The organism is Halostella sp. PRR32 (assembly GCF_034808085.1).
Classification (GTDB): domain Archaea; phylum Halobacteriota; class Halobacteria; order Halobacteriales; family Natronoarchaeaceae; genus Halostella; species Halostella pelagica.
Genome location: NZ_JAXHGL010000002.1, coordinates 225,002 through 280,679 on the forward strand (window position 1 = coordinate 225,002; position 55,678 = coordinate 280,679).

Genomic DNA, 55,678 nt, shown 5'->3' on the forward strand with positions numbered 1-55,678 from the left:
GGACCGAGTGTCCGAGATAGTCGAGGGACACGGAACGCCGACGTACACCCAAAACACCATCGCGGACGCGGAGGAACTGTTCGACGAACTGTCCCGCATTCGCGAACGCGGCATCGCCTTCGAGCGCGGAGAGCAAGACGAGGCGGTCCGGAGTCTCGCGATGACCGTTCCGGACGCCGTGACCGATAGCAACGTCGCGGTGTACGTGGCCGGGCCGGCAGACCGTATCACCGGCAAGCGCTTCGAGCAGGATTACCCGGGCATCCTCGCCGACATGCTGAACCAGATCGAACGCGACTACGCCGATGAGCAGTTCCCGTCGAGCACTCAGTGAGTCGTCACACGTTCGATCGACGACCGCGGTAGGGGCGAACGCCCCGTTTCAGTCGGGGGTAGAGAGGTCGAATCCAGACGCAAGGTCGTCCGCATAATCGGGGTTTAGCCGGTACTCGTTCTGTTCGCCGGTCCAGCGCTGCTCGTCGACGTCGAACTCGCCGCTGTACTTGCGAGTGAATCCCGCGCGGATCCCGGAAATGCCCTGCGGTCCGCCCGTTTCGACGCCGTACTCGTCGGCCATCCGCTCGCGTACCGCCGCGTTCGTCAGCCAACCGTCGCCGTCGAGCAGGGTTCTGACGTACGCGTCCTGCTTTCGGCTGAGGCGGTCGAAAAAGTTGTCCGGAAGCTCTACAGCGTTTCTATGGTTCGTATCGTCCGCCGCGTCGGGCACATCGACTTCCCGATCCCTGTCGGATTCGGCATCACCGGTCAGAGCGATAGAGACGATTTTAGCCGCCTGCTCCTCCGAAACCTCGCGTTCGAACTCTATCCCTGTTCCAGTTATCGTCACCGTTATGGTCATGTCCAGCTCTTGTCCCTCAAGCTCTTAAAACGTTACAAGAACTCCAGAGTTTCTACAGCCCGTACGCGGAACGTCGCGCCCGGGCGTGTCTCCGCACGGCGTTTCGGCGGATGCCTGATACTGTCGGACAGTAGTCCACGAGAACTGTCGGCACACCGAGGTCTCGACTCTCGTCAGGACGGTCCGTCCGACAGTATGCGCTCAGGTGAGCGGATAGAGGGCACTGGTTTCGTGAGGCGAGTAGACCCCGTCGTCGAGGATCAGAAACGTCTGTTCGTTCGCCAGTAGCCGCTGAAGCTCGGACGCGTGCACGATGAACTCCAGGGTCGTCCCGACCAGCTTTTGGGCCGGATCGGAGATGTCCGGCGACCACAGAAACCCGCCGTCGGGGAGGACCGGATGGCCGGTAACCTTGAACTGGTGCCCGTCGATCGGTTCGATCTCGTAGCCGATGGGGTATATCCCGTCCATCGTCGCGAACGGGGTCAGGCCGTCACCGACGACGATAGGCCCCGTTCCGGACCCTCCGTACCGTCGGGCGTACTGGGCCGCCTGTTCGACTGCCGCGCCGCCGCCGAGGAGTTTGAGGAACGCCTCGCGCCCCGCCGTATCCAACGTCTCCCCGTCGTCGTATCGCCCGACCACCGCGGCGGATCCTCGCTGGACGAGCAAGTCACACGCCTCGACGGACCCGTTCGCGTCCGCGAAGACGATCCGGACGTTCGACTCGGGGATCTCGTCGGGAGCGAGCGTTCCGTCCGCGCAGACGAACCCGTCGTCGTACTCGCCGACGTAGTGGAGGAGGTTGGCGGACGCGGCAAACCGGTCACGGAGTTCCGCCGTCGAGAGGTCGCTGGCGACCGAAACCTCCAGCGACTTGGTGGAACACGTCCGGAGGATATCGCTGAGCCGATCCGCCTGTGAGCCCGAATCTGAGGAGTTGTCGACTACGACGGCCCGAGCGGTATCCTCCGCGCTGACGCCGTATTCAAGCGCGTTCTCGAACCCCTGTCGCCGGGCGCGGAAGGCGTTTGTCGGCGGGTCGTCGTCCGCCCATCCGACAAACGGGAAAGACTCGGTGTCGCGGTCGCGCGCTCCCTCGGACGATCGCGGCGCAGCGTCCGAGAGCATGACCTGTCCCATGTGGGCGAGCACGTACGGCAGGAGTCGCGCGTTGCGGACCGTCGGGGCGACATACGCGCAGTAGTGCCACGGCGGCAGGACCGGTTCGAGTCGCTCGTACGGCAGCGACAGATACGTCCGGAGGCGCTCGTCGATATCCGCACGATACACTCGGTCGAAATCCGGCGGCAGTGACCGCAACACGTCTAACTCGCTGAGTCCGGCCCCCTCGTGTTCGAACTTGACCAGCGTGTCGAGCAGGAACACCCGGCGAAGGAGATCAGCCACCTCGAACTGGAACGTCGGCATCGGCTCGAACTCGTGTGTGAGGTCCACGTCCGGCGCACGCAGGATCGGGGATCCCCGCTCGTCGATAGTCACCTCGGCGTCGAGGTAGTACGCGAGCGGTGCGACGGGGAGTAACGATTCGATACTGTCCGGAACGCGGATCGCTACACTCGTGTCAGGAGCGCTCTCGCGAACTGACTCGGGAATCGCGGTCTCGTCGCCGAACTCGACCCGCGGCGGATGCCGTCGGCTCATCGGACTCGTCACCGTCACACCGCCGGAGGGGTGAGAGACCGAGAGGGCGCTGATAGCCGTCGCGACGCCCGCCGTCGTCCGGGGGACGGTGACAGTCTCGGTCGGGTACTTCGTCATCGACTGGAGGCCAACAGTGACCGCTGTCGGATGCTCGAAGGAGAGGATCGTCCGATTGGCAGAGTCACGGTGGACCGTTGCGGACCCCTCGAAGTTGACGAACACCCGCATGTCCAGGTCGAACAGCACGTTGTACCGACCCCGGTCGAGCGAGATCGATTCCTGGTCGTTGGTGAACTTCTGTCCCTCTATCGGTATCTCGTCGTCCCCGAGTTCCGAGATCCAGGTGTGAGTCCACGGGGGGAAAACGAGCTGGCGCGTCCGGCCCGAGACGGTGGCGTCGACCGGCCGTTCGAACTCGGCCTCGGGGGCCGGCTGGTCCCAGCCGAACAGGTCGACTTCGACCTCGTTACCGCTGACATCCACGCCCCGGATCGTCGTCCCGACCACTGACAGTTCGACTAGATCCACGTCAGATCTCGCCCCCGGACTCGGTGTGGAACTCCAGGCGCGCGCCGCCGGACTCGGATTCGGTTACGCTCGCCGACCAGTCGTGGGCGTTCGCTATCTCCTCGACGATGGCGAGTCCGAACCCAGTGCCGCTGTTCGCGGTGGAATAGCCGTACTCGAACACGGTCTCGCGCTCCGCTTCGGGGATGCCGGGACCGTCGTCTGCGACGTAAAATCCCGCCGTCCCGTCCAGTCCACCGACAGTTACCGTTAGTGTCTCGCCGGCGTGGTCGTCCCCGTCGGCGGAAGGGGAGCCGTCGTCGGCCGCTGTCTGACCGCTCGGGGACCCGTGTTCCACGCTGTTTCTGAAGCAGTTCTCGAACAGTTCCGAGAGTCGGTCCGAGTTGGCCTCTATCGACGGGAGGTCGTCCAGTTGCAGGTCCGCGCCCTCAGTCTCGACGTGCGTCCAGGCCTCGGTCGCAACAGCGCCCACGTCGACCGTCTCCGTTTGACCGATGATCTCCCCCTCACGGGCGAGCGTGAGCAGTTCGCTGACCATCCGGTCCATCCGGTCGAGTTCCTCCGCTGTCTCCTCGGCGTAGGTCATCTCGCCCGAATCCAGCATCGTCTCGACGTAGCCCGTGGCGATAGACAGTGGGTTGCGAAGGTCGTGACTGACGATGCTCGTGAACCGTTCGAGCCGCTCGTTTTTCCGCTCGAGGAGCCGCTCTCGCTCCTTCAGGTCCGCGATATCCGTGTAAATGAGATACCCTTCAGTGCTGTCGGCATCGCTGAACGGGACGTTACGGAGCAGGAACGGGCGGCTACCGTCCACCGTCAACCGTTCGACTTCGCGGTCGAGTTGAGCGCCGGCAGCGATCGATTGGTACTGCTCTGCGGCGCTCTCACTTTCGCTGTCAGGAACGAGTAGGGACTCGACGGGTCGGCCTACCGCGTCGTCCGGGTCGTACCCGAACAGCCTGACGAACGCCGCGTTCACGGCTTCGATCCGGGGAACCCCATCCTCGAGGACGTACCGGACGGCCGCGTCGGGGACGTTCTCGAACAGCGCGGCGAACCGGTCCCGTTCCTGAGTGAGAAGCGATTCGAACTCGACGCGTTCGACGGCGTGCTGGACGTGCGTACAGAGCAACTCCGCCAGTTCGCGGTCCGTCTCGGTGAAGGCGCCGACGTTCGTCGAGATGGCCTGAAAGACGTAGTCGTCGCCCAGCGGAATAGACAGCACCGACTGATAGCTGTCCTCGGTCGGCCGCGCCTCCGGATGGTCGCCGATGTCGTCGACGAGAAACGTCCGCCCCTCGCGGATCGTGCGACCGGCGATCCCGTCGCCCTCGTCCAGCACCTCCGCACCGACCTGGATGTCGGACGTCGCCGCCGCCCGCAGAACGATGCGGCCGTCCGACCGCTCCGAGATCGAACAGGCGTCGAACTGTAGGACGCGGTTAGCCGAATCAACCGCGAGTTCGAGGATCTCTGTCACCGAATCGAGGGTGTCTAACTCCGAGGTGATGTCGTGAAGCCGTTCGACCTTCTCGTTGGTTTCCGCCTCGGACGGTGTCGTCTCCGACACGCGTTCGAGTTCGGTAAACCGGACGAGTCCACCAACGGTGCGCCCGTTTCCCGCGAGTGGCGTCGTGTCGATCCGGTAGAGAGTGTCCTCGATAGAGCGCTGTCGCGACCGCGATTCGCCGTCGAGCGTAGCGCGGTAATCCGATTCGAGGTAGGCTCCGGCCGCCCCGCCGGGGATATCGGTCACCCGCTCGCCCTCCATCAGGACGCTCTCTCCCGCCACGAACGTGTGTCGAAAGTCCTCGTCGAAAACCGCGACGGCGTCGGACTCGTCGAGTCCAGTCAGTGCGCGTAGCGCCGTCGAGCCGTGTCGGTCGACGTGGGGTTCCTCGGCAGAAACGAGAGCATCGATGCGCCGGGCGAGCAGTCGATACGCGTCGTCGGTTCGCTCGCCCCGGCCGGTGACGACGTCGTCAGCGCCGGCGTCGAGCGCTGCTTCGACGGACGTATCACCGTCAGAAAATAACACGACCGGCGTCGTCGGGGCAATCGACCGGAGGTCCGCAACCAGTTCGAGTTCGTCGGACTCAGACCCTCCACTTCCGCAGACGACGCATCCGACGTTCGGTTCTCGTTCGACCGTCGCCCGGGCGTCAGCGACTGTATCAACCGGTATGACCTCCCCGTATCCCAGTTCACCTGTAACGCGCGTCGTCGCGGGGACTGTGATTGCTGGTTCGTCGACGATAACTATCACCGGCGGATCCGTCATTGTGTGTTAATAACACCTCAGAGTAATTATACTGTTGGCTGTGGAGGTACGTTCCGGTAGACTCGCCGAAAGATCCCTGTGAACGTTCAGCAGTGACAGCGCGGTAGCAGGCGTCCGGCTATTTACCGGCGTGGTGGCGAGCATCCGGCGGACACGGGAACCGTACCGACGCCTATTTTCCCGCGGGGTTCGCCTCTCGAAGTATGATCCGGTTCGTCACTGGAAACGAGGGGAAAGTCCACGAGGCGCGCGAGTACCTCGACGAGAGCGTCGAACAGGTCGACTACGACTACACGGAGATCCAGGGAGAACTGAAAGATATCGCCCTATACGGTTCACGGGAGACGTTCGCGGAGACGCCCGGCGACGAGCCGGTTCTGGTCGACGACACGGGACTGTTCGTCGAGGCGCTGTCGGGGTTTCCCGGCCCGTACTCCGCGTTCGTCGAGGACACGCTGGGGATCGAGCGGGTCTGGGAGATCGCACAGCGGGAGGAGAACCGCCGTGCTACGTTCCGAACGGTACTTGCCTACTACGACGGCGAGACGGCCGAGACGTTCGAAGGGAGCGTTCGCGGGCGGATCGTCGCCCCGCGCGGCGACGACGGCTTCGGTTACGACCCCATCTTCGCACACGACGGCCGGACGTTCGCGGAGATGAGTACGGCGGAGAAAAACGCAATCAGCCATCGTGGGCGGGCGTTGGCGAAGTTCGCGGACTGGCTCGCCGAGCGGAACGAGTGATACTGACGGACGGAAGTCAGTGACGAATTTCGCGGGGACGTTCCCGCGAAACATCGGAAACAGGAACGTCCGACAGTATGAGTCCGGCGCGTCGACGGTCTGCGCTCTGAATTCTCCGCTGTTGTCCTGCTCCGCGCGGTGCAGGGATCAGTACCTTTTTTTCCGCTGTCGAGTACACTCGGCATGGAAAAACTCCGAGAATCCCTCCACGACGCCCCGATCATCGAGAAGGAGGGCGGCTACGAGTACCTCGTTCATCCTATCAGCAACTGCGTTCCGATGCTCGAACCCGGACTGCTCCGGGAAGTCGTCAACGAGATCATCCAGAAGGCGGACCTGGAAGACGTAGACAAGATCGTCACCCCCGCAGCGATGGGGATCCACATCAGCACGGCGGTGTCGCTGATGACAGACATCCCACTCGTCGTCATTCGCAAGCGCCAGTACGGCCTGGACGGCGAAGTGGCGTTGTTTCAGGAGACGGGGTACAGCGAGAGCGAGATGTACATCAACGACGTCGACGAGGGCGACCGCGTGCTGTTGCTCGACGATATGCTCTCGACCGGCGGCACGCTCAAGGCGATCATCGAGGCGCTCGACGATATCGGCGCTGACCTCGTCGACACGGTGGTCGTGATGAAGAAAGTCGGCGGCGAGAACGCGCTGGCCGACGGCGACCACGAGGTCAAGACACTCGTCAACCTGCGGGTAGAGGACGGCAGCGTAACTCTCGTCGACGAGCAGTCAGTGACGCCGACCTAGGCTCGCGGGTCGCGGTCCGGTCCCGGGTACTCGCCCTCCTGTGTGGCGTCGTAGAGGCTCTCGGCGTCGAACACGGTGGCGAAGGCGTCGGGCGTACGAACGGACAGCCCCTGATACGGCTGGATAGAGAGGCCCGTCTTCGCGGAGCGAAGCGTCTCGTCGAACGAGAGCAGGTGCGCCGCTCCGGACTGGTAGGCGCTGGCGAGGCCGGGATGGTCGTCCGGCGGGTGGTCGACGGCGACGCGCTCGTCCTCGATCCGTTCACGCCAGTCGCTCGCCAGACCGTCGTCGGCGAGCGCCGCTATCGCGGCTTCGGCGTCGTCGAGCAGGGCCTCGCTTGCGACGAGATCGACCCACGAGTGCCGGCGGACGTGGTCCAGCGCCTCGCGGGCGGGACCGCCGACCAGGAGGTCCGCAACGAGCACATCCGCGTCCGCGACGACGCGGGTCGGGTCGGGGTCAGTCATCTCGGCGCTCACCGAGCGTGTCACGGATAGCTTCGACGTCAGCGTCCGTCCGGTCGGCGCGGTCGAACAGGTCGGCCCAGGTGTGGCTCATACGAGACAGCAGGGACCGACGAGCAAAAAACCGGTCGACGCTACCGCAGGTAGCGGTAGGCGAGCGCGCCGGCGACGAACGCGACGCCGACGTTGACGAGGAGCCCCGCGACGCCGACGGCGGCCGTCAGGAGCGCGTCGTCGGTGTCGGCCGCTGCCCGGCCGAGTTGGACGGCGACGACGGCGAGCAAGACGCCGAGCAGTGCGGTCGGAAAGGCCATTACGAGACCGCCACCGGCCACCAGCGCCACCGCGGCGTACAGCACGCCGAGAATCAGATTCGCGCCGCCGGTTCGCGCGCCGAACGCGTACTTGCCAGCGAGGCCGCCGCTTCCGTGACACATCGGGAGGCCGCCGAGCGGGACCGCAGCTAACGTCATCGCGCCCATGCTCGTCGAGAGGTCGTCGGGGGACACGTCGCGGTCGAACAGGTCGGCACAGAGAACGGCCGTCGCGACGGCGGCGTTGCCGACGGTCATCGCGAGTTGCGCGACCGCCCCCTCGACGACCACGACCGAGAGCGTCGGCGCGCCGCTGGGAAACGCCGCGAGCGCGGGAACCGCCGGCGACGGGACCCCGGTTTCGGCGACGGCGAGGCCCGCCCCCACCGCCAGCACGACCAGCGCGCTCGCCTGTCCGCGGCGCGCGAGCACCGCCGCGGCGGCGACTCCCACCCCGAGAGCGGCGACCGCGACGTTCGCCTCGCCGAGCGAGATGCCGGTTTCCAGCAGCAACAGGGCCACCGCGAACTGGACGCCCCGAACGACCGGTCGGCCGACGACCGACTCGACCCGGTCGAGCGCGCCGAGTGCGCCCATTGCGAGGAGGACGACGCCGGCGAGCAACCCCGCCGCGGCGAGTTCACCGGCGGTGAGCGCGCCCGCTATCGCCAGCCCCGCGAGCGCCTTCATCGGTTCGACTGACAGCGGTAAGCCGTAGGCCACGCCCCAGACCACCTGAAAGACGCCGAACAGAAACAGGACGTGCGGGAGCGACACCGCCGTCGTCGCACCTAGTGCGACGACTATCGGCAGCACCGTAACCGAATCCCCTAACGCGCCGGTCAGCTCTCCCGCGGAGAACGACAGTCGGGCGCGAAGCGACTGCACCGCCGTGGCCATTTAACCATCGTACTGCGTGAAGGCTCATTACCGTTCGGAGAAATCAGAACCGGTGGCGCGAATACGTTCGGGTAACTGTTACTGGTTTCTCCTCACCGCCACAGATTTCCTCGTCATTCCGTGCAGTTCGTCGTCGAACGGTGTCGCCAGTGACACGCCGGTACCGTCCGAACGGCGTCGAGGACGGCGACGAACAGGGGTGTACGCGACACGGGTAGAACGGAGCAGAGACTCGGAACACGGAGTCATGCGTCCGTCTGACGGGTATTTATGCCCGCACGGTCACGAGATACCGCCGGGCGCGCCGCAAGGCCTCAGTTCCCATCCTCCCGACAGCGCGCCCGGCACACCGCTATCTCCCACCCGCACCTTTTGCGCCCGTTACCCGTCGCGAGACGGACTTACGACGGTAGGACGGACGTTCGAACCTCTTCGACGGCCTCCGACTGAACGATGACGGCGATCCGGTCGTCCGCCTCGATCCGCGTCCCGGGAAGCGGGATCGTCAGCGATTCGTGTGCGCGACCGTGCGCGTAGATGCGAGCGGTCGATGGCAGGTCGACGCTGCTGATCCGTTCGCCGATGAGCGGCGACCCGTCGCGAATGGTAAACACCGTCAACTGGAGTTGTTCGGTGAGGTCAGACACGACGTTGAAGTCCCCGCCCAGCAGCGCGGTTTTCGCGCCGGCCGCTCCGAGCCGCTCGGGGTATATTATCTCGTCAACGTCGTCCGCGTACTTCTTGTATATCTCTTCGCGGTAGTCCTCGTCGATGCGCAGGACGGTCCGACAGCCGTAATGCTTGCCCACCATGCAGGCCGCGAAGTTGACGTTCAGGTCGCCGGTCAGTCCACCGATGGCGTCCGCGGTGTCGAGCCCGGCCTGTTCGAGAACCTCCTCCTCGGACCCGTCGCCTTCGACCGTTTCGAACCCGTCAGTTATTGCGCGTTCGGCCTTTTCCGGGTCGTTTTCGACGACTATCACGTCGTGGCCCTCCTCCCGGAGGATACGAGCGGTCCGGATACCGACCCGGCCGTACCCGACGATGACGAACTTCATAAGGAGTCATACGAAACCGGGGGTGAAAATAGTGACTACGAACCGTCGGCACACGACCAGAGGCCCGTCCCGTTCGCCCGGGCCCGTCGCTCCGCGTCGGCGTACTGGTCGCGGTCCGCGAACTCGGTGTCGTAGAGGCGCGCGTACCCCCGGTCGACGAGTTGCCGGTTGAAGTGGCCGCCGTCGTACTCGACGTACGCGAGCAGTCGGCCGTACCCGCCGCGGCGGTCGGACTCGGGGTCGACGACGAGCGTTACTTCCTCGCCCGCCAGTTCGGTTCGGGCGAACTCGCTGGACCGGTGACCCCAGTCTCGCAAGCAGTCCCGTCCTGTCTCGGTGTCCGGGACGCCCTCGAACTCCGCCGGGTCGTTCTCCGCGTGGACTTCCGGTGTGTCGACGCCGAGTAACCGCACTGTCTCGCGCGTGCCGTTCGGATACTCGACCTCGACAGTGTCACCGTCGACTACCTCAACGACCGTCACGTCGTGGCGTTCGGTCGTCCGCGGGTCGTCTCCGACGACTCCGCCCAGACAGCCGGCGAGCAACAGAACGAACAGACACGACAGGAGGACGCGGCGCATCGGTGTCTCATGAGAGCGGACGCCACTTCATAGTCCCGGGACCGGACGAACGGGCAAGCAGACACTGACGGATGTGCGTCAGTGTGGTAGCGTGTGCAACTGTTTACACACCTGATCGCACTCGCCTAGGATTCCAGATATGTGATAGCTTTTAAACGCTACTGTATTTTGACCCGAGTAAACTCGGCTGAACCGTCGCTAACTACCGTGGAAATCGGGTGAATCCGGTGTGACGCTCTCGACGGTTGAAGTGGGTGTACCTGCCAGAACCGAGTGCAATGCGCCTAACCAAGATCGCGGCACTCGGACTCGCGGTACTGCTGCTGACCACTGGGGTCGCGGCGGCCGCGTCCGGCAGTGCCTCCGTCGACGTACAGCCCGCGAACGAGAGCGACTCCGCACAGGGTCCGCCCGCGAACGCGGGGAACGGAACGGCGTCCGACGCCGACGGCGAGCGCGGCCCCCCGGTTGACCTCCCGGACCAAGTTCCTGACCACGTGAGTGACATCCACCAGGCGATACACGGGTTCTTCGACGGGACGATCGACTCCCTCGGCGACGCGGTCAGCGACCTGACGCCGGGCGAGGAGAACGACAGCGAGGCTGAAAACGCCGACGACGATGCCGAGAACACCGACGACGATGCCGAGAACACCGACGACGATGCCGAGAGCGACGCCGACGAGGACGCTGACGGTAGTCCCGAGAACGACGCCGATAGCGATTCCGAGCGTCGGGACGGCCTCTGATAACAGAAGTTGCGATAGACCGGCTTCCCGCTGAACCGCAACGGCTCTCCGCCGCACTCGCGGACGGATTTTCCTTCGTTTTACAGTCCGGCTTCGAACCGGTACATCTCCGACCGGAACTTCGCCTCCCACCGGCGTCTCAAACGGATGGAAGCCGCGATGCGGGCTTCCGGTTCCCCGCCGCGCCGTCTCCGCGCACGTCCGCCGGAATATCACCGGTCGCCGGCGGATGCAGCGTCACCAGGCCGTCCGCCGACGGCGCGCTCGCGATAGTGACCGTATCGCCGTTCCGCTCGACGTAGTACGCGTCGGCGAACGGTCCGTCGTCGAGGACCCAGTGGCCCGCGCGTCGCTCCGCGCCGTGGTACGACAGCAGCCGCTCGTACCCGTCGACGAAGGTACTCGCGTTGTCCGCGTCGTCCCAGCGGATCTGCCAGACGTAGCCGGCGTCGTCTCCGTTCTCGTAGGCGTACAGCCGGTCGTTGCCCCAGCCGTTCGAGTAGTTGAGGTCGTAGTCGAGCGCCGCGCCCCCGCCGCGCTCGCGGACGAACGCCTCGCTGTCTATCACGGACCCCTCCCGGTCGTCGTACAGCGTGTACGCGAACATCGTCGCCAGACCGGCCTCGCCGACGGTCACCGTTCCGGACCCGTCGCTCCGGCGGACCCGCTCCCAGTCGTCAGTGCTATGGTCCCGGCTGTCAAGCGGGAGCGGCCCCGCAACGTCCGGTCCGTGGATGATCTGTTCGGTGCTGACGGGCGGGTCGTCGTACTGGTCGGAGACCCCCTCCCATCCCTCTCGGCTCCGCACCGATTCGACGTAGGACTGTCCTTCGGCGTACGGGAAGTACGACAGGATGTACAGCCCCATGTGGATGTCGGGGGCGGCGACGTCGGCGTCGCCGCCGGTCCCGCCGGTCGCCCGCGGCCGAAAGCAGTCCCACTCGGCCTCGCAACGGGCCTCGTACTCGCCGTCGACGAGGTTCGCATCGCCCTCGATCAGCGAGAGCAACGCTGTCACGCGGTCGTCCGACGCCGAGGGCGGCGCTCGGATCTCCACGCCGTTTCCGTACCGGAACTGGTAGGCGTGATACAGTTCCTGCGAGAGCGTGATCTCGTCGATACTGGGCTGTTCGGAGTCCGAGACGATCACGATACGGTCCTCGGGAATGCTGTAATAACCCAGGACGGACGACTCGCTGTTTTGCTGTGCGACGGATGCGGAGTCCGCGTCGTCGCCGACCAGAAACAACGCGCGGTGGTGCACGTTCTCGTACACGCGGTCCCCGCCCGCGGCGGTCTCACCAGGCGTCTCGTTTCGATACTCGTCCCGCCTGACGACGGTTACGTCGACGTCTTCCCGGAACTCGACCCCGCGGATACGTTCGACGCGAGCCATCGACCGGGCCACCACGGCGTCCAGTTCGCTGTCGTTCAGTCCGTTGTCGGAGTCGACTGACAACGAGGCGTTGTACCAGTGGCCGTTCTCCCACCCCTGAACGTCGGTCCGTGATTCGTTCGACTGATCTGTGGGGTCATCGGTGTCGGCAGGACTGAACCCCGTGGGAGCGGCACAACCGGCGAGGGCAACGAGAAGGAGGACGAGTAACAGTGACGGACGAGACGGTCGCATCCTCCGAGTGTACGGTCGCCGAGAAAAAAAGCCACCGGGAAACGTGGCGTTCCACGATCACCGCCCGGCCGACGGATCGTCGGCCGCCGTCGCCCGGCCCACCCGGTCGGCAGTCGTCCCACACCGACGCCCGGGTAACTGATACTCGGGCGACAGATATCGAGCGTTTTGGTGCTGATAGCCGTATATCCCCTATGGCGCGACTGGCCAGGGTACTCGACGTCGTGATCACCGTAGTCAGGTCGAGCTACGAACACGACGTGAGATATCCGGCGGCGGCGCTCGCGTACTACGCCTTCGTCTCGTTCGTCCCGGTCCTCCTGCTGGCGTTTGCGGTCGTCGGCGAGCAGTTCGCCGCGGAGATCGAACGGGCAGCGCCGCAGTTTCTCACGCTCGAAGCCCGGCGGTTGATCTCTCAGGCGACGACGACCGCGTCGGGACAGACAGGTGCGTCGGTGCTCGCTATCGCCGTGATCGGCTGGAGCGGTGCGAACGTCGCCATGGACTTCCAGACGGTCGTCGAACGCGTCGAAGGCGTAGAGGAGCAGCCGTTGCGACAGCAGTTCCGCAACTCGGTCGCCGTCCTCGGGTCGCTCGGGCTGGCGATACTCGCGGTGCTTTTCACGAGCACGCTCTTTACCCTCCCGCCGGCGGGGTCGTACGCCGGTCTCGTCATGCTGTTTATCGTGCTGACGGCCGCGTTCGTCCCGCTGTATTACGTGCCGTCCACCGTTCTCCCGACGCCGTCGTCGGCGCTTCCCGGCGCGCTGACGGCCGCGTTCGGGTGGACGACGATCCACACAGGCATCCTCTTCTACGCCGCAAACGCCGGCAGGTACGCTATCTACGGCGTTCTAAGCGGGATCATAATCATCCTCACGAGCCTCTACATCGCCGCCGTCGTGCTCCTGACCGGGGTCATCGTCAACGTGACCCTGGTGGAGAAGGGGTACGTCATCGCGTAGCGAGTCGGTCAGCGAACTGGCCCGACAGCGCACCCAAGCGGTAGCCGCCCGGACGACAGCGCGTCCCCGATGACGGAATCGGGAAAGCAAAAAGAAGATCTGTCCGTACTCTCGGCCGAGTACTCGTGAACGGGGCGCTATGGGCGAAAAGGAGCCGTTAGCGTTTCCGATTCGCTTTCCGAGGGGAGACGGTTCACGCTCGAACCGTGCGAATTACTCCGCTGTTGAAACTCCAAGACCAGCGACCGCAAGAAGAGCCTAGGCCGGGATTTGAACCCGGGCTCTCGTCGGCATTCGTTGACCAATCTGCGCGGGCTTTTGCTCCAGATAGAGACGAGCCTATTGAGCGTGTCTGGTATGAATAGTTCCGCCATTTCGATGATGACATCAGTGATTTACTGCTACAGAATCTCCAAGAGTATTATCAATGGTGTAAATCAAACTCGAATTCTCTACAGTATTCTAAATACGATATAAAACATCACCAAGAGAAAACAGAACAGTATCTGACAGATTGAGTCCTATCGCTGTCCTTTGCATGAAAGGGCTGAGGTGAGTTTACTGTCCTTTAGGCCCTCAGAGCAACGAATTATAGCTCACTAAACAAACTCCATGAAGTTACTGCTGCGGCTGTGGTAGGAAAACCGACAGCACATAACAGCAATAAGCTCCCGAACCCAACAGCATGCCTCCCCTGGATATCAAGGGTTGGCGAGAACTTAGGTAGTGGTTCAAAGGCAGTAAGAGCAAAGAAGAGAATCATGAATAGGATAACACAAAGGAAACTTCCGAGAACCGCGAGATACGAGGCTCTGGCCTGCTTCTTGGCTCGTTTATCTGACAGCACAGCTTTTGCCCTCGGTAGTAAGTGGTTGAATTGGATCGATAGTGGAGTATAAATAAAGGCTGCAATACCGAGTAACCCAAATGCAAACCTGAGTATGCCAATTTCTGTCATTAAACTAATTTCTATCCTCGCTCTACTGTTTTGAATGTTTTCACTTTCACGGGGTGCCTCTTTGCATGAGAAGGACTGCTGTGTTCTGATAAAAAGAAATTCAATAATCTCTCACAGTCGGGATTCTCGTTATTAATTATGTTCCAAATGTCAGGTTCTGACTGCTCAATGAATTCACCTTCGTATCGCCAGCGGTTCTTGTTGTAGTCAGACCACTCGACAAAGGGGAGCGATTCCGAGACAGAGTTACCACTTTTCGTTGCTTTGGCACTCATGATTTACTCCTTAGTTCTCCAGACAAGCAGGTATCCGATTGGGCGCTATTTTAGAGGGACAGGCGTTTCTGTTGCGCCGCTCAGAAGGGAACTCGTCGGAGAACTTCCTCACAAGAGTAGACTCAATCTATTCGTATATTAGTTTTATTCCAAATTTGACATCTGGCTCGATAGCGGATTTGATGAGAAACTTCTGGCAGAGTAACATTTGTACGCGAGTGCCAGAGAGGATTGATGTTCTAACCGGGTGGCCCGTTCTCGATGATGCCCTGTTTGGAACCGTAATTCTTCAAAACAGAAGCACGACGTACGGTGTCCGCGGGCGCGGGTGTCCTTGACGACGTCGAGCCAGCGGCAAAACCCTCCGCGAGACGGGTGGAATTCTCGTTGCTAATCGGGGAAATACTAAATGAGAAGGGCGCTGTACTGGAATTACAGCCTGCGACGAAGGAACAAGCCTAGGCCGGAATTTGAATCCGGGCTCTCGTCCTTACCAAGGACGCGCTTTACCGCTAAGCTACCCAGGCGCGTCTGGTGATTGGCGGTTGCTGTCTTTAGGCGTTTCGATTCCGTTCGGTCATCGGTCGGACGCCGATTTCGGGACGCTATCGGTGCCGCTACCGTCGGTTGCGGTGGCTTCGATGCCGAGAGCGCCGGGCGAGTCCGGGAGCACGGCCTCCGCTGAAGAGAACGAAGAGCCGCGGCCGTCGGCGAGCGCGGCTGCGGTGTCGAGCGTGGCGGCGGAGGGCGTGACGCCGACGGCGGACGTACCCGCGATGACCGCCAGTTCGAGAACGTTGCGTTCGAGGGAGCCGTCGAGCGCCGGCGCGTCGGCATCGGGCGCGCGTCGCCGCGTCTGGTCCCGGCCGAACGCCTGAACGGTGGCGACGGCTTTGTCGGCGGCGTCGGTCCGGGCCAGCAGATAGAACCCGCGGGAGACGAGGACGTCCGCGGCGAGAACGTCGAGGTTCGGTTCGGTGTGGTCGTCGCTCTCGGCCCACGGTTCAGTGCGGGCGAGCGTGCGGGTGAGACGAAGCCCGTCGTAGATCAGTTGGACGCCAGCAGCGCGATTCGAGATGCTGGCGAAATCGATGTTCTCGTCGGCGGCCCGCGCGGAAAGCAGTGCGAGTGCACCCGGCGTCATCGAGGCCTCTCCGACGTGGTCGTCGATGACGTCGTGGAGTCGGTCGGGCTCGATGTCCCGAACCGCTTCGCGGGCGGCGCGCCGGCACGTGGCGGCCTCTTCCATTATCGCGGACTAGCGGTGGGAGGGGCAAAGACCTTTGGAAACGGACCACGACATCGGGACGTGATCGAATCGAGCGACGACGGGCGGATCCGGACGGTGACGCTCGACCGACCTGAGCGCAAGAACGCCCTCACCCCCGACGGGCTGGACGCCCTTCGAGACGCAGTTACCGAGGCCGAGACGCCGGTGGTGTTTCTCCGGGGCGCTGGCGACGCGTTCTGTGCCGGTGCGGACTTGAACGTGGTCGACGACCTCGACCGAGAGACGGCGAGGGAGTTCGCCCGCCGGGGTCAGCGAACCGCCACCGCCATCGCCGAGGCGGACAGCGCGGTCGTTGCGGGCGTCGACGGCGCGGCGCGGGGAGGTGGTGTCGAACTGGCGCTGGCCTGTGACGTCCGGGTGGCGACGACGGACGCGACGTTCGGCGAACCGGGCGTCACGTTCGGCCTGTTCGGTGCCTGGGGCGGGACGGTGCGGCTTCCGGCGGTCGTCGGTGAGAGTCAGGCGAGAGACCTCGCGCTCTCCGGACGGGTCGTCGACGCCGCCGAAGCCAGGCGGATCGGGCTGGTCTCTCGCGTCGTCGCGGACCCGCGGGACGTGGCGGCGGAGATAGCCGCGAACGACCGGGCGGCGCTGTCAGTCCTCACGGAGCGTCTCCGCGACAGGTCGGACCGGGAAACCAGAGAGAAACGGGAGGCGACCGCGTTCGGCGAACTTGTCGCTGAACGGGACAGTCGCAAGGGTTAGGTACGCGGTAGTTCCCATTCATACCTATGACCGAGTGCGACCACTGTGGGGCCTCATTCGACGGGGAGGAGGAGTACCTCCGTCACCTCCGCGACGAGCACGCAGGGGAGTTGAGTCGGATCGAACAGCGCCGGGTCGAGGGACTGACGGAGAGCGAGGATTCGGATGGGATCCCCACTGTCGCCGTGTACGGCGTGACCCTCGTCGGCATCCTGATCGCCGGTGCGCTCGCGTACGTCCTGCTCGCAGGCGGAGGGAGCGCGGCCGAGGACGTCAAAACTGAGCCCCACTCATCGGGTAGCGTTCACGAACACGGCACGATGAACGTGACCATCGACGGTCGAACCCTCGATTTCAGTAAGGACAGGTTCCAGATGCAGGACCGGAACTTCTTCCACTACGAGGCCGGGAGCGGCGAACGGTGGCACGTCCACGGCCAGCGAGTCACTCTGGAGTACGGCCTCTCGACGCTCGGTATCCAGGTGACTAAAAACTCGGTGAGGTTCGAGGGGACGACGTACAACGACGACGACGAGGGCACCAGCGTCACCTTCGAGGTCAACGGCGAATCGGTCAACCCGCGCGATTACGTCCTGCAGGAAGGCGACCACGTCCGCGTGATCGTCACGACGGAGTGATCCCTGTCCGTGACAGAACGTCGGTAGTCGCTACGGCGACGGTTCCGCCGGCGCGGGCGGCAGCGACCGCTTGTGCTTGCTCTGCTCGTACAGTTCTCGGACTCTGTCGATCGTGTCGCGGTCGATGTCGAGCGTGCGCTGTGTGGCCGCGACTGACAGCGTCCCTTCGATGTGCAGCGCCAACACGGCGTCGAGCGTGTCGTAGTCGACGCCCATCTCGTCCTCGTCGGTCTGGTCCTCCCACAGTTCGGCCGTCGACGGTTTCGTGACGACCCGTTCGGAGACGCCGACGTCGCTCGCCAACTGGCGCACTTGCTGTTTGTACAGGTTACCGATGGGGTGGCAGTCCACCGCGCCGTCGCCGTACTTCGTGAAATAGCCCGTCAGCGACTCGCTCTTGTTGCCGGTGCCGAGCACCACGCGGTTCTCGTGGTTGGCAACGAGGTAGTTCAAGACGCCACGGACGCGCGCTCGGCTGTTCCCGACGGCCGTCGTATCGTCCTCCGCCGCCGGGTAGGCGTCCAACAGGTCGTCGACTATCGGGTCGATCTCGATCACGTCGTGGGAAATCCCCAGGTTCTCGGCGACTCGCTCGGCGTCGCTCATGTTGTCCTCGCTGCTGACCGTCGCAGGCAGCACCAGCCCGTACACGCTGTCGGTTCCGAGCGCCTCGACGGCCAGATACGCGGTCAGCGCGCTGTCTACGCCGCCGGAGAGCCCCAGCACTGCTCCGTCTGCCCCCGCCGCGTCGACGGTGTCCTCGATGAACGACGTGATGTTCTCCCGGCGCACCTGCAGTTCCGACTCCGAAAAGCGGAGATCGAGCATCAGACTGTGGTACGGGGCGAACGGCCTAATAGTCACTCGTTATTCGCGAAAACTGGACGAATGACGAGTGTCCGGTTCGGTGAGCCGAAGCGCTACGTTGAAGTACGCTGACCGGAAAGAACGGAGTGAGTTGGATCCTGGCCGAGCAGTGCGAGGGCAGGACCGACGCATGAAGCGCGCCGGTGGTGAGCAAATCCGAAGGATTTGCGAGCCTCGGCGCGAGTAAGCGAACGAGCGCCGGTGGTCTAGTGGTAGGACATGAGCTTCCCAAGCTCATAGCCCGGGTTCAATTCCCGGCCGGCGCATCCACAACTTAGACGGCCTATTTTTCCTTTTTCCGTTTGTTGAACGCTAAGAAGAAATAAGTGTGTAGAACCATGGAACCACTAACCGTCGAAACTCCACGCCCTACGGCGGTTTCCGAACAGGCCAAAGGTAACACTCTCAATCGGGGGTATCCAGATGGATTTTGATCTCGGCTATAACGAAGCCGACGCCAGCGAATCTCCCGAAATTAGAGACATAGAACTTCCCCGTCCGCCAGTCTGCAAGAAGAATGGGGAAATTCTCAAAAAGTATGCTATGGTCTAATAGAGGTGAGTACGCGAAAGCTTTTGACCCAGACGAAGCCACGGAACTCCTTGAATATCTCCAGCAACGGGCAGGGAAAGGAGACAACTATCTGGACCATATTCAAAAAGCTATCAAACGCTTATTCAGCTATTGGAGAGTTTCCGATAACAAACATATTGGAGAGTGAAACCATGGCATAGAGATCACCACAAACCACGGAAGCGACGGGAAGAGGGGCCGCGACCGTTTCCGCCCCCACGAATTTCAGGAACTCTATGACGCTGCAATTAGACTCAGTGCCGTCAAGAACTACTATAATAAGAATATGAATTCCGACGAACGAGATCGAATTAAAATCCTGCTCGCCAAATGATTCTGCAAGCCGGAAGAACAGTATTGGCCCGGAGGACTTTGAACAGTCGAATTCGTGGAAAATTCCGTCTATTATCGCCGTTACACTCGATACCGGTCTTCGACCAATTGAAATTGGAAAGGCCAGAACCGACTGATTTGACCTTGATAATGGCGAAATTCAGGTTCCAGAAGAGGAAGCGATAAAGAACGAGGAATATTGGGAATGAGGTCTTGGGGATACCGCTACAAATGCCGTTCTAAAGTGGTTAAAAGAGCGAGAGACCTACGAGAAGTACCGGGGTCAGGAAAAGATGTGGTTTACGGAGCGCGGAAATCCGTACAGCTCTGGACCACTAAACGATATTTTGAGCAAACTCGTTGATGAAGCGGAAATCAAGCCCGGAAACCGGAATCTCGTATGGTATTCTATTTGTCATGGTGTAGCTACTCATTGGGCAGAACAGAAAGGAATCTATAGAGCGAAGAATCAACTTCGTCACAAGGATATTGAAACGACTCTTGGGTACACCCATCACTCCGGTTCAACACTACGTCGGGATGATAAAGAAATGTGGTGAGATTCTTCGTTAGACAGCAATATCAAAATAGATTGAATCGCTTTCTTGATCTCATTATCTTCTGTAGATAAGAAGGAGAAGTGAAGGCCGTTTTCGATCTTGCTCACACTATAAAATTCCAAATCAAGAGGTATTTGTAGATTTTCATCTAAAACGGACGCTCCTGAATCAGATAGCTCCGATAAAGGTATCCCCATGTCCTCAAGAACCTCTGCCCCTTCGGGAGCTATCCGCTGACCCTCTGAAACATCATATACATGGATCTGAATTGCAGTTCGAGGACGTAATTTCAACCCCAGTTTTGAGAGGCGTGATGAAGGCGGCGCTTCAGCTTCATGAAAATAGCTAATTCCTATCGGAGGGCGCCATCGTACTGCATGAAGTGTTACTTCTATCCTATAGTTATCAATTTCAATTGTTTCAAGGCTTTGAATTGTATCCCTTAGGTTCGAGCGAACGGAGTACCGATATGATAGGATAGCAACTGTGGTTGCCATCCCCACAAGCAATCCTTGGCTTATCCCGGCAATTAGTTGAGGGAAACCGAATTCATCTGCAATGAATAGTCGAACGACATGGGCGAGAGGAATTATGCTGATAATCCAGAAGAAAATGTGAGCATCTGAGAATATTCCATCTATCCAAGGGTATTGATCTCTACTTTCCGCTTGGATTTCTTCATCAGCCATTAGTAGATCGATCCACCATCACACATTTATAATTTCCACTACTGGAACAATAACTACCATCAGAACATTCCAAACATCAAGTAGGATAGCGAGAACGGAAAGTGATTTTCGTAGGAGGGCGGATTCTCTTCTAGGTCCCATCAAACCAGATAAATAATAAGATATTCAACAAGTCCTATAAACTCCGTTTATCGGCGTTCGCGAACGGTTCCAGTTCGCTCACTCCCGGCCGGCGCATCCTGCGACGAACGAACCTGAGACGGTCAGTTCTCGAAGCACCGTTCTATCTCGCCGGTTTCGACGATATCAACGAGCGCCGAGGTCGCCGGTTCGTCGAACCGGAGCGGTCGCCGCCACCACGGCCCCTTACCGGAATCCGCCGAGAGGCCGGTCACGATTCGGTTCGGGTCCGCACCGGCGGTTCGACTCGACAGCGGGATCGCGCGGTCGAACAGTCGCGATTCGGCGGGGTCGCCCGACAGCAAGACTTCGGCATCGACCGTCTCGCGCTTGACGTGGGCGTTGTTCGCGAACCGCTCTCGGTCGGCCGGGTCGAGTGACTCGTACGCCGTGACGGGGTCGCGGTCGAGGCGGAACGCGCCGATCAGGTACGCGCCCCACTCCGGTGCCGCCCACGTCGGCGGGTCGCCGGCGGTCGAGAGCGTCGCGTAGAAGAAGGCGTAGTCGCCCGCCGCGAGGTCGGAGAGCGGGCCGGCCTTGACAGCGTAGTCGTCCCCGTAGGTGTAGGCCTCGCACTGGGGATACTCGGCGAATTCGGGATCCAGATGGACCTCGGTGTCGCGGACGTCCGACGGGACATCCATCTCGACGTTCAGGTCGGCGTACGTCGGGAGCGACACCGCCGCGGGTTCGCGTTCCGGGATCGGAACGTACTCGAAGCGTCCGTCGGGGTGAACCGGCGCGCGGAACCCGGGAAGCGTCGTGTTCGCACCGACGTTGACCGCTACACTCCGTGGCATACTGCGAGCTACGGACGCTCGCCGGAAATATGGTTCGCAGGGACGGTCCGCGGACCGGAGAGCGAGGTTACATTCCCAGGCGCTTGACGCACTCGTAGCAGTAGGTGTACGTCGGATTGCTCTCGTTTATCGTCCCGCAGTGCGGACACCGGCGTCCGTCCACGTCGTCCTGTTCGGACCGCCCGGCGTCGTGGAGGTCCTGTGGCGCGTCGCGCCGGTCGCGCGGAACCGGTTTTCTGGGCGAGTAATCGCCGCCGTTCTCGCCGGAAAAGGAGGGGTTCGCCGAGTCGTCCCCCTGTTCACCCCGGAGATAGTAGTAGTAGATAGCCAGGTGTAGGAGAGCGAACGAGACGACGTAGATCAGAGCCCACTGTGGGATGTCCACGTGTACCACTACGTACTGCAAACACTTGTGTATTCGTGGCGGACCGTCAGAGTTAGGCGACAGCCGTTACCACTCGCCAGTATGGACCGTCGGACGCGCGTCGTTGCCCTCTCTGCGGTCGTACTCGTCCTCACCGCGGTGTTCGGCCTGCAGGTCGTACTCACGGATACGACCCAGCAGGGAACGGCCGTGGCCTCGGGGGCCGGCGAACCGTATCCCGGAAACACGCTCATCAGCGTCCAGAGCTACGGCGACGACTTCGACGGAAAGGCGATGGAGGTGACGCCGGACGGCGATCGAGTGTGGGTGTACGACCCGCCGAACTCGCGCGTCTTCGACTCGGAGATGCTCGACAACGGAAACCTGCTCGTCGCCGTTGCGACGAAAGTAAAGCGGGACAACTGTCCGACCGCCCAGATACTCTATCACTCCCGGGAGTGCGTCCACAATCGGATTCTGGAGATAGACGGCGACACGCTGGCGGGTGACGACGAAGAGATAGTCTGGCGCTACACCTGGTACGACGAGTACGTCCTCAACCACGAAGTGCACGACGTCGACCGCCTCGACAGCGGCGAGACGGCCATTGCGGACATGGGCAACGACCGCGCGTTCACCGTCGCCCGAAACGGAACGGTTACGTGGCAGTGGAACGCGACCGACCATCTCGGCGAGGGGACGGAGTTCCACGAGGAGTACGGCGGTCCGGAGGGCGAGGGTTCTGAACGCGACTGGACGCACATGAACGACATCGACCACCTCGACAACGGGAACTTCCAGTTATCCGTCCGGAACTTCGACACGGTTATCGAGGTGGACCCCGAGACGAACGAGATCGTCGGTATGGTCGGCGAACCCGGGGATCACGAGACTATGTACGAACAGCACAACCCCCAGCGCCTCGACGAGTGGGGGACGCTACTCGTCTCGGACAGCGAGAACAACCGAGTCATCGAGTACAGCGTCGACAACGGGACGAGCGTGTGGGAGTACGGCGGGAGCGACCTCCTGTTCTGGCCGCGAGACGCCGACCGTCTCCCGAACGGGAACACGATGATAGTCGACACGTACAACGACCGCGTGGTCGAGGTCGACAGCAACGGAGCCGTCGTCTGGGAGTACCGCGGCGTCGCGATGCCGTACTCCGCGGACCGACTTTCGGTTCCCGAAGAGGGCGGCGAGACGGTGCCTGGATGGCGACTCGGTAGCCGGACGGCGGAGCAGTCCGTGGTCGCGGAAACCGCCGCAAAGGCCGAAGCCTGGGCTCGGTTCGTCTTTCCGAACTGGATCCGACTGTCCCACCTGCTGACGATCTCTGCGGGTGCGCTCGCGTCGCTGCTGATCGTCCTCGATTTCGCCGTTCTCGGGACACGTCGGCTCTGGACCGTGCTTCGGAACGATAGTAGCCGGTGACACATTGCACACTCGACCGCCTGCTATCGGGCTATCACTGTATGAACCGTTTCACTGGCTACTATCGCTAGACGGTGAGAGACTGTCGTACGTCAGTTCGGTAGTTCGCCGACCGCGCGTCGGCGAAGACCGGAATACAGTTACGACGACCCCTATGAGAGGTCCCGGTCGAACTCGTCGAATACGTCGAGACCGTCGTCGAGTTCGAACTCGATCCGGCGTTGTTCCTGGCGGTTCTCGTTCGCCTGATCGATAGCGACGGCGACGTCCTCCCATCCGGGTTTGATCTTCACGCTCTCGGCCGGCATCCCGACGGCGATGTGGTGGTCCGGAATGTCGTTCTGGACGACGCCGCGGGCACCGACCAGTGCGTTTCGCCCGACCTTGGTACCGGCACGGACCATCGCGTCGTAGGTGACGCGGGCGTCGTCCTCGATGATAGTGTGGTAGTTCTGGACCGCGGTCTGGTCGACTACGTCGTGGTCGTGGCTGTACACGTGGACGCCGTCGCTGATCGAGACGCGGTCGCCGACAGTGATCCGTCCGCGGTCGTCTAGGTGCACGTCGTCGTGGACGACCACGTTGTCGCCGACAGTGATGTTGTGGCCGTACGTGAACGAGATTCCCTTGAAAAAGCGGCAGTTGTCGCCGCACTCGTCGAACAGGTGTTTGGCGAGCATCCGTCGAAAGCGGAGCGCGAACTCGACGTTGTCGGCCATCGGCGTGGCGTCAAACTGACGCCAGAGCCACTGGAGATGCTTCGAGCGCTGAAACCGTTCCTCGTCTTTTTCGGCGTAGTACTCCGATTCGACCGTCGCGTTGCAGGGGTCGTACCCCTGGAGTCGAACTCGCGTCGCGTTGGAAACGGGCTTGCCGGCCTGCCACCGTTCGAACGCCTCTCGGTCCCCGTACAAGTCGACGAGAACGTCCTGAACGACGGAACAGGTGTCCTCGTCGCCGGACAGCCGACTATCCACCTCCTCGATGAACGCCGTCACACCGTCGTCCGCCTCTTCGGGGAGTGAGACGTGTCGCTTCGTCATTGTCACCCGTAACGCGGGCCGCGTTGAAATGGATTCGGATGACCGAAGATAGCGTTAGAGCGGTGGGTTCGGGGCGCTACGACCGTGCTACCGGCCTCTGTGAAAAATCCGTAATACACATATATTTGTTATATCATGTAGATGTATGGAACTGAAGAGGCGGACTGTACTCGGTACTGCTGGACTGACGCTCGTAGGCTCCGCTGGCTGTATCAGTACGGCTCTGGACGCCGTCTCCGGAACGTCGTTCGACACGCTGACGGTGACCGTCTCGACGACGGCCGCCTTCAGCGGCCAGATCGAGTTCGACGACGGAAACACGACGAACAAGATCCCGGTCTCCGGCCTCGGAGAACAGGAGTTCGTCATCCCGGACGACATGAAAGAGAGCGACCAAGAAGCGGTCGACAACATCGAGCCGCCGATTTCGGCGTCCGTGTTTCCGCGGGGCGGAGGGGCTGACGAGGCGGTATCGCTGGAACTGATCGTCGAAGCGGACGGCGAAGAACTCGGCACCGACACGGCGACGGGCGACGAGACGGCGACGGTCAAACACGACCCCTGACGTCGAGCGAACCGGACCCGATAAGTGCGTTGCATCCCAACGCGCACCCATGCAGCACCGCGAACTCGGAAGCTCCGGCGTCGAGGTCAGCGAAGTCGGGTTCGGCGCGTGGGTAGTCGGCACTGACTGGTGGGGCGACCGCGCCGAAAGCCAGGCGGTCGACATGATCCAGCACGCGCTCGACCGGGGAATCACCTTCTTCGACACCGGCGACGTGTACGGCCACGGCGACAGCGAAGAACTGGTCGGCCGCGCCCTCGCTGACGTCCGCGACGAGGTGACGGTGAGTACGAAAGTCGGCTACGACTTCTACAACAACCCGCAGGCCGGCCACGGCGAACTGCCAAAGCGGATCGACGGCGAGTGGATCGAGACGGCGGTCGACCGCAGTCTCGACCGACTGGACATGGACTACGTCGACGTGCTGATGCTCCACAACGCGAACGTCGACGAGGTCGACCGCGACGTACTGGAGACGCTCGACGACCTTCGCGAGGCCGGCACCGTCGATGCCGTCGGATGGGCGCTCGGCCCCTCCATCGGGTGGCTCGCCGAGGGCGACCGCGCCATCGAGGAAGGGTTCGACGCCGTCCAGGTCGTGTTCAACGTCCTCGAACAGGCACCCGGCGGGCATTTCCTCGACACTATCGAAGAACTCGACGCCGACACTAGCCTCCTTCCCCGAGTCCCACACTCCTCGGGCCTGCTGAACGAACAGGTCACTCCCGACACCGAACTCGACGAGGGCGACCATCGCGCGTACCGCCCCGACGAGTGGTACGAGACGGGGTGGGAGAAGGTCGACGCGCTTCGGTTCCTAGAGCAGGATGGGGAGCGCACAATGGGACAGGCGGCCATCCAGTGGCTGCTTGCCCACGACGCCGTCGCCTCCGTGACGCCGACGTTCCGCACCGCGGCGGACATCGACGAGTGGGCCGCCGCTCCCGACACGCCGCCGCTCAGCGACGAGGAGGTCGACCGCGTTGCGGAGCTTCACGCTGACAACTTCGGCATCGACCGCGACGACGGCATGGACAGTCTCCGCTCGTCGGTCGACGGCGAAGACATCGAATCGGCCGGAATCGAGAAGATGAGTGCGGGAGATTAACCGGGCGAGCGTTTTACCGCGAGTCAGTGATCTCGCGCGCTTTTGTACGGGCGACTGATCGGGTGAGAACCTCGGCGCGAGATAGCAGTCACCCGCGTTTTTGTGCCGCGGGCCGAACGGTCGAGCGTTTCACCGGAGACTGCACTCGGCGGCACGTTTGATCCGGGGACCGAACCCCCTCGCTTCCGCTCGAAACCGCTAGACTGCGCGACGGGAGACAGCGGTATTTTTACTTTCACCCTACAGTGCAGGCGACCGGTCGTTGCGCCGTCGGTCGAAGCGTCCGCCGACCAGTAGCGGATACAGTCCGTTCGGGGCCAACCGTTAACCCCTCGCTGGTGGTACGTCGTTCCATGGCAGACGACACCGTCAAGATCACGGCGACGCTGGAGATCGAAGTCGACGAGGACGAACTCGAACTGACCACCGAGGGGGACGGTCCGATGACGGCGGACCTCGTCGCACCGGGTGTCGACGGTGTCTTGCGGGCAGACGCCGTCACGTTCGCGTCCAGCCAGGGCACCGAAATGGATGCACAGACGCCGCCGAGTCGCCCGGGAGAGCCGCCCGCGGAGTTAGACGAGGCTGTCGAGAGCGCCGACATGGCGGGACACGTCGAACCCGCCGAAACCGGCGAGTCGGTGAGCGAGGCGGAGATAGCCGAGGCGCTCCCGGACGACCCCCTCGGCGACGAACAGCCGACCTTCGCGGACTCGAAGGCGCGCTTCCAGTTGTTCCGCGACAGGGCCGGCGACTGGCGCTGGCGGCTCCGCCACGACAACGGGAACATCATCGCCGACAGCGGCGAGGGCTACTCCTCGAAACAGAAGGCCGAGCAGGGCCTCCAGAGCGTGAAGGCGAACGCGCCGGGGGCGGAGGTGGAGTTAGCGCCCGGGAAAGAGTAGGAACGGGAGTGCGGTGAGAAGCGGACGCGACAAAGTTCCGAACGACAGCGCGAGAGGTCGCGTTAGGCGAGGAAGACGTGTCGCGGCCGGTCCGCAAGGACCTCCCGCCCGAAGTCGACCGTGTCGGCGAAGGCGTCGCTGCGGAAGAACTCCATGCAGTCGTCCTTCGAGTCCCAGCGGCTAGTGATGAACATGTCCGTGTCGTCTTCGACGTTGGCGTAGAGATGCGTCTCGCGGTGACCGTCCATGTCCGCGAGGAGGCCGCCGACGGTGTCGAACCGCTCGACGAACTCCTCGCGCGAGTCGGGCTTGACGGTGTAGAACATACCCATCGTGCCGAACGCTGAAGTGCCGTCGTCACCTTCCTGTCGGACGATATCGGGCAGGTCCGAGAGGTAGTCGCTGGCGGTGTCGGCGGCGTCCGCCGTCTCCCAGATGGAGACCACCGCGGGGTTGGAGCCGTCAGCCTCGTAGACGGCCGTCTTGACGTGGGTGTCGTAGCGGTCGAACCCGTCGCTCAGGTCGTCGACCTCGTCTCGAAGGGCGTCGACGTCCGCTTCGGAGTAAAGCACCAGCGAGAACACGTCCTCGCCGTGTGGCTGGCCGGCGTAGATGCCGAGGTCGTCGAGTTCATCGCGGATGCGCGTCGCGTCGCCGCCGTCGCCGGTGTGGTCGCCGTCGTCGTCCGCAACTGTCGTCTCCCCGCCGCCGAGCGCCCCGGCGTGCGTCTCCGTCACGCCCGGCAGGCCTTCGAGAAAGCCCTGTGCGGTGTCGGCCGCGCTCTCGGTTTCCCAGACGGAGACGATAGCCGTGCCGTCGTCGGTTTCGTGTACCTCCGTCAACACGTGCGTGTCGTAGTGTTCGAAGTTGCCGCGGAGGCCGTCGACCTCCTCGCGGACGGTCTCGACGTCAGCGTCCGAGCGGAGGACGAGGCCGTGAGACCCCTCCGGGGCGTCGACATCGACGCCGACCGCGGCGAGTTCGTCGCCGATGTCGGCCGCGTCCGCGGCGGTGGGATCGCTCTCGCCGTCGCCGGCGAGCGCCTCGGCACCCGCGTCAGTCGGCACCTCGTCGCCGGCGAGCAGTGCGTCCAGATCCTCGGGCGGGAACCGCCGGCCGACGTAGAACTGGCCGAACTCGGCGAACTTCGACGACGAGGGGTCGAAGCGCATCTCGTACAGCAGGTCCTTGATGTCCGTCGGGTCGTCGGCGAACAGCGTGACTCCCCACTCCCAGTCGTCGAAGCCGACGCTGCCGCTGATTATCTGGGACACCTTCCCGGCGTAGTCGCGGCCGATGTCGCCGTGACTCGCCATGTGTTCGGTGCGTTCCTCCATCGGAAGGTCGTACCAGTTGTACTCCGGATCGCGGCGCTTGCTCATCGGGTAGAAGCTGACGTACCCGTCGTCGGGTATCTCCGGGTGGAGGCGAGACCGAATGTACTGTGCGAGTCCCGAGTCGTCGGCAACCTCGTCCTCGAAGTACTCGCGGGCCCGCTCGCTGTAGCCCGACGCTTCGGTGACGGAGACGTAGGAACTCGACCGCTCCGTGAACTCGGCGAGGGCGGTCCCCTCGAACTGCCGCTGGAGGGCGTCGAGAGCCGCCATCGTCGGGCGCAGGTGGACGATCATGATGTCGGCCTTGTGACCGACGACGCTGTAGACGGCGGACCCGCCGTCGTCGGGGTCGACGCTCTCGACGTCGCGGAGGTACTCGACGCCGGCTTCGATAGCGTGTTCGCGGTCCCGTTCGGCCGCCGCCCGCCAGGCGTCCCAGTCGACGGTTCGGAGGTCGTGGAGCGCGTACCAGCCTTCTTCCGTCGGCGGGGGATCTCGTCTGTCCATACTCCAACGTTAGGACGGATCGAGTAAGGGCCTTACCGTTTCGTTCGGGGTCGCCGCGGAACTATCGTCTGGCTGTCGGACGCAAAGAACCGACCAGTCGCGAAACGTGGGAGTAATAAGACTGATATCTATCGGCTCTGATCAGTCGATCGATGCCGCCCTCTCCGCCCTTCATCGACTCGGCCACCAGCGAGTTAGACACGGACCGCCTCATGTACGAGGCGATACCGCTCGCAAAGCTGATCGCGGCGGTCGGCGCGATAGCGATCGTCCCGTTCGGGTTCGCGATCCTGTTCGGACGCTCGTTTCTTGCCGGTCTCTTCGTGCTCGTCGGCCAGTTCGTCGTCGCAGTCGGGACCGGTCTCGTCCTCCTGTACGTCGCTCTCCGGGCGCTGCAACTCGCGAACGCGGACGACGGACAGATCGGCGAATAGTTACGCACGCCCACGAGGAGCCGCGAACTTCCAGCGGACGCCGGGAACCGGCGGGCGCTCGGCCGGAGTATCACCCGACCGGAGACGACCGAAACCCTTTCACAGTCACCACGGAAAGTGCCTCCCAATGCGGAAGAGCGGCCCACCGAAAGGCCTGATCTCGTACGTCGTGCTCGAACTACTCGACGAGAAACCCCGGTACGGATACGAGATACTCAAGGAGATAGAGGACATCAGTGGCGGTCACTGGGAGCCGTCGTACGGGTCCGTCTACCCCATTCTCTACAAGTTCGAGGAGAAAGGCTGGGCGGAGCGGATCGAACGCGAGGACGAGCCCGACCGGAAGTACTTCGAACTCACCGACGACGGCCGCGACGAACTGGCCGAAAAGCGCGAGGAGAGCGCGGAAAAAGCGAAGGAGTTCGCGGACGTCATCCTCGGGTTCTATCACGTCTACGTCGGCTTCACCACCGACGACCGCTTCGAGTTCCCGACGGTCGAGAACTCCTGGCGGTTCGACGAGGAGTTCAGCGCCTGGATCGTCGAACAGATGATCCGCCACCACGAACACTACTTCGACGAGTTCGACCGGATCGAGGAGACGCCCGAGGAGTTCAACGAGCGCCACGGACTCGACGAGAACTGACTCCAGGCCCCGGGTCGGACCCTGATACTGTCGGACGGAAGCCCGCGAAGACTGTCGACACGCCGGGATGTCGAATCTCGTCACGGCGGTCCGTCCGACGGTATGAACTCCGCCCGTCGACGAACCTGTTTCTCGCTACCCGAGGAGTTGCGGTCCGAACACCAGCAACAGGAAACTCACGAACATCGTCAGGCCGACCGTCGTCGTCACCGTCCGGGTGAGTTCGTGCGTGGTGTCGATCGGGAGCCGCGAAACGACCGCTTCCGTGCTCGTCCGGAGGATCCGTCCGCCGTCGAGCGGGAACGCCGGGATACAGTTGAAGAAGCCGAACTGGACGTTTATCCACCCCGTCCAGAACAGCACGTTCGCGAGGGTGAACACGCCGCCGCCGAGGAACGCGAGCGGGCCGTCGACGACGTAGAAGTTCGTCATCGGGCCGGTGAATCCGGCGAAGGGGAACGCGAATCCCGCGAGCGTTCCGAGCGGGAGAAACAGCGTGATCAGTATCTTGCCGAAGAAAGAGCCGACCGGACCGGGCAGGTCCGGACCGCTTCCCGCGCCGCCGTCTCCGCCGAGCAGCGTGAGATACTGATCGGAGGGGTACGTCTGAATACCGAAGTCGCTGACCGTGAGTCCGGACATCCCCTCCGCCTGCCGCGTGACGCCGATGAAGCCGATGTCGTCCCGCGGATGCTCCCCGAGAGTGACGTTGTACGTCACCCGTTGGCCGTCTTTATAGGCGACCATCGACACGTCGTCGCCGGGCGAGGAGTTGTCGGCCCAGTCGTGGAGGTCCGACAGCGATGTGACCCGACGGTCGTTCATCCGGACGATCACGACGCCGTCGCCCGCGGACGCCTCGGACTCGGAGAGCGGGCCGTCGTCAGCGACGTGGACGTACGCGCCCACTGGGAACGTCGCCTCTCCGGTCGACCCGTTCTTCTGGACGGTCGCCGCTATCACTTCGCGGTCCTCGACGGCGTTTTTGAACGCCTGTTCGGTGTACACTTCAGTACCGTTGACCGCCCTGATAGTGGATCCGCGCTCGACGTTTACCGGACCGTCCGGCGTCACACCGGTGACGAGTAGCGAGCGGTTGACCGTTTCAGTGTTCTCCCCGTTTATCTCCACTTCCACCTCCCGGTCGTCCTCGCTCTCGAGCAGAGCCGTGAGGTCGTCGTTCGTCTCGACCTCTTGTCCGTTGACCGCGGTGATGCGGTCACCGTAGCCGATCCCGGACTCGTTGGCGGGCGACCCCGGGAGACTCCCGCCGACGGCAGCGCCGGAGGCGAGGCCGATAGAGCCCGCGACGGGGCCGAACAGCAACGCGAACGCGACGACCGTAATCGCGAAGTTGTTGGTGACGCCGGCCGCGAGCATCCGCGTCTTCGCGCCGCGGTCGGCCGCCGCCTGACTCTCCTCGTCGGGTTCGACGAACGCGCCGACCGGGATGATCGTGAAAAAGGCCAGTCCCATCGAGTCGATGTCGATCCCCTCGACGCGGGAGAGCAGGCCGTGCCCGCCCTCGTGGACGATGAGGCCGAGCGCGAGGCCGGTGATTATCTCGGGCGCGACCGAAAGCGGGAGGAAATCGTTGACGCCGGGGATGACGAGGACGTTTCGCGGCTGATTGACCGCCGTCGACTCCGTCTGCTGGAGCGCGGCGAACGCGCCGAACAGGAGGAAGACGAACGATCCGACCATCAGGACGATGGAGATGCCGATGCCGAAGTTCGCCCAAGCGCGCCAGAGGCGTTTCGGGGCCGAGAGCCAGTCCAGGAACTCGCGGCCGCGCTTCGTGTGGAGGGTCATGATCGGCCCCTGAGTGCCGATGTAGTCGGGTAGCAGGCCCTGCCGCCGCAACAGCAAGACTACGAACCAGTAGACGACGATGCCGGCAAGCACCCACGTCAGCGTACTCATTGTTTCACCGTGGGGGCGGGCAGGTCAAATGGGTTTGGTTCCGCGGACCGTCAGTCAACGCTCGCGCCGGAGTCGCGCTACGACGAACGTCTCGTCCAGTTTCGCCAAGAACGGACCGAGTTTCGGTCCCTGCTCCTCGTCGAAAAAGAGGCGGTAGCCGACCGAGAAGAAGTCGCCGACGGGGATGTCGTGGCGCTTCGCCGTCTCGTATATCTCTCCCTGGATAGCCTCGGGATCGTCCTCGCGTTCGACGAAGTCGGCGAGTTCGTCGAGCGCCGCTTCGGTGTTTTCGTCGAGTTCCACGCCGGGCATCTCCCGGCGCTTGAGTTCGTAGTTGAACTCGTTGTCCGTGCGGCGCGCCCACTCGCGGGCGCGTTCGACGCGGGCGAGCGCCTCCTCGATGGCCCAGTCGGGCGCGTCGGCCGGGATGTGGCCCTCGCGCCGGGCGATCTCCTCGCGCAGGTCCTCGTCCTCAGTCATCCCGAGAACGGCGGCGAACGTGTACGGCAGGCGGACGCGCTCCTCGCGGACCTCCCGTACTGCGATCGGATACGCGCGCTCAGCGAGTTCGCGCTCTCGCTCGTCACCCTCGCGTTCGCCGAAGTACACCGCTTCGAAGTTGTCGAACTCGTCGACTAGCTGGTCTAGCCGGGAGATGTCGAAGTCCCGCGCCCTGCTGGGGTCTTTCGTGAAGAAGTACCGGAGCACCTCGGGTTCGAGCATCTCCAGTACGTCCGAGACGAGGACGACGTTCCCCTCGGAGGAGGAAAAGGGCTCGCCGTTCAGCGTGAACCACTCGTACACCATCGGCACCGGCGGGTCGAACTCGAACACGTTGCGCGCGATGTCCTCGCCGCTCGGCCAGGAACCCTCGGCGTGGTCCTTGCCGAACGGCTCGAAGTCGACGCCGAGCGAGCGCCACTGCGCGGGCCACTCGAAGCGCCAGGGGAGTTTGCCCTCGCGCAGAGTAGCGGTGCCCTCGTGGCCGCAGCCTTCGATGGTGCGGTCGCCGGCCTCCATATCGGTACAGACGTAGTCGACGGTGCCGGCCTCGACATCGACGGCTGTCACCGTCTCCGTGATCTTGCCGCAGTTCTCACAGACCGGATTGAACGGGACGTACTCCGCGTCGATCTTGTCTTGGTATTCGGCGAGCACCTCTCGGGCGCGGTCGGCGTTGGTAAGCAGATAGCGGGTCGCGTCCTCGAACTCGCCGCTCTCATACATCTCGGTGTTCGAGACCACGTCGAGAGAAACGTCCAGTAGGGCCGCGCTCTCGGCGATGAGACTGGAGAAGTGTTCGCCGTAAGAGTCACAGCAGCCGAACGGGTCCGGGATGTCGGTGTACGGCTTGCCGAGGTTTCGCCCGAGCGCGCCGGCGTCGACGTCGCCGAGGTCCACGAGGTTCCCGTCGAGGTCCGCGAGTTTCCGCGGGAGTTTTCGGAGCGGGTCGCGGTCGTCAGTGGTGAACACCTGTCGGACTTCGTGACCGCGGTCGCGGAGGCGCTCCGCGACCACGTACCCCCGCATGATCTCGTTGACGTTGCCCAGATGCGGGACGCCGGACGGCGAGATACCGCCCTTGACGACTATCGGCTCGTCGGGGTCCCGGTCGAGGACCCGGTCAGCGACTTCGTCGGCCCAGAAGGCTCGGTGTTCATCGTCCTCTCGCAGCGTGTACGGGTCGCTCTCGGCGGTCATCTCTCGGCCCAGTAGGTCGGTTCGTCACCCGCGGTTTCCGGGATGACGTCGGTTCCGTCGTGTTCGCCGTCGCGAACGGCGTCGGCGATCCGCTGCGGGTTCGTGCCGTCGAGAACGATGGTTCGCACGCCCGAGCGTTCGATGATCTTCGCCGCGAGCAGGTCGACCGGGGCGGAGCTACCAGCGGTCATATCGATGTCGGCGATCACGTCGACGAGTTCGCCCGCGGAGAGGCGGTCGAACGGTTCGGCACCGTCGTCCTCGTTGGGGTCCGCGTTGAACACGCCGGGGACGCTCGTCGCGTAGACGAGCAGGTCGGCGTTGACGTACTCCGCGACCGCCGCGCTGACCGCGTCGGTCGTCTGCGCAGGCGTGACGCCGCCCATTACACAGATGTCGCCGCGACGCATCGCTTCCCCCGCCTCCTCGTAGTCTTCGGCAGGTGCCGGGACGGCGTCTTCGCCGAGCGCCGCGATGAGCAGGCGCGCGTTCAGGCGCGTCACGTCGATGCCGATCTGGTCCAACTCGATCTCGTTCGCGCCGAGGTCTCGCGCTGTCCCGATGTACTCCCGGGCGACGCCGCCGCCGCCGACAACTGCCCCGACGGAACAGCCGTCGTCAGCGAGTGCCTCGATGACGGCCGCGTGCTCGCTGACCCGCTCCGACCCGAGGTCGGGCGCGAGAACGCTCCCGCCGATAGAAACGACCACTTTCATGCTACCGCCGAGTAACCCTGTCGCGCTCTTAAGGGTTGCCAACTCTCTACCGTTTCGACTGTCGCGCCCGAACGGCCGCGCCGAACGCCGCGGACATCCAATCTCGCGGAGAGGTAAAGGCGCGGTTTCTCCCGCGTGGCCGGGCTTGGGCCCGTCATTACAAACCCCTCAGGGGTGGTCGTTTCCCGTCACCCTATGCGCCGCCCTATCGTACTCGTCTGCCTGTGCGTTCTGCTCGTCTGCGTCGCCGCGGGCAACGCGGCGGCCGCAGGCGCTACCGGCGACGCGGCGACCGTTGTCGACGGCCTCGAGAACGTGCAAGAGGACGACGCGGATCCTGACGACGCCCACGGCGACGACCGAAACGATGCGGATGACGCGGACGACGGCGACGAGGCGACCGATTCGGACTCCGACGACGACAGCTCTAACGGGGAGGGACGCGCGGTCGAGGTAGCGACAGACGGCGACAGAGAAGTCGGGATAGAGTTCGAAACCGACGAGCGCGACGTGGAGATAGCGTTCGAGAGCGAGGAGGGGGTTGTAACGGTCGAAACCGAGGACGGAGAGCGCGAGGTTCCGGTCGAAGACGGGCGGCGAGAGACGCTGTTCGAAGACGGCGAGCGCGAAATCGTGCTCGATACCGAAGGCAGCGAACACGAGATAGTGATCGAAGGCGATGACTCTCGCGAGATACCGCTCGGCACCGCGGGCGCCGAACAGCGAGAGAGCAACGCGTCGGGACCGGGTATCGACAGCGACGAGGACAGTTCGGATGCGGCTGACAACGGGGCGACAGGCGACGAGAGCGAACGAACTGGAGACACCCTCTCGGCCGGGCAGGAAAACGGCTCACAAGGGAACGAGACGGTGTCGGACGACGGAGTGGAAGACAACGGAGCGGAAGACGACGGAGCGGAAGACGACGGAGCGGAAGACGACGGTCCCCGGACAGTCGGCGTGACGAACGTAACCGCGAACCGCACCGAGGTTTCGACGGGAGAGTCAGTAGCCATCCGGGCGGTGGTCGTCAACGAGGGCGACACCGAGACGACGACGAACGTCACGCTTCGTCTCTTCGACGAGCGGGTCGGAACTGAGACCGTCACCCTGGAACCCGGCGAAACGCGGACCGTCGAATTCGTCCGCGAGATCGAAACAGCGGGAACGTATCAGGCGTCAGTGAACGGCCAGTCGGTGACGATCAGGGTCACCGACGGCGAAACCACGACGGCCGAGGAGGAAACGAACGGCGGGGGACTCGACGGATTCGGGATACTGGCCGCCGTCGCCGCGCTTGTACTCGGAGCGCTTCGGTGGCAGCGACAGTGACGACACCGCGGGCGAAGGCTACAAGCCCCGGCGAATCGAAGTGGTGATATGAAAGTACTCGGCGTCGTGGGACCGTCGGACAGCGGAAAGACCACCCTCGTCGAGCGGTTCGCCGAGCGGTTCGACGGCCACGGGACCGTGGCGACGGTGAAGCATCTCACGCACGCACCGGCGGTCGATACGGACGGGAAAGACACCGCGCGACACAGGGCCGCAGGCGCGGACCGGACGTACGGTATCACCGACGACGGCGAGTGGTTCGGAACCGGCGACTCCCGAACGCTCTCGGAGACGCTGGACGATCTCGCACCGCAGTACGACTATGCGGTCGTCGAGGGGTTCAGCGGCGCTGACATGCCACAGGTCGTCCTCGGCAACCGTGACCACCGAGGCGAGGCCATCGCGACCGGCGAAACGGCAACGGACATAGACGTGGGCGACGTGGTCGACTCCCTACGAGAAACGGAGCCGTACGAAACGCTCGGGTCCCTCGTCGCCCGCGCGAAACGCTCTCCGGCGGCGGAGAAAGCGGGCGCGGTAGCCACGTTCACTGGACGGGTCCGTGCGAAAGACCACGACGATGACGAGGCGACCGAGTTCCTGGAGTTCGAGAAGTACGAAGGCGTCGCCGAGGACCGACTCGACGCACTTCGTGCGGAACTGGAAGACCGTGACGGTGTGTACGAGGTACTGCTGCACCACCGAACGGGCGTTGTCGAGTACGGCGAGGATATCGTCTTCGTCGTCGTCCTCGCAGGACACAGGAAGGAGGCGTTTCGTACGGTCGAAGACGGGATCGACCGTCTCAAAGAAGACGTGCCGATTTTCAAGAAGGAAGTGACGGTCGAGGACGAGTTCTGGGTTCACGAGCAGTGACGAGATGTAATAGTTGGAAACCCAACACATACCTCGGATAATAATAGATACCCCGAATACAGAGTTAGATACGATTATAAAACGTCTCGTTCCCTCTCGTCCGGTTATGAAGGGTAAACTAAATAACATGAAACGGGGTAAAAACCGTAGATTGGGCTAAAAGCGCTCGAAACTGGCCGAAGCATCCTTCCTTTATAACATATCCCCGGTATTACGGGAGAACGAGGCGACAACAAATGAGCGCAACCTCGCAGCCCTCCACTGAAGACCCGACTACAGAGAACAAGGAAGATCGACTCAAGCAGTTCCTCCGGCAGAAAGCGACGGACGGGGAACTGTACTTCAAGAGTAAGTTCATCGCGGACGAAGTCGACCTCTCCCCCAAGGAGATCGGCGCACTGATGGTGAAACTGAGCGATTCCGCGAGCGAGCTAGAAGTCGAGAAGTGGTCGTACACGAGCGCGACGACGTGGCGCGTCGAACCGGCCTGATCCCCCGCAGTCCCCGCCCCACAACCCCGCTGTCAGTGGGTTTATCACGCTACGTCCGCTAAAAACGCCACGATGGCGAACAGAGATGGCCCCGACGTGGGCCCCCCCGCCGATTCGTTCGCTTCTTCATTTCGAGTGTACGAGGTGCGGACCGACGGTGACCAGTTACTGTACTACGGCGACCCGCTCGTCCCGCCGGAGCAGTTGATGGAACACATCTGGCCGCGCTTTCGTGCCGACGGGTACGAAGTCCGATTGACTCGCCGGACTGGCGAGTACGTCCTCGTCGCAGAACCCGTCGACGTCGGCGTCGACGGGATCCCGTGGACGAACGTTATCCTCGCGGTGGCGACAGTGTTTTCGACGCTGTTTGCCGGGACGGTGTGGTACGGCTACGACCCGATAGCGAATCCGGAGACGCTCCTTGGCGCGTGGCCGTTCACCGTCGCGATCATGGGCGTTCTCGGGGTGCACGAACTCGGACACTACGTCATGAGCCGATACCACGGCGTCGACGCCACGCTCCCGTACTTCCTCCCGCTTCCGACGCTTATCGGGACGATGGGCGCGGTGATCAAGATGAAAGGGCAGATGCCGGACCGCAAAGCCCTGTTCGACATCGGTGCGGCCGGTCCGCTCGCTGGGCTGGTCGCTACCGTCGTCGTGACGGCGGTCGGTCTGTCGCTCCCCCCGGTCGACGTGCCGCCGGGAACGCTCCCGTTCGAACTCGGCTACCCACCGCTGCTGGTACTCATTGCGGACCTGACCGGTCAGCAGTTGTACTACCCGCCGGGGGAATCGATCCATCCGGTCGTCGTCGGCGGCTGGGTCGGCATGTTCGTCACCTTTCTGAACCTGCTACCGGTCGGTCAGCTAGACGGCGGCCACATCGTCCGGGCGATGGCCGGCGACCGCCAAGAGACGGTCGCTGCGCTGGTCCCGGCCGTCCTGTTCGGTCTGGCCGGGTACCTCCACTACGTCCGGAACGTCGCCGGTAACGCCATCTTCCTCTGGGTTTTCTGGGGCCTGTTCGCGTCGGCTATCGCCTTCGCCGGGCCGGCGACGCCGGTGTACGACGAATCGCTCGATACCCCGCGGATGGCGCTGGGAGCGCTCACCTTCCTGCTCGGTGCGCTCTGTTTCACGCCGGTGCCTATCGCCTACGGCGGATGAACTGAAGCTGACGGCACCCACCCCCGGCGTCACTCACCGTGCGTGAATCCGCGGTCCGGCAGTGCGTCCCCATCTATCGTCACGCCGCTTTCGGTGACATCGCCGACCACGGTTATCCGCGTCGGCGAGGCGTCCCTGACCGCAGCGACGGCGTCTTCAGAAACGGTAAAGACGAGCTCGAAGTCCTCGCCGAAGAACAGCCCCATTTCGCGGCGTTCATCGGCGGTATCAGCCGCCGCGTCGACGCTGTCGTCGACCGGTACCGCCGCTTCCTCGACGGCGAACCCGCAGCCGCTCGCTTCGGATAGCTGATGGAGCGAGCGCGCGAAACCGTCACTGGAATCCATCATCGCCGTCGCGTGCGGGGCAATAGCGCGCCCCGCTGCGACGCGCGGTTCGAACCGGAAGAGGTCGTTCGCCCGCTCCGTCTTCCCTCGCCGAAACAGCCGTAACGCGGCCGCGCTCCGGCCGAACGTTCCGGTAACGCACAGGCGATCACCGGGCACTGCGCCACGGCGGCGGACGGGGGCTGTCGTCTCTCCCAGCGCCGTCGTCGCGACGGTGAACTCGTCGTGTTCGTCCAGGTCTCCACCGACGTATTCGGCGTCTACGCGCTCGCAGACGGCCGTCGCTCCGTCGACGAAGGCGGCGAGTTCCGCCTCGCCGAACGACGGCGCGGCGTACGCGGCGACCGCAGCAGTCGCGTCGGCACCCATCGCGGCGACGTCCGACAGCGACGCGCCGACGGACCGCCAGCCGGCGGTGTACCGGGTCGTCCCGTCCGGGAAATCCGTCGTCTCGTGGAGCATGTCGGTCGTGAGCACCTGGTCGTCGACGACGGCGGCGTCGTCGCCGGCCGCGCCGACGGACTCGCCCAGCAGCGCCAGGGCAGTCCGTTCGTTCATAGTCGACCATCCCACCGGGGGCCGAAAAACCGACCGGTTAGCCGCCACTGAATCCGGATACCGCAGACCCGGTGGTTTCAACTGCCGGACGGTCGTCAGTACGCCGCATGGTCAACGGGAGCACCCGGGCGAAAATAGCCGGATTCCTCGGGGCGCTGGCGATACTCGCCGGTCTGTTCTGGGTCGCGGGCGTCGACGAGATACTGGCAGCGCTCGGGCGCGCGCGACCCGTCGTCGTCGCTGCCGTCGTCGTCGCGGCGCTCGGGTGGCTTCTCGCGTGGGGGCTCGCGCTCAGGACCGTTCTCGACGCACTGGGAATTTCACTGTCCGTGCCGCGGTCGTTTCTCGTTTTCGCCGGCGCGATGTTCTCGAACAACGTGACGCCGTTCGGCCAGGCCGGCGGGGAGCCGTTTACGGCCCTGATCATCTCGCGTACGACCGACAGCGAGTACGAGACGTCGCTCGCCGCGATCGCGAGCGTGGACGCGCTGAACTTCGTCCCCTCTATCGGGTTCGCGCTACTCGGCGTCGCCTACATGGCGACCGAAGTGACGTTCAACGCACGTCTGGAGTACGCCGCCGCGTCGGTCGGGGCGCTCGCCGTTGCACTCCCGGTTGCCGCGTATCTGGGCTGGCAGCACCGCTATCGAGTCGAGCGTTCGGCGGTTCGAGTCGTGACGCCGCTCGTTCGCTGGCTGACGAAGCTCATCCCACGGAAGTCGCCGCCGACCGCCGCCGACATCGAGCACCGCATCGAGGGGTTTTTCCACACCATCGAGCGGGTCGGAACGGACCGACGGACGCTCCTTCTGGCGCTCGGGTTCTCGGCGCTCGGGTGGCTGGGTCAGATGTGTTCGCTGTGGCTCTCCCTGTACGCGCTCGGCCATCCCGTCTCCTTCGGCGCGGTGATGGTCGCGATCCCGCTGGGGAGCGTCGCGGGAGTGACCCCGCTTCCGGGCGGACTCGGCGGGGTCGAAGCGGTTCTCGTCGCCCTGCTGGTACCCACGACGGGCCTGATGCTGTCGACGGCGAGCGCCGCCGTCGTTATCCACCGAACAGCGACGTACTGGCTGTCGACGGGGATCGGCGGCGTCGCAGCGTCGATGTTCGGGGTGACCGATAGCGGGTGATAACGACCGGCGCGGGCCCGTGGGAATACGATGGCCTTAAATGCCGCGCGAGGGAAGGCGATGGTATGACAACGCTGTACGACGTTCCGGCGGACGCGCTCATTGACGCGCTCGCCGACGAACTCGAGGACCAGATCGACGAACCGCAGTGGGCGAAGTTCGCAAAGACCGGTGCCGGTCGCGAGCTACCCCCCGAACAGGAGGATTTCTTCGCCGTCCGCGCCGCGAGTCTGCTTCGCAAGGTCGCGACGAACGGCCCGATCGGGATCGAACGGCTCTCCACCCATTACGGCAGTGCCAAGCGGGGGTCCAACCGCTACCGCGTCGCCCCCGCGAAGCGAAGCGACGGGAGCAAGAACGTCATCCGCACCATCCTTCAGGACCTCGAAGAAGAGGACCTCGTCGAGACCGCCGACGGCGAAGGCCGCCGCATCACCGCTGAGGGCCGTAGCCTGCTCGACGAGACCGCCGGTGACGTTCTCGAAGACCTCGACCGTCCCGAACTCGAACGCTACGCCTAGAGACACCAACTTTCATACTCGCTGTCGCTAAAATAGCATTCATGAGCGACAGCCCCGCGATCCGGACCGACGCCCTCTCCAAACGCTACGACGACACGCTCGCCGTCGACGACCTCTCACTCTCCATCGAACGCGGTACCGTTTACGGGTTTCTCGGGCCGAACGGAGCCGGAAAGACGACGACGATGCGGATACTGGCGACGCTCACCCGCCCGACCTCGGGGACCGCCCACGTCGCCGGAAACGACATCCGCGACCGCGAGTCCGTCACACCACACATCGGCTACCTGCCCGAGGAGCCGCCGCTGTACGACGAACTCACGGGTCGTGAGCAACTGGAGTACATCGCTGGCCTCCGGGACATTCCCGAGCAGGAGGCGACAGAGCGGATCAACCGCCTTCTAGAGCGGTTCGACCTGGCCGAGGACGCGGACAAGCGGATCAACGCCTACTCCAAGGGGATGCGACAGAAGACCGGCGTCATCCAGGCCGTCCTCCACCGCCCCGCAGTCGCCTTCCTCGACGAGCCGACGAGCGGTCTCGACCCCCGCGCCGCGCGGACGATGCGCGAGACCATCTCCGACCTGGCCGAGCGGGAGATGACCGTCTTCCTCTCGACGCATATCCTCCCCGTCGTGGACGAACTGGCCGACACGGTCGGCGTGCTTCACGACGGCCGACTCGTCGCCGAGGGACCACCCGAAGAACTCAAGCGCCAGGCGGAGTCCGGGGAAAGCCGGAGCCTCGAAGACGCCTTCCTCGAAGTGACCGACACGCCGGCGACGGCGGACTGAACGCCCGAGAGGAACCGACAGATCACGTTACGGGTCGGTCGGCTCAGTCGACGGATCAGTCGTACGGGTGACACCGCGCCAGCGCCTCGTGGACGGCGTCTTTCCGACCGAGGAACGTGATGTGGTCGCCCTGCTGGAGCGTGAAGTCGCCCTCGGGGACTTCGTTGTTGCCGTCCCGACCGACCAGCGCGATGAGGACGCCGTTGGGGAGTTCGTCGTCCAAGTCGTCGATCGTCCTGCCGACGAGGTCCTCGGCGGTGACTTCGATCTCCTGAACGTCGCCGGAGCGCCCGAGTTCGGTCATCCAGTTCGACAGCGCCGGACGCTCGATGACGTTGTCAAGCGCCCACGCAGTCGCCATCGAGGCGGAGATGGTCCTGACGCCCAGGTCCTCGAAGGCGTCGACGTTGTCCGGATTGTTCGCCCGGGCGATCACGGTTTCGACGTCGAACTTCGAACTCGCTAGCTGAGCGACGAGCAGGTTGGCGTCGTCGTCTCCGGTCGCGGCGGCGACGATCTTGGCGTTTTCCGCGCCCGCAGAGCGTAACACCTCGGTGTCGGTGCCGTTGCCCTTGTGGACGGTGAATCCCTCGTTCCGGGCGCGTTCGACGATCTCTTCGTCGTGCTCGATGAGGACGACGTTCTCTCCGCGGTCTTCGAGGCGCTCGGCGAGCGAACGGCCCACCTTCCCGCCTCCGACTATTAGTACGCGCATAGGTATTACATCAAGGTACTCCGCTATCTTTCTGGCGAGACCGCCCTCGAACACGACGGTCGCCAGGATGACGAGGAACACGGTGCCGACGAGAATGTTCGCCTGCGTGGCGACGAGTTCCGCCTGCGCGATCTCGCCGGCCGCCCGTAGCTCGTCGGCGTGAGACTGGAGTTCGAGTGCGAACAGCGTCGCAACGGACGCGGGGATGATCCCCCGCGGTCCGACGAAACTGACGAACAGCTTCTCCCCCTTCGTGAACTGTGCGCCGCTCGTCGAGAGGAACACGAGCAACGGGCGCAACACGAGCGCGACAGCCAGCACGACGATTATCCCGCCGACGCCGAGTTCGAGCAGGCGGTCGAAGTTCAACAGCGCCGCCAACGCGATGAACACGAACGAGAGGACGATGAGCGTCACGTCGCCTTTGAACTCCTCGATGTTCTCCTCGTACGGCAGATCGGCGTTTCCGAGGATGATCCCGGCGGCAGCGACGGCGGCCACGCCGGACTCGGTCGCGATCGTGTCCGCGGCACCGTAGGCGACGATGGCACCGGCGAGGGTGAGTAGACGGGCGTTCTGTGGCGCATTGCCGGGAGAGAGGTCGACGTTCCCGAGCACGTACCAGATGACCGCCGCGACGACGAGTCCGACGAGGAGGCCGACCCCGAGACGCTGAGCGAACTCGGGGGCGAGCGAGTACGGGTCGGACGCGCCGGGCTGGAGCGCGTCGAAGATGACGACAGCGGCGATCGCGGCAGTCACGTCGTTGACGATCCCCTCCGTTTCCAGCGCGGCGGCGACACGGTCACGGACGGGGACGACGCCGAGGATCGGCGTGATAACCGTCGGGCCGGTGGCGACGAGCAGTGCGCCGACGAGCAGGGAGGTTCCCCACGTCGCACCATCTATCGCGAAGCGGACGGCCACGGCAGTGCCGATCAGTGCGATAGCAGCGCCGATAGTGACGAGCCGAAACGCCGCGGAAGGCGCTTCCTTCAGCTTCTCCACTTTCAGGTGAAACGCACCCTCGAAAACGATGATCGCGACGCTCAGACCGACGATCACCGACAGTGAATCACCGAAGGACTGGCGGGTGACGAACCCGGCACCCTCCGGGCCGACGGCGATACCGGCAATGATGAGAAAGAGGACGCTAGGGACCTGAAAGCGGTCGGCGAGTACCTGGGAAATGACGCCCAAAGCGACGATAAACGCAACCAGCGGAAGGAGGTTGCCCGCGCTCACGCGAGACACCCTCCGCTCGGAAGAAGGGAGAGTTGCCGACTGCTATCCGCGAACCTGAAGCTCACCCGTCGTGTGTCCGCTCTGCGCATGTTACCCGCCATCAGACGGGTCAACGAAGTCCGCCCGTAAAAAACGCCGACCTTTCCTCCCGCTTTGCCGATTGTCGGCTGTGACCCCGTTTAGATACCGTTCCGGGATAGAGAACGCGTTCGACTCGGTACTGTGGAACGCACCCTGTATGCAAGTTGATCATTCGTGCGACTGGGTTGACTGCGAGGTGGACTCGTATATGTCGGATATCAGACTTCCGTATCGGTCCAGAATATTGCGGCGCTTTTTCTTCATCGTCGGCGTGAGCAGATCGTTTTCCTCCGTGAACTCGTCGGGAACGAGGCGGAACTGCTTGATCCGCTCGTGGGATTCGAACCGCTCGTTCACCTCGTCTACTTCCGCCCGGACGAACTCGTGGACGCGGTCGTCCTCGTACATCGCCGCGCGGTCGTCGGGGAGGTCGATCCCCGTCTCCGCGGCCCACTCCCGGACCGTGTCGTCGTTCGGAACGATGAGTGCGCCGACGAACTTCTCGCCGTCGCCGACCACCATACACTGTTCGACGACCTCGCTCGACGCGAAAGCGTCCTCGATGGGGCCCGGCGCGACGTTTTTCCCGGTCGACAGGACGAGCAACTGCTTGAGTCGCTCCTCGAACACGATGTAGTCGTCCGGGCGCTGCCGGACGATGTCGCCCGTGCGGAACCAGCGGTCGTCCGCGTCCTCGTCGTCTTCGGCGTTCCCGGCGTTGCTGTCGCCGGGCAGTCGGGAGAACGCCGCCTCGGTCTCGCCCGGCCGGTTCCAGTAGCCGTCGGTGACGTTCGGTCCGCGAACGAGGAGTTCACCGACCTCGCCGTCGGCGTCTTCGAACTCCCCCGGCGGTAGTACGCTGTCGTCGAGATAGACGTCCACGTCGGCGACCGGCGGTCCGATAGTACCGACTTTCGGTTCGTCCGGCGGATTGACCGAGACGACGGGGGAGGTTTCGGTGAGTCCGTACCCCTCGTAGATCGGCAGTCCCATGCCGTGATAGAGCGCACAGAGGTCCGCCGAGAGGCTTCCGCCGCCGCTGATGAGCAGTTCTATCTCGCCGCCGAGCGCGTCCGTCACCTGGTCGAAGACGAGTTTCTCGGCGACGGCCTGTTTCGCTCGCAGCGAGAGCCCCGGCGAGTCCGCCTCGTGGTAGGCCCGCCCCACGTCAGTCGCCCACTCGAAGATGCGTTGTTTCAGGCCTGACTCGCTGGCCTGTTCCCTGATGGCGTCGTATATCTTCTCGTACACCCGGGGGACGCTCGTCGCCGACGTGGGCCGGACGGCCTGGAAGTCCTCCTGGATCGTGTCCGAACTCTCCGCGTACGCGACGCAGGCACCGCAGGCGAACATCACGAAGTGGCCCGCGGTGCGCTCGAAAACGTGGGCAAGCGGAAGGAAAGAGACGGTCCTGGTCTCCTCGTCGATAGTCAGATCGCCGTCGCGGTCCGGTCGGAGAGCTAACCGCTTGCGGATCTGGTTGACGTTCGACCGGAAGTTGCGGTGCGTGAGTTTCACGCCTTTGGGCCGGCCGGTCGTTCCGGACGTGTAGATGAGACTCGCCAGGTCGTCGACGGAGCGGTCGCTCAGCCACTGTTCGTACTCGTCGGGGTCGTACTGTTCCGCTCCGCGTTCGTGGACGGTCGCCAGCGAATACACGTCGTCGCGGTCGGACTCGACGGCGTCCATCGTCACGATACAGTTGAGGTCGAGGTCGTCCTCGACGGCAAGCACCGTGTCGAGTTCGTTCCTTCCCTCGACGACGACGGCGGTCGCGTCAGGGTCGTCGAGCAGGTAGTGCGCTTGCGATTCGGACGACCCCCTGTAGACTGTCGTTACGACGCCGCCCGCCGCGAGCAGGGCGAAATCGCACTGCGCCCACTCCATGCGAGTGCTCGCGTAGAGACCGACCCGGTCGCCATCCCCGATCCCGAGGTCGCGGAAGCCGGCGGCCAGGCTCCGCACGATATCGCGCACGTCGGCGTACGACAGCGCCCTGTACTCCCCGTCCGGTGCCGCCTGAACGACGGTCCCGGCGAGCGATCGGTCGTAGACGCCGCCTTTGTACTGCTGGGCGGGACGGTGCTCGTTTCGCGCCGCGCTGTCTTCGAACATGCGCGGCAGCGTCGTCATCTCGATGACGTCGTCCGTGTACTCGGATTCGGCCTCCCGCCAGGTCATACCGTATGATAACTAACCACGATGGTATAAAAGATGAGGAACGATAGACCCGTGTCAAGCGGTTGTTTCTGCCCGTGCGAGTCTCACTCCCCGTGGTCGAGATACGTCAGGACGCCTCTGACGTTCATTGCGGTCTCCCCGCGGGCCTTCCGCTCGCCCCACACGTGCCCCATGTCCGCGTTCTCGACGAAGTGATCGATCACCGCCTCGTCGTCTCCCAGTTCCTCGCGCTTCCGTTCGACCGCCTGCACCCAGTCGGTCAACACGTCCGTGTACTCCGCAAGGACGCCGTCAGCGTCCTTCGGGCCGAAGTGCGCGAACAGGAGCGTCTCCGGGTCCATGGCGACGAGCATCTCGGCGTCGGCGAGGGTCCCCTCCAGGTCGAACTGCGGTGGCGGTGACGTTTCCGTTATCTGGGAGATCGACGGTACCCAGATCCCCGCCGCGTCGGCGGTGAAGACGGCGTCGTTCGCGGGGTCTTCGAACACGACCTGGTGGGGTGCGTGCCCCGGAGCGTGGTGGACGACGAGTTCGTGGTCGCCGAGGTCTATCGTGTCGCCGTCTTCGAGTTCCGTGATCCGAGAGTCGGGGACCGGTTCCGGTTCGGTGTAGAACTCGATCTGGTCGCCGACGGCGCTTTTCGTCCCTTTCCAGAGGCGCGAGGGGTCGGCGAGGTGGCGTGCGCCGCTCTCGTGGACGTACACCTCGGCGTTCGGGCAGGCATCGGCGATGAACCCAGCGCCGCCGGCGTGGTCGAGGTGGACGTGCGTTATCGCGATAACTTCCAGGTCGTCCCGCTCTATCCCCGCCTCGTCCAGCGCGGCCAGGATGCGCTCGTAGTTCGTGCCGATGCCCGTGTCGACGATAGCGGGTCGCTCGGCGTCGAGAACGTAGACCGACCCGTACTCCGCGGTGTCGTACATGCCCGTGTCGACGTAGTATAGGTCCGTACACTCGCCCGACGTCACCGTCCGAACGTCTCCGGGTTCCATGTGAGATAGCCCGCCCCCCGGCGAGAAAATCCTTGTGCTGCGGATCGGTAGGTCGGTCCGTCAGCGCTGGCGACGCCTGAGACCCAGCGCCCCGAGTAGGCCGGCGGCCGCCGCGAGGACGCCGAATCCGGGTTGCCCGCCGCCGTCACTTCCGTCGTCGGACGCGGTCGTCTGCGGGTCCGTTCCGCCGGTGTCGGCTGTCGTCTCGTCGTCGGTCGCTTCCGTGGCCGTTTCGTCGTCGGTTGTTTCCGTGGCTGTCCCGTCGTCAGTCGTGGGAGCTCCCTGCGTTGTCGTCTCCGTCGGCGGGTCGCCGAAACTGATGTCGCCTTGCATCGACGACGGGTGGATCCCGCAGCGGTAACTCACCAGGTCCTCGCTCGCGGTGAACGATATCGACCGGGTCGCTCCCTCCTCGCCTACCGTCTCGGTCCTGGCGACCGACTCGTCGTTCTCGTCGCGGAGGACGAGGTTGTGGCCGACGCCGTCTGCGTTCTCCCAGACCAGTTCGTACTCCTCGCCCGCCGTCAGATACAGGGTCGGATTCTCTTCGCCCTCGATCCGGTCGGGGGAAACGCCTCGCCAGCCCTGGATGTCACTCGCCAGTCGGATGGTCGTCTGCTGGTCGAGGTCGCGACTGCCGCCCGCGGCCGTCACTGCCGGAACGGCGACTGCCGTTGCGGTGGCCGCTGTCAGGAACCGACGCCGGGAGGTGGATGAGGACGGAGCCATGTCAAGTAGCGAGTACCGGCGGCGGATAAATATGGGTGCGGTTGGGCGTGGTGTGAGCCGTTCCCGTAGTTCCGACACGGTTTTGCCTCGGCGCGGGAAACCAGCGGACAGGAATGCTCGACCGGACGTACCTACGCGAGAACCCCGACGAGGTGCGGGACGCCGTCGACCGCAAGGGCGTCGACGGCGTGGACGTCGACGCGATTCTCGCACTCGACGAGGAGTGGCGCGAACTGAAAGCCCGCGGCGACGACCTGCGACACGAGCGCAACGAAGTCTCCAGCCAGATCGGCCAACTGAAACAAGACGGTAAGGAAGAGGAGGCCCAGGAGGCCATCGACCGCTCACAGGAACTCAAAGCGGAACTGGAGGACGTGGAGGAGCGCGCGGACGAACTGGCGGAGCGACTCGAACGCGACCTGCTCCGCCTGCCGAACGTTCCCCACGAGAGCGTCCCGGTCGGAGAGGACGAAAGCGACAACGTCGAACGCTACCGCGAGGGGTTCGACGACCTGCGGGAGATGCCCGACGACGTGACTCCCCACTACGACCTGGGCGAGGAACTCGACGTCCTCGACTTCGAGCGGGGCGCGAAGGTCAGCGGCGGCGGCTTCCAGTTCGTCAAAGGCGGCGGGGCTCGCCTCGAACACGCGCTCGTCCAGTTCATGCTCGACGTCCACCGGGAACAGGAGTACGTCGACGTTCTGCCGCCGATCCCCGTCAACAGCGAATCGATGGAGGGAACCGGCCAACTGCCGAAGTTCGCCGAGGACGCGTATCGCGTCGGCGCGCGGCAGGACGACGAGTACGAAGACGACGACCTCTGGCTGCTGCCGACCGCGGAGGTGCCCGTCACCAACATGTACCGCGACGAGATCCTGCTTGACGACGACCTCCCCGTCAAACATCAGGCGTTTTCGCCGAACTTCCGCCGCGAGGCCGGCGAGCACGGCACGGAGACGCGAGGCTACGTCCGCGTCCACCAGTTCCACAAGGTCGAACTCGTCAACTTCGTCCGACCGGAGGAGAGCTACGACCGGTTAGAGGGCCTGTTAGACGAGGCCGAGGAAGTCCTGCGCCGCCTCGAACTCCCCTACCGCGTGCTTGACATGTGTACCGGCGACATGGGCTTTACCCAGGCCAAGAAGTACGACATCGAGGTGTGGGCCCCCGGCGACGACATGGAGGACGGCCCCGCGGAAGGCGGCCGCTGGCTCGAAGTCTCCAGCGTATCGAACTTCGAGGACTTCCAGGCCCGCCGCGCCGGCCTGCGCTACCGGCCGGAGCGCCACGAGGGCGCGGAGTACCTCCACACGCTGAACGGGTCGGGCGTCGCCGTCCCGCGCGTGATGGTCGCCATCATGGAGTACTACCAGAACGAGGACGGCACCGTCACCGTCCCCGAAGCGCTCCGCCCGTACATGGGCGGCCAGGAAGTCATCGAGGGCCACGACCGGGTCGGCGAGAGCGCGCTGGGTGCCGGCGAACGCGACTGACGGAAGCAGGTCGGGCGCGCCAGTCGAACTCGACGAACGCGCAGCCACGAACCGGTGAGTGACCCCTTCCAGTCTCACGCCGCCCCCGCACGAACCGCGAGAACTGTTCTGACTGCGAATACCCGTCCACACGAGCGCATGTAGACCAGTCTCTCCCGCAACCGGGCGGCCGTCCGGAAAGCGGACGACACTGACGGTGAGAACGACGGGTAGCGCTACCAGTCCGTGGAAACCCGCGAGCGTCTCGCCGGGTCCCGAATTCACGTATCCCAGCGTACCGCTGGCGGCGATCCCCGCACCGAGCGCCGCGGACAGCGCGTCGGCGTCCGAAAGCGGCGGGACGGAACCACGCCGGAAACCGAATAGATGATCCCGGAGACGAAGACGGCGAGCGATAGCCGGAGGAGCGCTGCGGAACGGGGAGAGAGCGATCGACGGTTCCCAGCGGACATATTCGCAAGAACTCACAAGGGGAAAAAGTCACTTGAGGCCGATCTGGACCAATAGTCCGCCGCCGGAGGCGGCCTATCGCCGCCGCCCGCGAGACAGGGCTCTCACGCGGACGAGATCGGGCGATATCACTGCGTGAACGTGTCGAGTCGTTCGATCCGTCCGTCGTCGGCGAAACGGTGAACGTCGACGAACTGAAAGAGCACTTCGGTGTCGGCGTCCTGTCGAGTCTTCGAAGCGGGGTTCGATGCACTCCGCTCGGCCGCAGTTTCGAGGCGGCCGCGCGCGGCCACTTCCCGCTCGCCGTCCGCGACGAAGACGGTTCGGAGTTCGTGGACGGTGTCGGTCATCGGGCGGTCGTCGCGCATGAACGAGACGAACGCGTCTCGGCCCTCGAAGGTGCGGTCGGGGCGGCGCTGGACGAACTCGGGGGAAAGCAGGGCTTCGAGGTCGTCGTACGCGCCGTCGTCGAGGGCGGCGTAGAACGAGCGGACCGTCTCCTCGGCGTCTGTCATGCCCGTAGGTGCGCGGGCCGCGGCCGAAAAGCCACCGGTCACTGCGCCCGTCGCCGCGCGCTTACTCCGAAAGCGGGTAGAGGTCCGAAATATCCCCGTCGTCCGGGGCGGAGTGCAGCGCTTCGATGGCGTCGTCTCGGTATTCGTCGCCCCATTCCGGAGCGTCGTCGGCGTAGTACTCGGCCGACTCGGCGTACCACTTCGCTGCTCGACGGTACGCGTCCGCCGTCTCGGCGGCCGTCGCTGCGCGGTGGGCAACCGGGTCCGAGCCGAACCGTCTGGCGGACTCGAAGGCGGCCGCCGCCTCGTCGAAGTAGCCGAGGGCTTCCCCGAACGTGGCGTCGGCAGTCGACCAGTCTTCGCGTTCGAACGCCGTCCGAGCGGTTTCGAACTCCGACCGTCCGAACCGAAAGTGGTTGCACGCGGTGCGATAGCGTTCGATCGCCGTTCCGTCGTCCTGAACCGCTTCGACGGCGTCGCGGACGGCTTCGAGGTCCGGGAGGTCGACCGGCGACTCCCCGCACCAGGCGTACTCGACGGTCAGGTTCGCGTCCAGAACGAACACCGACCGCTTCGGGACGCGCTCGTGGCCCTCGAACTCCGACTGGAGGACGCCGTACTGCTCCGCGACGTTGCCGACGCTGTCGGAGAGTAACGGGAACCCCAGGTTGTACTCCGTTGCGAACGCGCGGTGACTGTACACGCTGTCGGGTGAGATGCCGAAGATCGTCACGTCCCGTTGCATGGCGAAGAGTTCGAGGTCCTGTAACGCGCACAACTCGTCCGTACAGGCAGGACTGAAATCAGCGGGGTAGAATGCGAGAACGACGATCGATTCGCCGTCGTAATCGTCGAGGGCATACTCGCCGATCTCTCCGTCGTCCACGCCGGGCAACTGGAACGACGGGGCGTCCGAACCGACAGCTATCATGAGCGACACGTACACCTCCGCCACCTTAGTTCCTCTCACATAACGGACAGTACTTCGTCGCCGTTCCGCGCGCCGCTCCGAGGGTGACGCGGTAACCCGGAGCTACCGCTGCCGCGGTACACGCGCGGCGGGACCACCGCGGTACACGCCCTCTATCACTCCCTCGGGCGCATCTCGAAGCTCTCGCGCTCGACGAGTTCGTGCGATCCACACTCCGGACACGCGGTCGGGTCACCGTCCACTTTCGCCCCGCAGTCAGCGCATTCCAGCCTGACTCCTTTCTCCGTGCGCGGCACGAGCATGTCCTTGAGTTTATCCACGATGCTCATAAGCGTCGATCCGGCCCAGAAACCGAAGTGTGTTAGCATCCACCAATACCGCGAGGGATCAGTAGCGGTGGCATCCGAGAGTTCCGTTGAACGAGGCTGTCGTTCGCCCGAGCGGTATGAAAGGTGTAAATTCTTATCTCTGGAACGTTCAGAATCGACAACACATGCTCGACATGAAATCAAAGGCGGTGTTTCTGACCACCCTGCTCATCATAAACATCGTGTCGTTTCTCTTCGGTGGAGTGCTCGGCTTCGTCGTTTTCGTCCCGTCTATCGGGTTCGCGCTCCACGTCCTGCGGCGATAACGACGTGTCGTCGGCTCCGTGCAGTCCCGCCGATAACGACAGTCCGAGCGCTTTTTGCCGGATCCGAACCTACGTATCTGCGTGGAACTGCACGTCCGGTACGAGGGCGACGACGACCCGAAGAAATGTACCGCCCGGAAACTCGAACGGTTCGACCTGGCGGCACTGCATCGCTCGGCGAGAGCAACGCCGTACGGCGTCGTGTTGAACCCCCACGCCGAGCAAGCGCTTTCGCCGGCGGATGCGGACGCTAACAGACTCGTCGCGCTGGACTGCTCGTGGGAGACGGCCGGCGAGGCGATGTTCGACCTCCCGGGCGAACACCGGGCGCTCCCCTTTCTCGTCGCCGCGAACCCCGTCAACTACGGGCGGCCGTTCCGCCTGACGACGGTCGAGGCACTCGCCGCCGGGCTTGTCATTCTGGGCGAGCGCGACCACGCCGAGCGGATCCTCGCGAAGTTCACCTGGGGCGAAACGTTTCTCGAACTCAACGCGGAGCCGCTCAGGCGCTACGCCGACTGCGAGGACTCGACCGAGATCGTCGCCGTTCAGGATGAATACCTCGCCGAGGAGTGATAGAGACGGGTGTGTGTCATTTCGGCATTTCGCCGACGCGGGGTCGGCGACTACCGGTACACAGTTACAACCAACCCGATGACGCGTCCACTCGGAAACCCTTTTATTCGGTGGCGGGCAACTGGGGGGTATGGCTACGTTCGACAAAGCGGAGGGACGCATCCTCGACAAGATGATCTGCATGCGCTGTAACGCCCGCAACCCCAAACGCGCCGACAACTGCCGCAAATGCGGCTACAAGAACCTTCGACCGAAGGCAAAGGAATCCCGCAGCGCCTGATCCATCGCTCGTTTTCGCAACTGACAGACGCTACTCGTCGGGGTATTTCGGTTCTCGCTGTTTCGCCCGCGATAGCGCAGTCTCGATCACGTCGGTCACTTCCCCGTGGAACTCTCCGCCGTGACCGGCGTACATGTGTTCGACGGAGTCCGACATTCGCGATAGGATCCGCTCGATGCTCTCGATGAGTTCCTCGCGGGACTGGCCGGGTCCGTCCGTCCGACCGAAACTGCCGTAGTCGAACGCGCCGTCGTCGTGGACGACGACATCGCCGCAGAATATCGTCGATCCGCTGACCAGAGCGACGTGGTCGTCCGCGTGGCCGGGCGAATACACCACCTCGAACGTCTCGTCGCCGACAGTCACCTCGTCGCCGTCGTCGACCGCCGTAGTTCGGTGCGGATGGTCGCCGTAAGCGTACACGTCCGGGTCGAACGCGTCGATCACGGCGTCGAGTTCGGCGACGTGGTCGCCGTGCTGGTGCGTAAGTACGACGGCGTCCAGTTCGTCCGTCTCCTCCCGTATTCGGTCGACGATACCGGGCCACGCACCCGCGTCGACCAGAGTCGGTCGGCCGTCCAGTGCGAGGTAGGCGTTGCAGGTGAAGGTGTCCGCGTCGGCGGTGACGTTGATGACGTCCATACGCTCACTGGACCGCACGGCGGCAAAACAGTGGTGGGCCAAGCGCGAGCGCCGGGAGTAAAGCGGCGGGCGAGAAACGGGCAGTGCATAGCGGCGGACTTCCAGCGTGTACGGTCTGAGAAACAGCAACGCATCGGCGACGCCCAGCGAACCGCGGCGCTCCGCCCGGGAAATTTTTTAGGAACAAATCACTATTTTCAGTCGTAGCATGGGTTTCGGGAGCTACGACGAGTCGGAACAAGATACTCAGAACATCGATGCTGATATCGACGCAGACGACGGCGTCGCCACCGACGAAACCGACCACGACGGCGATATCGAGTACGAGATCGGGGCATCGAACGACGAACTGATCGACCGCCTACAGGACATCAAAGACGGCGAAGCGAACTGATGAAACCCGGGACGCGGGCGCTCGGCGTCGCCGAGTCGTTCCGCGACGAGACGAGCACGCTCGCCGGCGTCGTCACCCGTGCGTCCCGGACCGTCGACGGCTTCGCTTTCTCTTCGTGTACGGTCGGTGGCGACGACGCGACCGACGCTATCATCGACCTCTACCGGCAACTGGACCGCGAGGACGTCCGGTACGTTGTCGTCGGTGGGGTCGCGCTCGCCTGGTACAACATCTTGGAGCTGAACCGGGTTCACCGGGCGACGGACCGACCGATTTTATCTGTCACGTTCGAGGAGAGCGAGGGCCTCGAACCGTCGCTCCGTGCCGAGTTCGACGGCGACGCGCTGGACTGGCGACTCGATGCCTACGAGGCGCTGCCGCCGCGGCGTCCGGTCGGCGTCGGCGACGAAACGGTGTTCGTCCGGAACGTCGGCATCGCCGACGCCGAGGCGGACCGCGTCGTCGGGGCGTTTACGCCCGAGGGCGGGCGGCCCGAACCGGTCCGCGTCGCGCGGCTGGCGGCGCGGGCGTGCGACGAGATCCGAAGAGAGTAGTACGAGCCGACGAACGGGGGCGTATGGACGAGATGGAGGGACTCGCCGTCACCGACTGCGAGCGCTGTCCCGCCCTCTGCGAGTCGCGAAACCGAATCGTCAACGGCGTCGGGCCGGCCGACGCTGACGTGCAGTTTATCGGCGAGGCCCCCGGTGCCAACGAGGACGAACGGGGAGAGCCGTTCGTCGGCCGGAGCGGCGACGTGCTGGACGACGCCCTGCTCGCCGCCGGACTCGAACGCGAGGCGATCCGGATCAGCAACTGCGTGCGCTGTCGGCCGCCGGACAACCGCGACCCGACGACGGAGGAACTAGCGAACTGCCGCGGCTATCTGGAGTCGGAGATAGCGGCGGTCGACGCGGAGGTCATCGTCACCCTCGGCAAAGTCCCGAGCGAACACCTGCTCGAACGGGACGTCGCCGTCACGAACGAGGCCGGGTCGTTAGTCGACGTGCGCATCGGCGGCGAACCGCGGCGCGTGCTGATCTGCGTCCACCCCGCCGCGACGCTGTACGACCGGAGCCAGGAGGAGACGTTCGAGGAGACGCTGGCGACGGCGGCCGACCTCGCCGGCGTCGAGACCGGGAGTGGTGGGCAGTCCAGGCTCGGTGAGTTCTAAGAAAGCTCTTGCAGCGGCTCGGTGGCCGCTGCTGTGCCCTTCACTGTCCACCGAGTGGCTTCGGGAGTGCCTTCGGGAGCGGCTTCGCCGCACCGAGCCGTCGCTCGCTCTGCTCGTGAAGACGGCAACGGATGTCGCGACCGCTTCGAGTGCCTGCCCGTCCCCGTCCGCTGACCGCGCTCTCCGCTCGCGCCGGTCAGCGCGGCCGCAGTGTTGTCGTCCTCCTGTCCGGACCCGTCGGCGAGCGCAAGCGCAGGATTAGTAGTGTCAGCTGTAATCCCTTGAGGAATATCGGACCCCGGAGGTCCGACTATCCTTCCGAAGTTACAGCCAACAGTATAACTCGGTGGGGTCGTTAGAGTTCGACAAGATGGACGAGGCGTCCCTTCGGTACGACGCGGTGCTTTTCGACAACGACGGCGTGATCGTCGAGCGGACGAGCAACGGTGTGATGGAACCCGCAGTCCGCGGGGCCTTTCGGGAACTGGGCGTCGACGAACCCGACCCCCACCACGTCGAATACCTGATCCGGGGTCCGATGGACGAACTGGGAGATATCTGCAGGGCGTACGGCATCGACCCCGAACGACTCTGGGACGAGCGCGAGGCGCGCGCCGCCGCGGGCCAGAAGGAATCGATCCGGAACGGCGGGAAGCCGCTGTACGACGACGTCGCCGCCGTCGCCGACCTGTCGCTCCCGCTCGGCATCGTCAGCAACAACCAGTCCGAGACGATCGACTTCGTCGTCGACCACTACGACCTCGACTGGTTGGACTTCGCCAGCGGTCGCGAGATGAGCCTGGCGGGCGTCGGCCGGAAGAAGCCCGAACCGTTCTACCTCGAACGCGCGCTCGACGCACTCGGCGCGGAGTCGGCGCTGTACGTCGGCGACAGCGCGGTCGACGTGGCCGCCGCGGACGCCGCCGGCATCGACTCCGCGTTCGTCCGCCGTCCCCACCGCGCCGACTACGACCTGCCCCACGAACCCACCTACGAGATAGACGGCCTCGACGAGATACCCGACCTGGTTCGCAGCGCGACGGTTCCGGAGTAGTAAGGAACTTGACCGCGACGCTCCTACGGGTTCGCATGAGCCAACAGACCGCGGCGGCGACCGAGAACGACGGGGCGACGGCCTCGGTCGTCGTCGTAGACTACGGCCTCGGGAACCTCCGCAGCGTCACGCGCGGTCTCGAACGCGCGGGCGCAGAAGTGACGGTGACCGACGACGTCTCTACGTTTCCTGACGCCGACGGCATCGTCCTCCCCGGGGTCGGCGCGTTCCGCGAAGGGATGGAAAATGCCGGTCCGTACCGCGACGCCTTACTCGACGCCGCCGAGCGCGGCCAGCCAGTTTTCGGCATCTGTCT

General features: G+C 64.0%; 57 protein-coding genes and 2 tRNA genes (2 of these 59 cut by a window edge). 30 read left to right on the plus strand and 29 right to left on the minus strand.

Annotated features, from left to right (window positions below; all coding sequences use genetic code 11):
* Positions 1-334: the 3' portion of an IclR family transcriptional regulator gene (locus SM753_RS06350; protein WP_135536166.1), read on the plus strand. 449 nt of this gene lie to the left of the window's left edge; only the last 334 of its 783 coding nucleotides appear in the window; its start codon lies off the left edge, out of view; its stop codon occupies positions 332-334.
* Between the two features lie 48 nt (positions 335-382).
* Here SM753_RS06350 and SM753_RS06355 read toward each other — a convergent pair whose 3' ends face one another.
* The 3 genes from SM753_RS06355 to SM753_RS06365 all read right to left on the minus strand — a co-directional run bounded on the left by SM753_RS06355 (position 383) and on the right by SM753_RS06365 (position 5,333).
* Positions 383-859, minus strand: coding sequence for a hypothetical protein (locus SM753_RS06355; RefSeq protein ID WP_323190968.1), 477 nt, complete (start codon positions 857-859; stop codon positions 383-385).
* 201 nt (positions 860-1,060) lie between these two features.
* Positions 1,061-3,052, minus strand: a complete 1,992-nt coding sequence (locus SM753_RS06360) for a hypothetical protein (protein ID WP_323190969.1) — start codon at positions 3,050-3,052, stop codon at positions 1,061-1,063.
* A 1-nt stretch (position 3,053) separates the two neighbouring features.
* Complete coding sequence (locus tag SM753_RS06365) at positions 3,054-5,333, minus strand: ATP-binding protein (RefSeq protein WP_323190970.1); 2,280 nt, start codon at positions 5,331-5,333, stop codon at positions 3,054-3,056.
* A gap of 203 nt (positions 5,334-5,536) precedes the next feature.
* On the opposite strand from SM753_RS06365, the gene SM753_RS06370 reads away from it, so the two are divergent.
* The gene (locus SM753_RS06370; protein WP_323190971.1) at positions 5,537-6,076 is read left to right on the plus strand and encodes an XTP/dITP diphosphatase; all 540 of its coding nucleotides are present in this window, start codon (positions 5,537-5,539) and stop codon (positions 6,074-6,076) included.
* 183 nt (positions 6,077-6,259) lie between these two features.
* Entirely contained in the window at positions 6,260-6,838 is a 579-nt protein-coding gene (hpt, locus tag SM753_RS06375; RefSeq protein WP_135536161.1) for a hypoxanthine/guanine phosphoribosyltransferase, read from the plus strand.
* Here hpt and SM753_RS06380 read toward each other — a convergent pair.
* From SM753_RS06380 to SM753_RS06395, 4 genes are all read right to left on the minus strand, one after another.
* Positions 6,835-7,305: a hypothetical protein gene (locus tag SM753_RS06380; protein ID WP_323190972.1), complete on the minus strand. Its 471-nt coding sequence runs from the start codon at positions 7,303-7,305 to the stop codon at positions 6,835-6,837. The two genes, hpt and SM753_RS06380, sit on opposite strands and share 4 nt — an antisense overlap.
* Positions 7,306-7,436: 131 nt before the next feature.
* Complete coding sequence (locus tag SM753_RS06385; protein WP_323190973.1) at positions 7,437-8,516, minus strand: putative sulfate/molybdate transporter; 1,080 nt, start codon at positions 8,514-8,516, stop codon at positions 7,437-7,439.
* Between the two features lie 401 nt (positions 8,517-8,917).
* Entirely contained in the window at positions 8,918-9,574 is a 657-nt protein-coding gene (locus tag SM753_RS06390) for a TrkA family potassium uptake protein (RefSeq protein ID WP_135536158.1), read from the minus strand.
* Positions 9,575-9,609: 35 nt separating this feature from the next.
* Positions 9,610-10,155: a thermonuclease family protein gene (locus tag SM753_RS06395; protein WP_323190974.1), complete on the minus strand. Its 546-nt coding sequence runs from the start codon at positions 10,153-10,155 to the stop codon at positions 9,610-9,612.
* 278 nt (positions 10,156-10,433) lie between these two features.
* Between SM753_RS06395 and SM753_RS06400 the strand changes: the two genes are divergently transcribed.
* Positions 10,434-10,904, plus strand: a complete 471-nt coding sequence (locus SM753_RS06400) for a hypothetical protein (protein WP_323190975.1) — start codon at positions 10,434-10,436, stop codon at positions 10,902-10,904.
* Positions 10,905-11,043: 139 nt separating this feature from the next.
* Here the strand turns inward: SM753_RS06400 and SM753_RS06405 are convergent, their stop codons facing one another.
* The gene (locus tag SM753_RS06405) at positions 11,044-12,534 is read right to left on the minus strand and encodes an Hvo_1808 family surface protein (RefSeq protein ID WP_323190976.1); all 1,491 of its coding nucleotides are present in this window, start codon (positions 12,532-12,534) and stop codon (positions 11,044-11,046) included.
* Positions 12,535-12,728: 194 nt separating this feature from the next.
* On the opposite strand from SM753_RS06405, the gene SM753_RS06410 reads away from it, so the two are divergent.
* On the plus strand, positions 12,729-13,499 hold the full coding sequence (locus SM753_RS06410; RefSeq protein WP_323190977.1) for a YhjD/YihY/BrkB family envelope integrity protein: 771 nt from the start codon (positions 12,729-12,731) through the stop codon (positions 13,497-13,499).
* A gap of 589 nt (positions 13,500-14,088) precedes the next feature.
* Here SM753_RS06410 and SM753_RS06415 read toward each other — a convergent pair.
* The 3 genes from SM753_RS06415 to SM753_RS06425 form a co-directional block, all read right to left on the minus strand.
* Positions 14,089-14,457: a hypothetical protein gene (locus SM753_RS06415; RefSeq protein ID WP_323190978.1), complete on the minus strand. Its 369-nt coding sequence runs from the start codon at positions 14,455-14,457 to the stop codon at positions 14,089-14,091.
* 730 nt (positions 14,458-15,187) lie between these two features.
* Positions 15,188-15,259, minus strand: a tRNA-Thr gene (locus SM753_RS06420).
* A gap of 50 nt (positions 15,260-15,309) precedes the next feature.
* Entirely contained in the window at positions 15,310-15,981 is a 672-nt protein-coding gene (locus SM753_RS06425; protein ID WP_323190979.1) for a hypothetical protein, read from the minus strand.
* Between the two features lie 60 nt (positions 15,982-16,041).
* On the opposite strand from SM753_RS06425, the gene SM753_RS06430 reads away from it, so the two are divergent.
* Complete coding sequence (locus SM753_RS06430) at positions 16,042-16,728, plus strand: enoyl-CoA hydratase/isomerase family protein (RefSeq protein WP_323190980.1); 687 nt, start codon at positions 16,042-16,044, stop codon at positions 16,726-16,728.
* Positions 16,729-16,754: 26 nt separating this feature from the next.
* Complete coding sequence (locus SM753_RS06435; protein WP_323190981.1) at positions 16,755-17,366, plus strand: hypothetical protein; 612 nt, start codon at positions 16,755-16,757, stop codon at positions 17,364-17,366.
* A 30-nt stretch (positions 17,367-17,396) separates the two neighbouring features.
* On the opposite strand, the gene SM753_RS06440 is transcribed toward SM753_RS06435, so the two are convergent.
* Positions 17,397-18,194, minus strand: coding sequence for an NAD+ synthase (locus SM753_RS06440; protein WP_323190982.1), 798 nt, complete (start codon positions 18,192-18,194; stop codon positions 17,397-17,399).
* 234 nt (positions 18,195-18,428) lie between these two features.
* Between SM753_RS06440 and SM753_RS06445 the strand changes: the two genes are divergently transcribed.
* Positions 18,429-18,499: transfer RNA gene (locus tag SM753_RS06445), tRNA-Gly, on the plus strand.
* Positions 18,500-19,653: 1,154 nt separating this feature from the next.
* Here the strand turns inward: SM753_RS06445 and SM753_RS06450 are convergent.
* The 3 genes from SM753_RS06450 to SM753_RS06460 form a co-directional block, all read right to left on the minus strand.
* Positions 19,654-20,388 carry a hypothetical protein gene (locus SM753_RS06450; RefSeq protein ID WP_323190983.1) on the minus strand — a complete coding sequence of 245 codons (735 nt, stop codon included), beginning with the start codon at positions 20,386-20,388 and terminating at the stop codon, positions 19,654-19,656.
* A gap of 263 nt (positions 20,389-20,651) precedes the next feature.
* Entirely contained in the window at positions 20,652-21,368 is a 717-nt protein-coding gene (locus SM753_RS06455; RefSeq protein WP_323190984.1) for a hypothetical protein, read from the minus strand.
* 67 nt (positions 21,369-21,435) lie between these two features.
* Positions 21,436-21,753 carry a hypothetical protein gene (locus tag SM753_RS06460; RefSeq protein ID WP_323190985.1) on the minus strand — a complete coding sequence of 106 codons (318 nt, stop codon included), beginning with the start codon at positions 21,751-21,753 and terminating at the stop codon, positions 21,436-21,438.
* Between the two features lie 81 nt (positions 21,754-21,834).
* On the opposite strand from SM753_RS06460, the gene SM753_RS06465 reads away from it, so the two are divergent.
* A complete protein-coding gene (locus tag SM753_RS06465) occupies positions 21,835-23,166 on the plus strand; it encodes an aryl-sulfate sulfotransferase (RefSeq protein WP_323190986.1) in 1,332 nt (443 codons plus the stop codon).
* Between the two features lie 152 nt (positions 23,167-23,318).
* Here the strand turns inward: SM753_RS06465 and SM753_RS06470 are convergent, their stop codons facing one another.
* Positions 23,319-24,209: an acyltransferase gene (locus SM753_RS06470; RefSeq protein ID WP_323190987.1), complete on the minus strand. Its 891-nt coding sequence runs from the start codon at positions 24,207-24,209 to the stop codon at positions 23,319-23,321.
* A 145-nt stretch (positions 24,210-24,354) separates the two neighbouring features.
* On the opposite strand from SM753_RS06470, the gene SM753_RS06475 reads away from it, so the two are divergent.
* From SM753_RS06475 to SM753_RS21335, 3 genes are all read left to right on the plus strand, one after another.
* Positions 24,355-24,774, plus strand: coding sequence for a hypothetical protein (locus tag SM753_RS06475; protein WP_323190988.1), 420 nt, complete (start codon positions 24,355-24,357; stop codon positions 24,772-24,774).
* A 49-nt stretch (positions 24,775-24,823) separates the two neighbouring features.
* The gene (locus SM753_RS06480; protein ID WP_138798223.1) at positions 24,824-25,882 is read left to right on the plus strand and encodes an aldo/keto reductase; all 1,059 of its coding nucleotides are present in this window, start codon (positions 24,824-24,826) and stop codon (positions 25,880-25,882) included.
* A 353-nt stretch (positions 25,883-26,235) separates the two neighbouring features.
* Positions 26,236-26,787: an HVO_2922 family protein gene (locus SM753_RS21335; protein WP_369335327.1), complete on the plus strand. Its 552-nt coding sequence runs from the start codon at positions 26,236-26,238 to the stop codon at positions 26,785-26,787.
* A gap of 62 nt (positions 26,788-26,849) precedes the next feature.
* On the opposite strand, the gene SM753_RS06490 is transcribed toward SM753_RS21335, so the two are convergent.
* Complete coding sequence (locus tag SM753_RS06490; RefSeq protein WP_323190989.1) at positions 26,850-28,631, minus strand: heme-binding protein; 1,782 nt, start codon at positions 28,629-28,631, stop codon at positions 26,850-26,852.
* Between the two features lie 152 nt (positions 28,632-28,783).
* Here SM753_RS06490 and SM753_RS06495 point away from each other — a divergent pair, with 152 nt between their 5' ends.
* Together SM753_RS06495 and SM753_RS06500 are read left to right on the plus strand one after the other, a co-directional pair.
* Positions 28,784-29,065, plus strand: coding sequence for a hypothetical protein (locus SM753_RS06495; protein ID WP_323190990.1), 282 nt, complete (start codon positions 28,784-28,786; stop codon positions 29,063-29,065).
* Positions 29,066-29,192: 127 nt separating this feature from the next.
* Positions 29,193-29,711: a PadR family transcriptional regulator gene (locus tag SM753_RS06500; protein WP_135534780.1), complete on the plus strand. Its 519-nt coding sequence runs from the start codon at positions 29,193-29,195 to the stop codon at positions 29,709-29,711.
* 135 nt (positions 29,712-29,846) lie between these two features.
* On the opposite strand, the gene SM753_RS06505 is transcribed toward SM753_RS06500, so the two are convergent.
* From SM753_RS06505 to pyrH, 3 genes are read right to left on the minus strand one after another with little or no spacing between them, the layout of a single operon-like run.
* Positions 29,847-31,634, minus strand: coding sequence for a site-2 protease family protein (locus SM753_RS06505; RefSeq protein ID WP_323190991.1), 1,788 nt, complete (start codon positions 31,632-31,634; stop codon positions 29,847-29,849).
* A gap of 54 nt (positions 31,635-31,688) precedes the next feature.
* Complete coding sequence (gene lysS / locus SM753_RS06510; RefSeq protein ID WP_323190992.1) at positions 31,689-33,335, minus strand: lysine--tRNA ligase; 1,647 nt, start codon at positions 33,333-33,335, stop codon at positions 31,689-31,691.
* Complete coding sequence (gene pyrH / locus SM753_RS06515; protein WP_135534783.1) at positions 33,332-34,051, minus strand: UMP kinase; 720 nt, start codon at positions 34,049-34,051, stop codon at positions 33,332-33,334. Before pyrH ends, lysS begins: the two co-directional genes overlap by 4 nt.
* A 195-nt stretch (positions 34,052-34,246) precedes the next feature.
* On the opposite strand from pyrH, the gene SM753_RS06520 reads away from it, so the two are divergent.
* From SM753_RS06520 to SM753_RS06535, 4 genes are all read left to right on the plus strand, one after another.
* Positions 34,247-35,383 (plus strand): hypothetical protein, encoded by a 1,137-nt coding sequence (locus SM753_RS06520; RefSeq protein WP_323190993.1) that lies wholly within the window; start codon positions 34,247-34,249, stop codon positions 35,381-35,383.
* 48 nt (positions 35,384-35,431) lie between these two features.
* Entirely contained in the window at positions 35,432-36,259 is an 828-nt protein-coding gene (locus tag SM753_RS06525; RefSeq protein WP_323190994.1) for a molybdopterin synthase, read from the plus strand.
* A 236-nt stretch (positions 36,260-36,495) separates the two neighbouring features.
* Positions 36,496-36,750: a hypothetical protein gene (locus SM753_RS06530; protein WP_135534786.1), complete on the plus strand. Its 255-nt coding sequence runs from the start codon at positions 36,496-36,498 to the stop codon at positions 36,748-36,750.
* A gap of 72 nt (positions 36,751-36,822) precedes the next feature.
* Positions 36,823-37,923, plus strand: coding sequence for a site-2 protease family protein (locus tag SM753_RS06535; protein WP_135534787.1), 1,101 nt, complete (start codon positions 36,823-36,825; stop codon positions 37,921-37,923).
* 29 nt (positions 37,924-37,952) lie between these two features.
* Here the strand turns inward: SM753_RS06535 and thiL are convergent, their stop codons facing one another.
* On the minus strand, positions 37,953-38,828 hold the full coding sequence (gene thiL, locus SM753_RS06540; protein WP_323190995.1) for a thiamine-phosphate kinase: 876 nt from the start codon (positions 38,826-38,828) through the stop codon (positions 37,953-37,955).
* 107 nt (positions 38,829-38,935) lie between these two features.
* Here thiL and SM753_RS06545 point away from each other — a divergent pair, with 107 nt between their 5' ends.
* The 3 genes from SM753_RS06545 (at position 38,936) to SM753_RS06555 (ending at position 41,273) form a co-directional block, all read left to right on the plus strand.
* Positions 38,936-39,958 carry a flippase-like domain-containing protein gene (locus tag SM753_RS06545; protein ID WP_138798231.1) on the plus strand — a complete coding sequence of 341 codons (1,023 nt, stop codon included), beginning with the start codon at positions 38,936-38,938 and terminating at the stop codon, positions 39,956-39,958.
* Positions 39,959-40,023: 65 nt separating this feature from the next.
* Complete coding sequence (locus SM753_RS06550) at positions 40,024-40,479, plus strand: 30S ribosomal protein S19e (protein ID WP_135534790.1); 456 nt, start codon at positions 40,024-40,026, stop codon at positions 40,477-40,479.
* Positions 40,480-40,520: 41 nt separating this feature from the next.
* A complete protein-coding gene (locus SM753_RS06555) occupies positions 40,521-41,273 on the plus strand; it encodes an ABC transporter ATP-binding protein (RefSeq protein ID WP_323190996.1) in 753 nt (250 codons plus the stop codon).
* A gap of 55 nt (positions 41,274-41,328) precedes the next feature.
* On the opposite strand, the gene SM753_RS06560 is transcribed toward SM753_RS06555, so the two are convergent.
* The 4 genes from SM753_RS06560 to SM753_RS06575 form a co-directional block, all read right to left on the minus strand.
* Positions 41,329-43,233: a cation:proton antiporter gene (locus SM753_RS06560; RefSeq protein WP_135534792.1), complete on the minus strand. Its 1,905-nt coding sequence runs from the start codon at positions 43,231-43,233 to the stop codon at positions 41,329-41,331.
* Positions 43,234-43,482: 249 nt separating this feature from the next.
* On the minus strand, positions 43,483-45,495 hold the full coding sequence (locus SM753_RS06565; protein WP_323190997.1) for a long-chain fatty acid--CoA ligase: 2,013 nt from the start codon (positions 45,493-45,495) through the stop codon (positions 43,483-43,485).
* Between the two features lie 83 nt (positions 45,496-45,578).
* Positions 45,579-46,487: an MBL fold metallo-hydrolase gene (locus SM753_RS06570; RefSeq protein ID WP_323190998.1), complete on the minus strand. Its 909-nt coding sequence runs from the start codon at positions 46,485-46,487 to the stop codon at positions 45,579-45,581.
* A 60-nt stretch (positions 46,488-46,547) separates the two neighbouring features.
* Positions 46,548-47,216 (minus strand): PGF-CTERM sorting domain-containing protein, encoded by a 669-nt coding sequence (locus tag SM753_RS06575; RefSeq protein ID WP_323190999.1) that lies wholly within the window; start codon positions 47,214-47,216, stop codon positions 46,548-46,550.
* Positions 47,217-47,329: 113 nt separating this feature from the next.
* Between SM753_RS06575 and serS the strand changes: the two genes are divergently transcribed.
* Positions 47,330-48,712 (plus strand): serine--tRNA ligase, encoded by a 1,383-nt coding sequence (gene serS, locus SM753_RS06580; protein WP_138798236.1) that lies wholly within the window; start codon positions 47,330-47,332, stop codon positions 48,710-48,712.
* Between the two features lie 578 nt (positions 48,713-49,290).
* Here serS and SM753_RS06585 read toward each other — a convergent pair.
* The 3 genes from SM753_RS06585 to SM753_RS06595 all read right to left on the minus strand — a co-directional run bounded on the left by SM753_RS06585 (position 49,291) and on the right by SM753_RS06595 (position 50,937).
* The gene (locus SM753_RS06585) at positions 49,291-49,677 is read right to left on the minus strand and encodes a nuclear transport factor 2 family protein (RefSeq protein WP_323191000.1); all 387 of its coding nucleotides are present in this window, start codon (positions 49,675-49,677) and stop codon (positions 49,291-49,293) included.
* Positions 49,678-49,738: 61 nt separating this feature from the next.
* Positions 49,739-50,608 (minus strand): peroxiredoxin, encoded by an 870-nt coding sequence (locus SM753_RS06590; protein ID WP_323191001.1) that lies wholly within the window; start codon positions 50,606-50,608, stop codon positions 49,739-49,741.
* Positions 50,609-50,763: 155 nt separating this feature from the next.
* Positions 50,764-50,937: a hypothetical protein gene (locus SM753_RS06595; RefSeq protein WP_168192903.1), complete on the minus strand. Its 174-nt coding sequence runs from the start codon at positions 50,935-50,937 to the stop codon at positions 50,764-50,766.
* 164 nt (positions 50,938-51,101) lie between these two features.
* On the opposite strand from SM753_RS06595, the gene SM753_RS06600 reads away from it, so the two are divergent.
* From SM753_RS06600 to SM753_RS06610, 3 genes are all read left to right on the plus strand, one after another.
* Positions 51,102-51,242 (plus strand): hypothetical protein, encoded by a 141-nt coding sequence (locus SM753_RS06600; RefSeq protein WP_168192995.1) that lies wholly within the window; start codon positions 51,102-51,104, stop codon positions 51,240-51,242.
* Positions 51,243-51,323: 81 nt separating this feature from the next.
* Positions 51,324-51,818, plus strand: a complete 495-nt coding sequence (locus SM753_RS06605) for a DUF367 family protein (protein ID WP_135534800.1) — start codon at positions 51,324-51,326, stop codon at positions 51,816-51,818.
* A 130-nt stretch (positions 51,819-51,948) separates the two neighbouring features.
* A complete protein-coding gene (locus tag SM753_RS06610; RefSeq protein WP_135534801.1) occupies positions 51,949-52,098 on the plus strand; it encodes a 50S ribosomal protein L40e in 150 nt (49 codons plus the stop codon).
* 30 nt (positions 52,099-52,128) lie between these two features.
* On the opposite strand, the gene SM753_RS06615 is transcribed toward SM753_RS06610, so the two are convergent.
* Positions 52,129-52,740: an MBL fold metallo-hydrolase gene (locus tag SM753_RS06615; protein ID WP_323191002.1), complete on the minus strand. Its 612-nt coding sequence runs from the start codon at positions 52,738-52,740 to the stop codon at positions 52,129-52,131.
* 208 nt (positions 52,741-52,948) lie between these two features.
* Here SM753_RS06615 and SM753_RS06620 point away from each other — a divergent pair, with 208 nt between their 5' ends.
* The 5 genes from SM753_RS06620 to hisH form a co-directional block, all read left to right on the plus strand.
* Positions 52,949-53,134, plus strand: coding sequence for a DUF5786 family protein (locus tag SM753_RS06620; RefSeq protein ID WP_138798239.1), 186 nt, complete (start codon positions 52,949-52,951; stop codon positions 53,132-53,134).
* Positions 53,134-53,688 (plus strand): DUF99 family protein, encoded by a 555-nt coding sequence (locus SM753_RS06625; RefSeq protein WP_323191003.1) that lies wholly within the window; start codon positions 53,134-53,136, stop codon positions 53,686-53,688. Before SM753_RS06620 ends, SM753_RS06625 begins: the two co-directional genes overlap by 1 nt.
* A 23-nt stretch (positions 53,689-53,711) precedes the next feature.
* Complete coding sequence (locus tag SM753_RS06630) at positions 53,712-54,308, plus strand: uracil-DNA glycosylase family protein (RefSeq protein WP_135534805.1); 597 nt, start codon at positions 53,712-53,714, stop codon at positions 54,306-54,308.
* A 370-nt stretch (positions 54,309-54,678) separates the two neighbouring features.
* Entirely contained in the window at positions 54,679-55,362 is a 684-nt protein-coding gene (locus tag SM753_RS06635) for an HAD-IA family hydrolase (RefSeq protein ID WP_323191004.1), read from the plus strand.
* Between the two features lie 35 nt (positions 55,363-55,397).
* Positions 55,398-55,678, plus strand: partial view of an imidazole glycerol phosphate synthase subunit HisH gene (hisH, locus tag SM753_RS06640; protein ID WP_323191005.1) — the beginning only. 391 nt of this gene lie beyond the right edge of the window; only the first 281 of its 672 coding nucleotides appear in the window; its start codon is at positions 55,398-55,400; its stop codon lies off the right edge, out of view.

Bases quoted from the DNA above. Each gene is read 5' to 3' on its own strand.
- SM753_RS06355 (WP_323190968.1), bottom strand. From the start codon at position 859: ATGACCATAACGGTGACGATAACTGGAACAGGGATAGAGTTCGAACGC.
- SM753_RS06365 (WP_323190970.1), bottom strand. From the start codon at position 5,333: ATGACGGATCCGCCGGTGATAGTTATCGTCGACGAACCAGCAATCACA.
- SM753_RS06370 (WP_323190971.1), top strand. From the start codon at position 5,537: ATGATCCGGTTCGTCACTGGAAACGAGGGGAAAGTCCACGAGGCGCGC.
- hpt (WP_135536161.1), top strand. From the start codon at position 6,260: ATGGAAAAACTCCGAGAATCCCTCCACGACGCCCCGATCATCGAGAAG.
- SM753_RS06380 (WP_323190972.1), bottom strand. From the start codon at position 7,305: ATGACTGACCCCGACCCGACCCGCGTCGTCGCGGACGCGGATGTGCTC.
- SM753_RS06385 (WP_323190973.1), bottom strand. From the start codon at position 8,516: ATGGCCACGGCGGTGCAGTCGCTTCGCGCCCGACTGTCGTTCTCCGCG.
- SM753_RS06390 (WP_135536158.1), bottom strand. From the start codon at position 9,574: ATGAAGTTCGTCATCGTCGGGTACGGCCGGGTCGGTATCCGGACCGCT.
- SM753_RS06395 (WP_323190974.1), bottom strand. From the start codon at position 10,155: ATGCGCCGCGTCCTCCTGTCGTGTCTGTTCGTTCTGTTGCTCGCCGGC.
- SM753_RS06400 (WP_323190975.1), top strand. From the start codon at position 10,434: ATGCGCCTAACCAAGATCGCGGCACTCGGACTCGCGGTACTGCTGCTG.
- SM753_RS06405 (WP_323190976.1), bottom strand. From the start codon at position 12,534: ATGCGACCGTCTCGTCCGTCACTGTTACTCGTCCTCCTTCTCGTTGCC.
- SM753_RS06410 (WP_323190977.1), top strand. From the start codon at position 12,729: ATGGCGCGACTGGCCAGGGTACTCGACGTCGTGATCACCGTAGTCAGG.
- SM753_RS06415 (WP_323190978.1), bottom strand. From the start codon at position 14,457: ATGACAGAAATTGGCATACTCAGGTTTGCATTTGGGTTACTCGGTATT.
- SM753_RS06425 (WP_323190979.1), bottom strand. From the start codon at position 15,981: ATGGAAGAGGCCGCCACGTGCCGGCGCGCCGCCCGCGAAGCGGTTCGG.
- SM753_RS06435 (WP_323190981.1), top strand. From the start codon at position 16,755: ATGACCGAGTGCGACCACTGTGGGGCCTCATTCGACGGGGAGGAGGAG.
- SM753_RS06440 (WP_323190982.1), bottom strand. From the start codon at position 18,194: ATGCTCGATCTCCGCTTTTCGGAGTCGGAACTGCAGGTGCGCCGGGAG.
- SM753_RS06450 (WP_323190983.1), bottom strand. From the start codon at position 20,388: ATGGCTGATGAAGAAATCCAAGCGGAAAGTAGAGATCAATACCCTTGG.
- SM753_RS06455 (WP_323190984.1), bottom strand. From the start codon at position 21,368: ATGCCACGGAGTGTAGCGGTCAACGTCGGTGCGAACACGACGCTTCCC.
- SM753_RS06465 (WP_323190986.1), top strand. From the start codon at position 21,835: ATGGACCGTCGGACGCGCGTCGTTGCCCTCTCTGCGGTCGTACTCGTC.
- SM753_RS06470 (WP_323190987.1), bottom strand. From the start codon at position 24,209: ATGACGAAGCGACACGTCTCACTCCCCGAAGAGGCGGACGACGGTGTG.
- SM753_RS06475 (WP_323190988.1), top strand. From the start codon at position 24,355: ATGGAACTGAAGAGGCGGACTGTACTCGGTACTGCTGGACTGACGCTC.
- SM753_RS06480 (WP_138798223.1), top strand. From the start codon at position 24,824: ATGCAGCACCGCGAACTCGGAAGCTCCGGCGTCGAGGTCAGCGAAGTC.
- SM753_RS21335 (WP_369335327.1), top strand. From the start codon at position 26,236: ATGGCAGACGACACCGTCAAGATCACGGCGACGCTGGAGATCGAAGTC.
- SM753_RS06490 (WP_323190989.1), bottom strand. From the start codon at position 28,631: ATGGACAGACGAGATCCCCCGCCGACGGAAGAAGGCTGGTACGCGCTC.
- SM753_RS06495 (WP_323190990.1), top strand. From the start codon at position 28,784: ATGCCGCCCTCTCCGCCCTTCATCGACTCGGCCACCAGCGAGTTAGAC.
- SM753_RS06500 (WP_135534780.1), top strand. From the start codon at position 29,193: ATGCGGAAGAGCGGCCCACCGAAAGGCCTGATCTCGTACGTCGTGCTC.
- SM753_RS06505 (WP_323190991.1), bottom strand. From the start codon at position 31,634: ATGAGTACGCTGACGTGGGTGCTTGCCGGCATCGTCGTCTACTGGTTC.
- lysS (WP_323190992.1), bottom strand. From the start codon at position 33,335: ATGACCGCCGAGAGCGACCCGTACACGCTGCGAGAGGACGATGAACAC.
- pyrH (WP_135534783.1), bottom strand. From the start codon at position 34,051: ATGAAAGTGGTCGTTTCTATCGGCGGGAGCGTTCTCGCGCCCGACCTC.
- SM753_RS06520 (WP_323190993.1), top strand. From the start codon at position 34,247: ATGCGCCGCCCTATCGTACTCGTCTGCCTGTGCGTTCTGCTCGTCTGC.
- SM753_RS06525 (WP_323190994.1), top strand. From the start codon at position 35,432: ATGAAAGTACTCGGCGTCGTGGGACCGTCGGACAGCGGAAAGACCACC.
- SM753_RS06530 (WP_135534786.1), top strand. From the start codon at position 36,496: ATGAGCGCAACCTCGCAGCCCTCCACTGAAGACCCGACTACAGAGAAC.
- SM753_RS06535 (WP_135534787.1), top strand. From the start codon at position 36,823: ATGGCGAACAGAGATGGCCCCGACGTGGGCCCCCCCGCCGATTCGTTC.
- thiL (WP_323190995.1), bottom strand. From the start codon at position 38,828: ATGAACGAACGGACTGCCCTGGCGCTGCTGGGCGAGTCCGTCGGCGCG.
- SM753_RS06545 (WP_138798231.1), top strand. From the start codon at position 38,936: ATGGTCAACGGGAGCACCCGGGCGAAAATAGCCGGATTCCTCGGGGCG.
- SM753_RS06550 (WP_135534790.1), top strand. From the start codon at position 40,024: ATGACAACGCTGTACGACGTTCCGGCGGACGCGCTCATTGACGCGCTC.
- SM753_RS06555 (WP_323190996.1), top strand. From the start codon at position 40,521: ATGAGCGACAGCCCCGCGATCCGGACCGACGCCCTCTCCAAACGCTAC.
- SM753_RS06565 (WP_323190997.1), bottom strand. From the start codon at position 45,495: ATGACCTGGCGGGAGGCCGAATCCGAGTACACGGACGACGTCATCGAG.
- SM753_RS06570 (WP_323190998.1), bottom strand. From the start codon at position 46,487: ATGGAACCCGGAGACGTTCGGACGGTGACGTCGGGCGAGTGTACGGAC.
- SM753_RS06575 (WP_323190999.1), bottom strand. From the start codon at position 47,216: ATGGCTCCGTCCTCATCCACCTCCCGGCGTCGGTTCCTGACAGCGGCC.
- serS (WP_138798236.1), top strand. From the start codon at position 47,330: ATGCTCGACCGGACGTACCTACGCGAGAACCCCGACGAGGTGCGGGAC.
- SM753_RS06585 (WP_323191000.1), bottom strand. From the start codon at position 49,677: ATGACAGACGCCGAGGAGACGGTCCGCTCGTTCTACGCCGCCCTCGAC.
- SM753_RS06590 (WP_323191001.1), bottom strand. From the start codon at position 50,608: ATGATAGCTGTCGGTTCGGACGCCCCGTCGTTCCAGTTGCCCGGCGTG.
- SM753_RS06595 (WP_168192903.1), bottom strand. From the start codon at position 50,937: ATGAGCATCGTGGATAAACTCAAGGACATGCTCGTGCCGCGCACGGAG.
- SM753_RS06600 (WP_168192995.1), top strand. From the start codon at position 51,102: ATGCTCGACATGAAATCAAAGGCGGTGTTTCTGACCACCCTGCTCATC.
- SM753_RS06610 (WP_135534801.1), top strand. From the start codon at position 51,949: ATGGCTACGTTCGACAAAGCGGAGGGACGCATCCTCGACAAGATGATC.
- SM753_RS06615 (WP_323191002.1), bottom strand. From the start codon at position 52,740: ATGGACGTCATCAACGTCACCGCCGACGCGGACACCTTCACCTGCAAC.
- SM753_RS06620 (WP_138798239.1), top strand. From the start codon at position 52,949: ATGGGTTTCGGGAGCTACGACGAGTCGGAACAAGATACTCAGAACATC.
- SM753_RS06625 (WP_323191003.1), top strand. From the start codon at position 53,134: ATGAAACCCGGGACGCGGGCGCTCGGCGTCGCCGAGTCGTTCCGCGAC.
- SM753_RS06630 (WP_135534805.1), top strand. From the start codon at position 53,712: ATGGACGAGATGGAGGGACTCGCCGTCACCGACTGCGAGCGCTGTCCC.
- SM753_RS06635 (WP_323191004.1), top strand. From the start codon at position 54,679: ATGGACGAGGCGTCCCTTCGGTACGACGCGGTGCTTTTCGACAACGAC.